This is a genomic window from Leisingera thetidis (assembly GCF_025857195.1).
Taxonomy (GTDB): domain Bacteria; phylum Pseudomonadota; class Alphaproteobacteria; order Rhodobacterales; family Rhodobacteraceae; genus Leisingera; species Leisingera thetidis.
Genome location: NZ_CP109790.1, coordinates 57672 through 115342, shown reverse-complemented (window position 1 = coordinate 115342; position 57671 = coordinate 57672). Strand labels below are relative to the sequence as shown.

At 64.5% G+C, this 57671-nt stretch carries 48 protein-coding genes (2 of these 48 cut by a window edge); 21 read left to right on the top strand and 27 right to left on the bottom strand.

The features are described 5' to 3' along the window. Positions 1-1962 carry the 5' portion of an AMP-binding protein gene (locus tag OKQ63_RS24315; RefSeq protein WP_264214460.1) on the bottom strand. It extends 579 nt beyond the left edge of the window, so 1962 of the gene's 2541 nt are visible here — the first part of the coding sequence; its start codon is at positions 1960-1962; its stop codon lies beyond the left edge, outside the window. 417 nt (positions 1963-2379) lie between these two features. Here OKQ63_RS24315 and OKQ63_RS24310 point away from each other — a divergent pair, with 417 nt between their 5' ends. Then, the gene (locus tag OKQ63_RS24310; protein WP_264214459.1) at positions 2380-3525 is read left to right on the top strand and encodes an aromatic ring-hydroxylating oxygenase subunit alpha; all 1146 of its coding nucleotides are present in this window, start codon (positions 2380-2382) and stop codon (positions 3523-3525) included. Between the two features lie 259 nt (positions 3526-3784). On the opposite strand, the gene OKQ63_RS24305 is transcribed toward OKQ63_RS24310, so the two are convergent. From OKQ63_RS24305 to OKQ63_RS24275, 7 genes are all read right to left on the bottom strand, one after another. Further along, positions 3785-5308 (bottom strand): trimethylamine methyltransferase family protein, encoded by a 1524-nt coding sequence (locus OKQ63_RS24305; RefSeq protein WP_264214458.1) that lies wholly within the window; start codon positions 5306-5308, stop codon positions 3785-3787. Between the two features lie 108 nt (positions 5309-5416). After that, positions 5417-6166, bottom strand: coding sequence for an aspartate/glutamate racemase family protein (locus OKQ63_RS24300; RefSeq protein ID WP_264214457.1), 750 nt, complete (start codon positions 6164-6166; stop codon positions 5417-5419). Positions 6167-6182: 16 nt separating this feature from the next. After that, entirely contained in the window at positions 6183-8579 is a 2397-nt protein-coding gene (locus tag OKQ63_RS24295; protein WP_264214456.1) for an FAD-dependent oxidoreductase, read from the bottom strand. A gap of 249 nt (positions 8580-8828) precedes the next feature. Continuing rightward, a complete protein-coding gene (locus tag OKQ63_RS24290) occupies positions 8829-10523 on the bottom strand; it encodes an ABC transporter ATP-binding protein (RefSeq protein WP_264214455.1) in 1695 nt (564 codons plus the stop codon). A gap of 1 nt (position 10524) precedes the next feature. Then, entirely contained in the window at positions 10525-11388 is an 864-nt protein-coding gene (locus OKQ63_RS24285; protein WP_264214454.1) for an ABC transporter permease, read from the bottom strand. After that, entirely contained in the window at positions 11385-12338 is a 954-nt protein-coding gene (locus OKQ63_RS24280) for an ABC transporter permease (protein WP_264214453.1), read from the bottom strand. Before OKQ63_RS24280 ends, OKQ63_RS24285 begins: the two co-directional genes overlap by 4 nt. Before the next feature lie 123 nt (positions 12339-12461). Next, positions 12462-13124 (bottom strand): GntR family transcriptional regulator, encoded by a 663-nt coding sequence (locus OKQ63_RS24275; protein WP_264214452.1) that lies wholly within the window; start codon positions 13122-13124, stop codon positions 12462-12464. Positions 13125-13358: 234 nt separating this feature from the next. Between OKQ63_RS24275 and OKQ63_RS24270 the strand changes: the two genes are divergently transcribed. Both OKQ63_RS24270 and OKQ63_RS24265 read left to right on the top strand, forming a co-directional pair. Then, a complete protein-coding gene (locus tag OKQ63_RS24270) occupies positions 13359-14957 on the top strand; it encodes an ABC transporter substrate-binding protein (protein WP_264214451.1) in 1599 nt (532 codons plus the stop codon). Positions 14958-15031: 74 nt separating this feature from the next. Continuing rightward, a complete protein-coding gene (locus OKQ63_RS24265) occupies positions 15032-15691 on the top strand; it encodes a glutathione S-transferase family protein (protein ID WP_264214450.1) in 660 nt (219 codons plus the stop codon). On the opposite strand, the gene OKQ63_RS24260 is transcribed toward OKQ63_RS24265, so the two are convergent. Together OKQ63_RS24260 and OKQ63_RS24255 are read right to left on the bottom strand one after the other, a co-directional pair. After that, positions 15684-16286 carry a peroxidase-related enzyme gene (locus OKQ63_RS24260; protein ID WP_264214449.1) on the bottom strand — a complete coding sequence of 201 codons (603 nt, stop codon included), beginning with the start codon at positions 16284-16286 and terminating at the stop codon, positions 15684-15686. The two genes, OKQ63_RS24265 and OKQ63_RS24260, sit on opposite strands and share 8 nt — an antisense overlap. Continuing rightward, a complete protein-coding gene (locus OKQ63_RS24255) occupies positions 16283-17368 on the bottom strand; it encodes a hypothetical protein (protein ID WP_264214448.1) in 1086 nt (361 codons plus the stop codon). The genes OKQ63_RS24260 and OKQ63_RS24255 overlap by 4 nt, the downstream gene beginning before the upstream one ends. Positions 17369-17502: 134 nt before the next feature. Here OKQ63_RS24255 and OKQ63_RS24250 point away from each other — a divergent pair, with 134 nt between their 5' ends. From OKQ63_RS24250 to OKQ63_RS24205, 10 genes are all read left to right on the top strand, one after another. Beyond that, on the top strand, positions 17503-18756 hold the full coding sequence (locus tag OKQ63_RS24250; protein WP_264214447.1) for an FAD-dependent oxidoreductase: 1254 nt from the start codon (positions 17503-17505) through the stop codon (positions 18754-18756). Between the two features lie 10 nt (positions 18757-18766). Then, complete coding sequence (locus OKQ63_RS24245; RefSeq protein ID WP_264214446.1) at positions 18767-19018, top strand: sarcosine oxidase subunit delta; 252 nt, start codon at positions 18767-18769, stop codon at positions 19016-19018. Next, positions 19015-21891 (top strand): 2Fe-2S iron-sulfur cluster-binding protein, encoded by a 2877-nt coding sequence (locus tag OKQ63_RS24240; RefSeq protein WP_264214445.1) that lies wholly within the window; start codon positions 19015-19017, stop codon positions 21889-21891. Before OKQ63_RS24245 ends, OKQ63_RS24240 begins: the two co-directional genes overlap by 4 nt. Then, entirely contained in the window at positions 21884-22435 is a 552-nt protein-coding gene (locus OKQ63_RS24235; RefSeq protein ID WP_264214444.1) for a hypothetical protein, read from the top strand. Before OKQ63_RS24240 ends, OKQ63_RS24235 begins: the two co-directional genes overlap by 8 nt. 2 nt (positions 22436-22437) lie before the next feature. Next, positions 22438-23475, top strand: a complete 1038-nt coding sequence (locus OKQ63_RS24230) for an aromatic ring-hydroxylating dioxygenase subunit alpha (protein ID WP_264214443.1) — start codon at positions 22438-22440, stop codon at positions 23473-23475. 420 nt (positions 23476-23895) lie between these two features. Next, positions 23896-25083 carry a 2-aminoethylphosphonate--pyruvate transaminase gene (locus tag OKQ63_RS24225; protein WP_264211411.1) on the top strand — a complete coding sequence of 396 codons (1188 nt, stop codon included), beginning with the start codon at positions 23896-23898 and terminating at the stop codon, positions 25081-25083. A 33-nt stretch (positions 25084-25116) separates the two neighbouring features. After that, entirely contained in the window at positions 25117-26367 is a 1251-nt protein-coding gene (phnA, locus tag OKQ63_RS24220) for a phosphonoacetate hydrolase (protein ID WP_264211410.1), read from the top strand. Positions 26368-26378: 11 nt separating this feature from the next. Next, on the top strand, positions 26379-27827 hold the full coding sequence (gene phnY, locus OKQ63_RS24215; protein WP_264211409.1) for a phosphonoacetaldehyde dehydrogenase: 1449 nt from the start codon (positions 26379-26381) through the stop codon (positions 27825-27827). 75 nt (positions 27828-27902) lie between these two features. Further along, a complete protein-coding gene (pbfA, locus tag OKQ63_RS24210; RefSeq protein WP_264211408.1) occupies positions 27903-29249 on the top strand; it encodes a (R)-1-hydroxy-2-aminoethylphosphonate ammonia-lyase in 1347 nt (448 codons plus the stop codon). A gap of 102 nt (positions 29250-29351) precedes the next feature. Continuing rightward, the gene (locus OKQ63_RS24205; protein ID WP_264214442.1) at positions 29352-29624 is read left to right on the top strand and encodes a (4Fe-4S)-binding protein; all 273 of its coding nucleotides are present in this window, start codon (positions 29352-29354) and stop codon (positions 29622-29624) included. A 59-nt stretch (positions 29625-29683) separates the two neighbouring features. Here OKQ63_RS24205 and OKQ63_RS24200 read toward each other — a convergent pair whose 3' ends face one another. Beyond that, entirely contained in the window at positions 29684-30796 is a 1113-nt protein-coding gene (locus OKQ63_RS24200) for a trypsin-like peptidase domain-containing protein (RefSeq protein ID WP_264214441.1), read from the bottom strand. Between the two features lie 143 nt (positions 30797-30939). Here OKQ63_RS24200 and OKQ63_RS24195 point away from each other — a divergent pair, with 143 nt between their 5' ends. Together OKQ63_RS24195 and OKQ63_RS24190 are read left to right on the top strand one after the other, a co-directional pair. Then, positions 30940-31611 carry a winged helix-turn-helix domain-containing protein gene (locus tag OKQ63_RS24195; RefSeq protein WP_264214440.1) on the top strand — a complete coding sequence of 224 codons (672 nt, stop codon included), beginning with the start codon at positions 30940-30942 and terminating at the stop codon, positions 31609-31611. A gap of 22 nt (positions 31612-31633) precedes the next feature. Beyond that, entirely contained in the window at positions 31634-32965 is a 1332-nt protein-coding gene (locus OKQ63_RS24190) for a HAMP domain-containing sensor histidine kinase (RefSeq protein WP_264214439.1), read from the top strand. A 203-nt stretch (positions 32966-33168) separates the two neighbouring features. On the opposite strand, the gene guaD is transcribed toward OKQ63_RS24190, so the two are convergent. The 5 genes from guaD to xdhA all read right to left on the bottom strand — a co-directional run bounded on the left by guaD (position 33169) and on the right by xdhA (position 40856). Beyond that, positions 33169-34473 carry a guanine deaminase gene (gene guaD / locus OKQ63_RS24185; protein ID WP_264214438.1) on the bottom strand — a complete coding sequence of 435 codons (1305 nt, stop codon included), beginning with the start codon at positions 34471-34473 and terminating at the stop codon, positions 33169-33171. Between the two features lie 64 nt (positions 34474-34537). After that, on the bottom strand, positions 34538-36133 hold the full coding sequence (locus OKQ63_RS24180) for a xanthine/uracil/vitamin C permease (protein ID WP_264214437.1): 1596 nt from the start codon (positions 36131-36133) through the stop codon (positions 34538-34540). 31 nt (positions 36134-36164) lie between these two features. Continuing rightward, positions 36165-37058: a xanthine dehydrogenase accessory protein XdhC gene (xdhC, locus tag OKQ63_RS24175; protein ID WP_264214436.1), complete on the bottom strand. Its 894-nt coding sequence runs from the start codon at positions 37056-37058 to the stop codon at positions 36165-36167. A gap of 3 nt (positions 37059-37061) precedes the next feature. After that, positions 37062-39380, bottom strand: a complete 2319-nt coding sequence (gene xdhB, locus OKQ63_RS24170; protein ID WP_264214435.1) for a xanthine dehydrogenase molybdopterin binding subunit — start codon at positions 39378-39380, stop codon at positions 37062-37064. Positions 39381-39392: 12 nt separating this feature from the next. Next, positions 39393-40856 carry a xanthine dehydrogenase small subunit gene (xdhA, locus tag OKQ63_RS24165; protein ID WP_264214434.1) on the bottom strand — a complete coding sequence of 488 codons (1464 nt, stop codon included), beginning with the start codon at positions 40854-40856 and terminating at the stop codon, positions 39393-39395. A 205-nt stretch (positions 40857-41061) separates the two neighbouring features. Here xdhA and OKQ63_RS24160 point away from each other — a divergent pair, with 205 nt between their 5' ends. Further along, positions 41062-42000 (top strand): LysR family transcriptional regulator, encoded by a 939-nt coding sequence (locus OKQ63_RS24160; RefSeq protein ID WP_264214433.1) that lies wholly within the window; start codon positions 41062-41064, stop codon positions 41998-42000. 57 nt (positions 42001-42057) lie between these two features. On the opposite strand, the gene OKQ63_RS24155 is transcribed toward OKQ63_RS24160, so the two are convergent. Further along, complete coding sequence (locus tag OKQ63_RS24155; RefSeq protein WP_264214432.1) at positions 42058-42261, bottom strand: hypothetical protein; 204 nt, start codon at positions 42259-42261, stop codon at positions 42058-42060. A gap of 332 nt (positions 42262-42593) precedes the next feature. Next, positions 42594-43853, bottom strand: coding sequence for a urate hydroxylase PuuD (locus OKQ63_RS24150; protein ID WP_264214431.1), 1260 nt, complete (start codon positions 43851-43853; stop codon positions 42594-42596). A gap of 105 nt (positions 43854-43958) precedes the next feature. Here OKQ63_RS24150 and OKQ63_RS24145 point away from each other — a divergent pair, with 105 nt between their 5' ends. Further along, entirely contained in the window at positions 43959-44867 is a 909-nt protein-coding gene (locus tag OKQ63_RS24145; protein ID WP_264214430.1) for a LysR family transcriptional regulator, read from the top strand. Positions 44868-44946: 79 nt separating this feature from the next. On the opposite strand, the gene uraH is transcribed toward OKQ63_RS24145, so the two are convergent. After that, on the bottom strand, positions 44947-45303 hold the full coding sequence (uraH, locus tag OKQ63_RS24140) for a hydroxyisourate hydrolase (RefSeq protein WP_264214429.1): 357 nt from the start codon (positions 45301-45303) through the stop codon (positions 44947-44949). 149 nt (positions 45304-45452) lie between these two features. Here uraH and puuE point away from each other — a divergent pair, with 149 nt between their 5' ends. The 3 genes from puuE (at position 45453) to OKQ63_RS24125 (ending at position 48862) form a co-directional block, all read left to right on the top strand. Beyond that, positions 45453-46868, top strand: a complete 1416-nt coding sequence (gene puuE / locus OKQ63_RS24135) for an allantoinase PuuE (protein WP_264214534.1) — start codon at positions 45453-45455, stop codon at positions 46866-46868. Next, positions 46865-47356, top strand: a complete 492-nt coding sequence (locus tag OKQ63_RS24130; RefSeq protein ID WP_264214533.1) for an ureidoglycolate lyase — start codon at positions 46865-46867, stop codon at positions 47354-47356. Before puuE ends, OKQ63_RS24130 begins: the two co-directional genes overlap by 4 nt. A 69-nt stretch (positions 47357-47425) precedes the next feature. Continuing rightward, positions 47426-48862, top strand: a complete 1437-nt coding sequence (locus OKQ63_RS24125; RefSeq protein ID WP_264214532.1) for a uracil-xanthine permease family protein — start codon at positions 47426-47428, stop codon at positions 48860-48862. 63 nt (positions 48863-48925) lie between these two features. Here the strand turns inward: OKQ63_RS24125 and OKQ63_RS24120 are convergent, their stop codons facing one another. The 5 genes from OKQ63_RS24120 to bhcA all read right to left on the bottom strand — a co-directional run bounded on the left by OKQ63_RS24120 (position 48926) and on the right by bhcA (position 53910). Next, a complete protein-coding gene (locus tag OKQ63_RS24120; protein ID WP_264214531.1) occupies positions 48926-49438 on the bottom strand; it encodes an AmiS/UreI family transporter in 513 nt (170 codons plus the stop codon). A 97-nt stretch (positions 49439-49535) separates the two neighbouring features. Then, positions 49536-50501, bottom strand: a complete 966-nt coding sequence (gene bhcD, locus OKQ63_RS24115) for an iminosuccinate reductase BhcD (RefSeq protein WP_264214530.1) — start codon at positions 50499-50501, stop codon at positions 49536-49538. Between the two features lie 70 nt (positions 50502-50571). Then, positions 50572-51735, bottom strand: coding sequence for a 3-hydroxy-D-aspartate aldolase BhcC (gene bhcC / locus OKQ63_RS24110; RefSeq protein WP_264214529.1), 1164 nt, complete (start codon positions 51733-51735; stop codon positions 50572-50574). A gap of 16 nt (positions 51736-51751) precedes the next feature. Beyond that, the gene (gene bhcB / locus OKQ63_RS24105; RefSeq protein WP_264214528.1) at positions 51752-52720 is read right to left on the bottom strand and encodes a beta-hydroxyaspartate dehydratase BhcB; all 969 of its coding nucleotides are present in this window, start codon (positions 52718-52720) and stop codon (positions 51752-51754) included. After that, positions 52720-53910 carry an L-aspartate--glyoxylate aminotransferase BhcA gene (bhcA, locus tag OKQ63_RS24100; RefSeq protein ID WP_264214527.1) on the bottom strand — a complete coding sequence of 397 codons (1191 nt, stop codon included), beginning with the start codon at positions 53908-53910 and terminating at the stop codon, positions 52720-52722. The genes bhcB and bhcA overlap by 1 nt, the downstream gene beginning before the upstream one ends. 198 nt (positions 53911-54108) lie before the next feature. On the opposite strand from bhcA, the gene bhcR reads away from it, so the two are divergent. Further along, a complete protein-coding gene (gene bhcR / locus OKQ63_RS24095) occupies positions 54109-54942 on the top strand; it encodes an HTH-type transcriptional regulator BhcR (RefSeq protein ID WP_264214526.1) in 834 nt (277 codons plus the stop codon). A 51-nt stretch (positions 54943-54993) separates the two neighbouring features. Here the strand turns inward: bhcR and OKQ63_RS24090 are convergent, their stop codons facing one another. From OKQ63_RS24090 to modB, 3 genes are all read right to left on the bottom strand, one after another. Further along, positions 54994-55824 carry a bifunctional allantoicase/(S)-ureidoglycine aminohydrolase gene (locus OKQ63_RS24090; protein WP_264214525.1) on the bottom strand — a complete coding sequence of 277 codons (831 nt, stop codon included), beginning with the start codon at positions 55822-55824 and terminating at the stop codon, positions 54994-54996. Positions 55825-55949: 125 nt separating this feature from the next. Beyond that, the gene (gene modC / locus OKQ63_RS24085) at positions 55950-57035 is read right to left on the bottom strand and encodes a molybdenum ABC transporter ATP-binding protein (protein WP_264214524.1); all 1086 of its coding nucleotides are present in this window, start codon (positions 57033-57035) and stop codon (positions 55950-55952) included. Continuing rightward, positions 57035-57671 carry the 3' portion of a molybdate ABC transporter permease subunit gene (modB, locus tag OKQ63_RS24080; protein WP_264214523.1) on the bottom strand. Its footprint extends 68 nt past the window's final position, so the window shows 637 of its 705 coding nt (coding positions 69-705); its start codon lies off the right edge, out of view — the gene reads right to left on this strand; it ends in the stop codon at positions 57035-57037. The genes modC and modB overlap by 1 nt, the downstream gene beginning before the upstream one ends.

Below are 57671 nucleotides of genomic sequence, written 5' to 3'. Positions count from 1 at the left end.
CGGCGGCAAGGCAAAGGGCAGCGCCACCAGCAGGGTCATCTGCAGGTAGGCCTCGATGAACCAGTAGAGATACGGCAGCATCAGATGGGTTTCGGGGATGGTCAGGGCGAAATTGCCGGCCAGGAAGACCGAGACCCAGGGCACCTGCTCCCAGGCCACGGCATAGCCTGCAAGGATCAGGTAATAGGGGATCAGCACTGCCGCCACCGGCTTGAGGAAGCTGCGCATGCCGCCGGATTTCAGCGCCTCCCAGCGGAAGCCTGCAATGCTCATCCCCATCAGGATCACCATCGCCGCGGCACCGCCGAACACCGGCCAGAGGGTCTGGTGCGCCACCACCACCGCCAGGATGGCAATCACCCGTGCCACCAGATCGGAGGGCAGGCTGGCGGCGGGCGCCGGGGCGGCTTGTTCGAGTTCGCCGACAGGCATCGCTTCCCAGCCCGCAGGGACGCCGCCCAGGGCTTCGTCCAGGGCCAGCGACAGCTCCACATGGCGCAGGGAATCGCCGCCCAGCGAGGCGAAGCTGTCATTGCGGCCGACGGTCTGCGGGGCAAAGGCGGCCTGGAAGGCGGCCAGCACGTTCTTGGCAGCTTTGGGCTTGGCCGATTGCGCCTTCAATGCCGGGTAGTCGATCTTGCCATTGGCGCGGCGCGGCAGGGATGTGCGCGGCAGCACGGTGAAATGCTGCTGGCCGACGCCGGTCAGCTTGGCGGCCAGCGCGGCGATGCCATGCTCAGGACCGCAGACCGCAATCGAAATGCGCCTGTCATCGCCCCAGACCGCGGCCTCGAGGCCCTGCGCGGCCAGCGCGCGTTCAATGGCGTCATGGCCGATGCGCAGGCCTGCGATCTTGGACATGCGGGAGAGCCGCCCGGTGATGTGGTAGAGCCCATTGGCATCGCGCCGGGCCAGGTCGCCGGTGGCCAGCTCGCTGAGCGCGGCGCCTTTGGCCAGATCGGCGCTGTTCTCGGCATAGCCCATCATCACGTTGGGGCCTTTGTAGATCAGCTCGCCTTCGCCCTCGGGGGTGGTGATTTCGGTGCCGCCTGCATCGCGCAGCAGCAGGCGGCCGCCGGGAATCGCGCGGCCGGCGGCGCCCGGGTTCTCCAGCGCCTGGTCCGGCGGCAGGTAGCTGATCCGGGCAGTGGCTTCGGTCTGGCCGTACATGACAAAGAACCGGCCGGCGCGGGCCTGCATCCGGGCTGACCAGGCGCGGACCTGGTCCGGTTCCATGGCGCCGCCCGCGACGGTGAGGGTGTTGATCTGTTCCGGCAGCGCGCGGGAGAGGCCTGCGCTTTCCAGCAGGCGGAAGTGATGCGGCACGCCGGCCAGGCTGGTGGCGCCGGAGGCCGCCAGCGCAGGGGCGAAACCGGGATCCAGAACCGAACCGGGAGCGAGCCAGAGGCTGGCGCCGGAGGCGAGGTGGGAATGCAGGACGGAGAGGCCGTAGGAATAATGCAGCGGCAGGATCAGGGCGGCGCGGTCCTGGGGCCGGATCTCCAGGTAGCCGGCGATGGCACCGGCATTGGCGTCCACGGCGGCGGCGGACAGCCGCACGCCGCGTCCGTGTCCGGTGCTGCCGGAGGTCTGCAGCAGCAGCGCGAGCTCCGGATGGATCACCGCAGGGTCATGCGTATGCGCCAGCAGCTGCCATGTGCCGCCCGCGCGGCGGAAACTGGCGGCCGGGCGGAAGCGCGCCTCCAGCTGCGCGGCGGTGGCGCTGCTGCCGGCCGGCAGCGGCATCACCGCGTGGCCCGCCGCCAGGGCGCCCAGATATGCGGTGATGGCCTCGGGATCGGAGGCGGCCTCAATTGCGATCAGCTGCCGGCCCTGCGGCAGCAGCCGGCCAAATTGCTCCGCGGCCTCCGCCAGGGCGGCGTATGTCAGTGTGGCGCCATCCGCCGCAGACAGGCAGGTCCGGGCGCCGAAAGCGCGCAACTTGGCCAGATCATAAAACATCTGCAACTCCTTCGAGCGCGGCGGGTAAGATAATTTACTAATTTTGTCAATTATTGATGGAGAGTCTGCGGCCGGCTGTCCTGCCGCAGACCGGGCGCACCGGTGAGTCCCGGCTGTTGCACTCAAGTCGAAATGTCACCGGTTTTGCTTTGCGCATGGGCGGCATTTCAGATTCTGCGGCTGCATCGGCAGCAGCGATAATAGTGATTATGTTGCTTTTCAGCGCCCGGCATAAAGCACCGTTGCCGCGCAGGGCCGGCCGGAGCCGTGCAGGGCCCCCTCGCTGATTCGCGATGTCCAGCCTGCCAGCGGGCTGAAGCGGTCTTTGATTTTCCGGCAGTGGCTTTTTTCCTTGGCGGATGCGGCTGAAATATGCAATCAATCTGTGATCACAGATTAGGAGGCTGAAGGAATCAGATGCCCGTCACCGATGCGATCACCGCCGAAGCGCTGCGCCAGGAATTGACCGATCTGAAGAAACTGGACCGGGAGCAGGCCCGCACGATGCCGTCCGGGTTTTACACTTCAGAGGATTTTCTGGAGCTTGAGAAGGAACACCTGTTCAGGCGGGAATGGGTGTGTGTCGGCCATGCAGGCGAGATTCCGGAGCCGGGCGACTTCTACACCACTGAAATCGTTGGCGAGCAGCTTCTGGTCTCGCGCGGGCACGATGGCGGGGTGCATGTGCTGTCGAATGTCTGCCGCCACCGCGGCAACATGGTCGAAACCCAAGCCAGCGGCAACCGGCGCAGTTTTGTCTGCCAGTACCATGCCTGGACCTATGACACCGATGGCCGGCTGAAGACCGCGCCGCTGATGAAGACGGCGAAGAACTTCGAGATCAAGGGCTGCCGCCTGCCGCAGTTCAGGTCCGAAATCTGGAGCAGTTTCATCTTTGTCAATCTGGACGGCACCGCCGATCCGCTGGCGCCGCAGCTGGACTCCCTGCAGGGCGTTCTGCGCAACTATCACAATGAGCAGCGCAACCTGCTGTTCACCGATGAAGCGGTCTGGAACACAAATTGGAAGAACCTGACCGAGAACTTCATGGAGGGGTACCACCTGTTTGCGACCCACCCCAAGACGCTGCAGCCGATGACGCCGACACAGCTGTGCCGCAAGGTGCCGGGGGAGGCTCGGTGGACTGCCTACCGGTCCTATTATGACCCGCAATATCCGCCGCGCGGCCCCTTCCATGAAGACATGACAGAGGATGAGCAGCGCAATACCGTGCTGTTCAACATCTTTCCCAGCTTTGTGGTGGCGGTGGCGGCGAACTACACGCTGTACCTTTGCCTGCGCCCGAAGGGGGCGGACAAGGTGGCGATCCGCTGGGGCATTGCCGGGTTCAAGGAGGATCCGGAAGATCCGGAGGTTGCGGCCTATGTCGATCTCTGCAAGTCCTTCAACGCGGAAGACAGGGAGAAGCTGGAGACCCTGCAAGTGGCGCAGAACACGCGGTATTACCAGAGCGGCCCGCTGGCGCCGGACGATCTGGAAGGCACGATCTGGGACTTCCTGGGCTATATGGGCCGGATGCTGGGCGCCGACCGGGAATTGTGAGCCGAAGCGGCAGGAGCGGCGCTCGCAGCTGGCAAGGACTGCCGGTATCGCGCCCGGTGGCACCGGGCATGCGGGGACGGCCGCTGAAGGGGCCGGCCGTGAGGGAGAGGGCCGGCGGCGGCAATATTCCCGGCATTGAGGCGGACTGCGGCGGATTGCGGCGGCGCGGCGTCCGCCGTTGCGCTCCCTGCGGTGTTGCGCCCGCCGCGCCAGGCGGGCGTTTGCGCTTGGGGCTGCCGGCACGGCGCGGCCGACGGCGTCAGGGTGCTGCGCCAATCTCCTCCTTGCGTTTGGCGGCATAGGCTTCGAGTTCCTCTTCCACAGCCGGATCAATGGGCGGCTTTTCATAATCATTCAGCAGCTGCTTCCAGATCCCGTTGGCGCGCTGGGTGGCGGTTTTGGCGCCGTCGTCGCGCCAGGTCTCATAATTGCGCCAGTCGGAGAGAATCGGGCTGTAGAAAGCTGTCTCGTAGCGGTCCAGCGTATGGGCGGTGCCGAAGAAATGGCCAGCCGGCCCGACCTCGGCGATGGCCTCAAGGCCCAGGGCGTCGTCGCTGAGGTCGATGGGCTCGAGCAGAGCTGCCTGCATCTGCAGCAGCTCGGCATCCAGGATCAGCTTCTCGAACGAGCAGGTCAGACCGCCCTCCAGCCAGCCGCCGGCGTGCATCATGACATTGATATGGCCTTGTATGCAGGCGTTGATCGACATGTCGCTTTCATAAGCGGCCTGCGCATCGACACAGGCCGACGCGGTGGTGTTGGAGGAGCGGATCGGCAGCCCGTAGCGCCGCGCCATCTGGCCGGAGACCAGCACCGATTGGGCGTATTCGGGCGTGCCGAAGGCGGGGGAGCCGGTCTTCATGTCCACGTTGGAGGTGAAATGGCCGTAAAACACCGGCGCGCCGCGGCAGGCGGCCTGGCCCAGGATGATGCCGGCCAGCGCCTCGGCGTTCTGCTGCACCAGCGAGCCGCCGATGGTGGCCGGGCTCATGGCGCCGGCCAGGGTGAAGGGGGTGACATGGATCGGCTGGCCCGCGCGGGCAAACTCGATCAGCCCCTCGGCCTGGCTGTCGTCCAGCAGGAGCGGCGAGTTGGTGTTGATGCCGCCGATGATGCCGGGGCGGGCGCGCAGGCCCTCGTCGTCGGTCTGCAGGGCGATCTTGGCCATCTCGATGCAGTCTCGGGCACGTTCTGCGGAGTTCAGCCAGCAGGGCTGCCAGCCTTTGTCGCAGAGCGTGGTCTGGGCCAGCATCATGTCGAGGTGGCGGGTTTCCGGCGGCAGCTCCAGCGGTTCGCAGCCGGCCCCGCCCTCGTGGTGGAAGATGTTGAGAGAGGCGGAGAGCTTCACGAAGTTGCGCATGTCCTCCAGCGTGCCGGCCCGGCGGCCCCGGTCGAGGTCGGAGACGAAGGAGGGGCCGCTGACGGTTGCAAAGGCCATGGAGCTGCCGCCCACGGTCACGGTTTTCGCCGGGTTGCGGGCATGGATGGTGAATTCGGAGGGGATGCCGGTCAGCATTTCCTCGGCCATGGCCGGGTCGAAGCGGACGCGGTTGGTGGCGCCGTCGACATCGGCGCCGGCCTTGGCCAGCAGGCCGCGCGCGACGGCGCTGTCGACCTTGAGGCCGATGTCGCGCAGCACCCTGAGGCTGGCGTGGTGGATGGTTTCGACCTGATCGGCCGAGATCAGTTCGGTGGGCGCAAGCGGATTGCGGACCTCGCCAAAGGGGCGCTGGGTAAAGCCAGTGTTACGGGACTGGCGGATGGAACGGCGGCGGCGGGACATGGGTGTTCTCCTGTTTCGGGGTGTGGTTCGGGGTGGCACCCCTTTCCGCCCCGGCCCAGGTTTCCCGGCGCACGACCGCGCGTGATATCTGCATCGCATCCATCCTCTTCAGATATATCCCGAATAGCGTTTCGGCGCCACGGCCCGGTGCAGCCACTCGACACAGGCAATGAAATCAAAAACCGGCAGCCCCGCAGCCTCGCCTGCATCGCAGGCGAAGGGCGGCAGGCTGGTACATTCCAGAAGAACCGCACCGATATTCGGATCCCGTTTCCTGCCCTCGTCAACTGCCGCCAATACATCGGCGCGCAGCACGTCGGCATCGCAGGTGATTTCTGATCCGCCCATGCACATGGCGTTGAAGACCTCCGAGCCGTCCAGACCCGCCAGCGTGATCCGGTCATTCAGATCCGCGCCCACCGCCGTGAAGAATTCACTCGCCAGCAACTGCGCCGCCGCCGTTACGACCAGAACGGACTGATCCGGTCGGATCATCTGCCGGATGACCGGCAACATCATCAACGGCGAGGTCATGACGGGGATCGCGACGTGTTTGGCCAGCACAGGCTGGATCAGCGAAAAGAAGCCGCAGCACATTGCGATGGCCCGCACCCCGTCGCGTTCCATCTGAACCGCCGCGTCGATACACATCTGCACTTCGGGCGTATAGCTGCCATCCGGACGCGTCAACGGCGGAAAGGGGTTGTCCTCCAGCCCCTTGATCTGGCGAAGAAGCACCGGAAACGGATAGCTCGTCGCGTTGCCGACATCGCCGGGCGGCATGGGAAAGCGCTTGTTGTCGAACATCAGAATGCCGACGCTGTAGCCCTGATAGGAATGTCCACCTGTCACAATCATCCTGTCGCTCCTTTGGTCAGCGGCGCATTTTGCCGCCGGAGGGATCGTAGAGTGCCTCGGGCGCCAATCGGGCCTTGCGCAACCGCCCGAGAATCTCCACCGCATAGTCGCCACCCTCGCGATACGCCCCGGGCGGCACATATCCTAGCGCGATATGCCGTTCTGTGACCGGCCCCCAGCCTCCCGAAGAAACATAACCGACGGGCTGGCCGTCCAGGAAGATCGCCTCGTCGCCCCAGATCGCCAGATCGCCGGCCTCGACTGTCAGGGTGATCGGGAGTTCGCGCGGCGGGCCATAGTTCTGGGCGGCTTCCCGGCCGATGAACTCGCCCTTGCCGAGCTTCACGTGGTGCATCATCCCGCATTCATGGGCATAGTAGTCGGAAGTGATCTCCAGCCCCCACGCCGGGTAGCTTTTCTCCAGCCGCAGCATCATCAGCGCGCGCAGGCCGCACAGGTCCGCACCGCATTCGCGCAGGGCATCGAAGATCTGCGGCTGGCGGTCCGGGGCCATGTAAAGCTCATAGCCGGTTTCCCCGGTGTAGGAGACGCGCAGGGCAATCACACCCGGCACCCCGGCCAGCGTAATCTCCCTGGCATCCATAAAGCGGAAGGAACTGCTGTCCATCGGCTGATCGGTGAGCGTTGCCATGATGGCCTGTGCCTTCGGGCCGGCCAGGGCGAGACCGGACAGTTCGTCCGACAGGTTCCTGAGCGTGACGCCGCCGGCGGGCAGGTATTTGCGGAAGTGGCGCAGGTAGGCCAGCTGCATTGCGTAGGTGCCGACGATCAGATAGCGGTCCCCGAGGTTGGAGACAGTGAAATCGCCGATCACCTTGCCCTTGTCCGACAGCATTGGCGTGAGGCACAGCCGTCCGGTTTTGGGCAGGCGGTTGGCCATGATGCGGTCGAGCCAGGCTTCGGCATTCGGGCCGGAGACCTCGAATTTGGCCATGTCGGAGAATTCGAAAAGCCCTGCCCCTTCGCGCAGGCGCCTGCCCTCCTCGGCGACGGGTTTCCACCAATTGGGTTGGCGGTAGGTTAGGCTGTCCTCCGCCTCCATACCTTCGGATGCGAACCAGGTGGCGTGCTCGCGTCCGAAACCGGTGCCAAACACCGCGCCCGCCTGCGCGAGGCGGTCATGGATGGGGGATTTTGCCTGCGGCCGGGCGGCGGGAAAGCTTTGGTAGGGGAAGGTTTTCTCGGACCGGTTTTCATAGAAATACCGGGTCATGTCCTCGGTGTATTTCCTGGTCGCGAAATCTCCGAAGCGGGTCACATCCCAGTTGAAGATGTCGATCTCCGGCTCGCCGCCGATGATCCACTCCGCGATCACCCGGCCGATGCCGCCGCCCTGGTTGAAGCCGGCCATCACCCCGTTGGCGCAGAAATAGTTGCGCAGGGCGGGGTGCGGGCCGATCAGCGGCGACAGGTCGGGAGAGAAGATCATCGGGCCGTTGATCACCCGCTTGACGCCGGCCTCGCCCAGACAGGGCATGATCTCGACCGATTTTTCGAAGTTCCACTCCATGCAGTCCAGATTGTCGGGCAAGAGTTCGTGGCCGAAGTCCAGCGGGGTGCCGTCCTTGGCCCAATGGGTCATCTTGTCCTCATAGGCGCCAAGCAGCATCCCCATGCCCTCCTGCCGCGCATAAGAGCCGGTTTCATTGTCGTTGATCTGCGGCAGTTCGAAGCCGAGGCTTTCAATGAGGGGGATGTTTTCGGTCACCAGGTAGTGGTGCTCGACCGGCATCAAGGGCAGTTCGATCCCGGCCATCCGGGCGACTTCGCGGCCCCAGAGGCCGGCGGCGTTGACGACATATTCGGCATGGATGGTGCCCTTGTCCGTCACTACGTCCCAAGTGCCGTCAGCGCGCTGGTTGGTGGCGGTGACCGGGGTGTGACGGTGGGTGGTGGCGCTCAACTGCCGCGCGGCGGCGGCAAAGGCGTTGGTGGCGGAGGCCGGGTCGACATGGCCGCCCTCCTCCTCCCAGAAGGCGCCGATCATGTGCGAGGTGTCCAGCACCGGTGCCTTTGCCTTGGCTTCCTGCAGCGAGATGAAATGGCCCTCGATCCCCAGCCGGCGGCAGGCGCTTTGCATCATGGCGTTGCTGTCGATCTCGTCCTGGGTGCGGCAGATGTTGAGGCCGCCGGTGAAATGGAAGCCGCAGGGCTGGCCTCGTTCCTGTTCCAGCTCGCGGTAGATCTGGAAGGTGTAGCGGTGCATCTCCGCCGCCGCGTTGGGCCGCACCACGGTGAACAGCCCGCCCGCCGCGTGCCAGCTGGAGCCGGAGGTGAGTTCCTGCCGCTCCAGCAGCATCACGTCGCGCCAGCCGTTTTTGGCCAGATGGTAGAGGATGGAGCAGCCGACCACGCCGCCGCCGATGACAACAACCCGCGCTGCCGTGTTCATGGCAGCACCTCGTGTTTGCCTGGGCGGCATGTGGCTGAATGTTGAGGGTTAGGTGTCTTGTCCGAAGAGCCGGTCTGATGGCCAAAGAGGCGGCTTGCCATTGCTGATCTCCTGAAGGTTGGTGCCTGGTTGCGGGGAAAGGCCCCGGCAGGCTCCGGCCCAGGTTTCTTCCATCATGACTTTGAACGGCTTGTTCATCCTTGGAGCCCTTCAGCTTCAGATCCAATTTCTTGCCTCAACGAGGCACACTCATATATTGTCCAGTGCTGCCACCAGATTGCGCCGCTCAACGACCGCGTCATCCAGCCAGTCAGTGCGCATCTCCGGCACCGAATTGAGCAAAAGCTGGGTGTATTCGTGGCACGGAGGCTTCAGCACCTGATCCACCGGGCCCTGCGCCACGATCCGCCCGTGCCGCATCACCGCGATCCGCTCGGAGATCTTTGAAACCGTGGCGATGTCATGGGTGATGAACATGTAGCTGAGGCCGAGTTCGTCCTGCAGGTCCTCCAGCAGGTCGAGGATCTGCTGCGCCACGATGGTATCGAGCGCCGAGGTGATCTCGTCGCAGATGATCAGCCGTGGCTGGGCGGCGAGGGCGCGTGCGAGGTTGACCCGCTGGCGCTGGCCGCCCGACAGCTCAGGCGGGAAGCGCCAGGCGAAATCGGTGGGCAGGCCGACACGTTCCAGCAGGCGGGCCACCTCCCTGGTGGCCTCGCGTTGGGACAGGCCGCGGTAGAACACCATCGGACGGCTGAGGATCTTGTTCAGCCGTTGCCGCGGGTTCAGCGCCACGTCGGCCATCTGGAAGGCGAACTGGATCTGGCGCAGCTCCTCGCGGGAGCGCTGGCTGACGGAATGCTGCAGCTGCTGCCCGTCCAGATAAACGCCGCCCTGTTTGGCGCCCATCAGACCGGAGATCAGGCGGCCCAGAGTGGTTTTGCCGGAGCCGCTCTCGCCGATCACGCCCAGGGTTTCGCCGGCATTGACAGTCAGATCGATGCCGCGCAGGGCAATGATGCTTTGCCCCGGTCCGTAGCCGGCTGTGACGCCGCGCACCTCCAGCAGCGGCGGCGCCTGCGCTGCCGCCACGGGCGGGGCGTGGATGTCCTCCGGCATCAGGTGAGCGGCGGCCATCAGCGCCTTGGTGTAACCGTGCTGCGGGTTGGAGATGATCTGCTCGGTGGGTCCGTATTCCACCATCCGGCCGTCTTTCAGCACCAGGATGTGGTCGGCCACCTGCGCCACCAGCGACAGGTCGTGAGTCACGTAGATGGCTGCGGTGTTGTTCTCGCGGATCAGTTTCTTGAAGGAATGCAGCACCTCGATCTGGGTGGTCACGTCCAGCGCCGTGGTCGGCTCGTCCAGGATCAGCAGCCGCGGATCGCTGATCATCGCCATCGCCGCCATCAGCCGCTGCAGCTGGCCGCCGGAGACCTGATGCGGGTAGCGTTTGCCGATGTTTTCCGGGTCCGGCAGCTCCAGGTCGTTGTAGAGCCGTGCCGCCTTGGCCAGTGCCGCCTCGCGGCTCATGGCGCCGGTGATGACCGGGATTTCGATGACCTGCGCGTCAATTGTCATGGCGCCGTTGAAGGAGGCCGCTGCCGATTGCGCGACATAGGTGATCTCCTTGCCGCGCAGCTCTTGCAGTTTGGACAGGGATTGCTCCAGCACGTTTGTTCCGCCCAGATGCACCGAGCCGCCGGTGATGTGGCAGCCGGGGCGGGTATAGCCCATGCAGCCCAGCGAAATTGTGGTCTTGCCTGAGCCGCTCTCGCCGATCAGCGCAATCACCTCGCCCGGCTGCACGTCAAAGGAAATGCCGTCGACGATTTTGAACTCATGACCCTTCTTGTCGCGGACGGAGACATCCAGGCCGCGGACTTGCAGCAGCGGCTCGCCTTCAGGGCCGCTATCGGAGCCGTTGTGGGAGGTGTCGCGCATATCAGATCTCATCAGGCAGCTTGGCGCTGGACCGCTGCAGCAGCCAGTCGACAAAGACGTTCATGGAAATGGCGATCAGCGCGATGCCGAAGGCCGGATAAAGCGTGGTGTATTCGCCCCAGAGGATCGCCTGCATGTTCTCCTTGACCATGACACCGAGGTCCGATTGCGGCGGCTGCACGCCGAGGCCGAGGAAAGAGAGCGCCGAGATGAACAGGATGGCATAGGTGAAGCGGATGCCGAATTCGGCGGCAAGCGGGGTGAGGGCGTTGGGCAGAACCTCATGCCAGACGATCCAGCCCTTGCCCTCGCCGCGCACCACGGCGGCCTCGACATAGTCCATCACCATGATGTTGACCGCCAGCGCCCGGGCGACCCGGAACACCCTTGTCATGTCGATGAAGGCAATTGTGAAAACCAGCACCACAAAGGAAGAGCCCAGCGAGTTGATCACGATGAGCGCCAGCATCAGCGCCGGGAAGCTGAGCAGCGCGTCGTTGATCCGGCTCATCCAGCTGTCAATCCGCCCGCCGAAGGCAGCAGCCAGGAAGCCGAGGAAAACGCCTGCAAAGAACGACAGGAACGTGATAGTCAAAGCAAGGAACAGGGTGATCCGCACGCCGTAAACAAGCCGCGACAGCACATCCCGCCCGAGGTAGTCGCTGCCCAGCCACATTTCGCTGCTGGGCGGCAGGAAACTGTCGTTGGTGAGGATCGCGCCTTCGCCGTAGGGGGCGATCCAAGGGGCGAAAGCGCCGATTACGAAGACGGCAATCAGGAACAGAAGACAAAGCGTGACGCCGGGCGTCAGGTCGGAAACCGCCTCGCGCAGCTCGCCTGCCCAGGTCCGGGGTCCGGGGGTCATTTCTTGTACCTCACGCGCGGGTTGGCGATGATCGACAGGATGTCGGCAGTCATGTTCAGCAGGACATAGAAGGAGCAGAAGATCATCGCGCAGGTCTGCACGATGGGCACGTCGCGGTTGGTGACCGCCTCGACCATGTAGCGGCCGAGGCCGGGGAAATTGAACAGCGTCTCGATCACCACCACGCCGCTGGCCAGATAGGCCAGGTTCAGCGCCACCACATTGATGATCGGCCCCAGCGCATTGGGCAGCGCGTGGCGCAGCAGCAGGCGGCGGCGCGGCACGCCCTTGAGGATTGCCATCTCGATCGCCGGGCTGGTGAGCACGTTCAGCACGGCGGAGCGGGTCATCCGCACCATATGCGCCAGGATGGTGAAGGTGAGGCCCATCACCGGCAGGATCAGGATGCGGATCCAGTCCACCAGGTCATAGCTGGGCCGGATCGAGGCGATGGCCGGCAGCCAGCGCAGCTTGATGGCGAAGATGGTGACCAGCACCACCGCGACCAGGAAATCCGGGAAAGAGATCAGCGCCAGCGAGGTCGAGGTGATCAAGCGGTCGGCCAGCCCGCCCGGCTTGACCGCCGCGGCCAGCCCCAGGGCAATTGCCAGCGGCACCGCGATGACGGCCGTGCAGAGTGCCAGAATGATGGTGTTGCTGCCGCGGCGGGTGATCTCGGAGCTGATATCCGCACCATTGGCCAGCGAGGTGCCGAAGTCGCCAGTGATGAAATTCGTCAGCCACACCCAGTAACGCACGTGCAGCGGCTCGTTCAGCCCGAGGCGCTCGCGGACCTGCTCCAGCAATTCCGGCGTTGCCCCCTGCCCCAGAATTGCATGCGCCACATCGCCGGGCAGGATCTCGGTCCCGAGGAACACCAGCACCGATACAAACAGCAGCGTTCCGATGCCGAGGACCAGCCTCTTCCAGAGAATCTCCGTTAAACTCATGCGGTCCCTCCCTTGCGCTGGCGGTCACTGGCCAGGGAACAGGTAAACTGTGATCACAGATGAGCTGAAAATCAAGAGATAAGTTTTGCGTGCATCAATTATTCGCGGCCGGTGCCGGGCGTTTCAGCTGCGGGCGCGGTAGAGATCGACGCCCCAGCGCGCGTCCTGTTCCACCAGTTTCCGGGCCAGCGCCGCGTCGCGGTCGCGCAGCGCCTGGATGATTCCGGGGTGGTCGCCCATCCAGCTGTCGATGGTCACCAGCTCAGTGATGCCATGCGCCAGCCAGGGACCGGTGCGCGCATAGAGCGACTCGATCATCGACTGCAGGGCACTGTTTCGGGTCAGGCTGTAGATGCGGCTGTGGAACCTGAAATTGACCAGCAGGAATTGCACCGCGTCCTGCTTCTGCCAGGCAGCTTCCATGTCCTGCACCAGTTTCTCCAGTGCCTTGATATCCTTGTCCCGCACGTTTTCGGCGGCGATTTCCGCTGCCGCGCCTTCCAGGATGGCGCGGATAAAGAATAGATTCGCCGCTTCTCCCGAGTTGAGATCCGGCACCCGGTAGGCCTTCTTGGCGGCACCGATCAGCGCGTCCTCGGAGGCGAGCTGGCGCAGCGCTTCGCGCACCGGCATGGCTGAGACGTCGTATTCTTCGGCGAGGGTCCGGATCGACAGGGTTTCCGCCGGGCGGAGCCGGCCGACAATCAGCTTCATTTTCAGGTCGGCATAGACCTTGGCGCTGAGATTTTCCGCAGGCGCTGTTTCCCGATTTGCTGCTGTGTCCATCTGCCCCTCCGAGGTCCATTCTGGTCTTTGGCTGCGGACCGGCTACCATTGGCGCCCAAGGTCCTGTGCTGCTGTGCCCAGCCTTACCACGGCTGGCATCTGTGATCAAAGATGCTTGATTTTTGCATGATTCTGTGATCACAGTTTAGCACAATAAGCAAAAACCGGACCATAAAAGGCCGGCAAATGATCCAGGCCCGCCGGTGCCGGACGACCCAACAGCGGAGACCATGAATGTCTGACAGCAAGTTCAAAGACCACCAGTTCCAGCTATTCGCGGCCGGGAAACTGTCGCGGCGCCAATTTATGGGAACCCTGGCCGCTGCCGGCGTGTCGGCGGGGGCCATCGCCAGCCTGACAGCCGGCCGGGCCCATGCGGCAACGCCCAAGACCGGCGGCCGCCTTGTGGTCGGCATTGAAGCGTCGCAAGCGCAGGACAGCCTGGATCCGACCAGATTCTACGGCACCGCAAATATCATGATGGGCTATTCCGTCTATGACACGCTGGTGAACCGGGACGCCAATCTGCAGCCGATGCCCTGGCTGGCCACCTCCTGGGAGGCCAATGACGATGCCACGCAATGGGTCTTCAACCTGCGCGAGGGTGTGACCTTCCACGACGGCGCCCCCTTTGGCGCCGAGGATGTGATGCACACCATTGACCGCATCAACCGCGAGGGCAGCGAGGCGCCGGCCAAATCCTACATCAGCCAGATCACCGCGGTCGAAAAGCTGAGCGACCATCAGGTCCGGTTCCATCTGGAAGGGCCGAATGCGGAATTCCCGATGATCATGTCCGACACCCGGCTGCATATCAGCAAGCGGGGGCTTGAGGACTTTGCCGGAACACCGCCGGGCACCGGCCCGTTCAAGGTGGTCGAGTTCACCCCCGGCAACCGCTATGTCTTTGCCCGCAATGAAAACTATTGGGGCGCGGAAGGCCCCTATGTCGACGAATTGGAGTTTGTCGGCATTCCGGACAATACCGCCCGGATCAACGCGCTGATCGCCGGCGACATCAACATGCTGCTGCAGCTGGACCAGAAGGCCACCCGGCTGATCGGCAACAGCGGTGCGGGCTATGTGGTCAACGCGCCTTCCGGCGCCTTCCTCAATCTTGCGATGATGCTGGACCGGGCGCCGACGGACAGCCATGATTTCCGGATGGCCATGAAATATGCCATCGACCGCGAAGGGGTCCGCGACAACATCCTCAAGGGGCTGGGCACCATCGGAAACGATCACCCGATCGCACCGATCGACCCCTATTACAACGCGGAAATCGCCCAGCGGGCCTATGATCCCGACAAGGCCCGCTTCCACATCAAGAAGGCCGGGCTGGAGAACACGCCGATTGACCTCTATGGCTCGGATGTTGCGGGAACCGGCGCGCTGGCCGCCGCGCAGCATGTGCAGCAAAGCGCCAAGGCCGCGGGCATCAACCTCAATGTCATCAACCCGCCTGCGGACAGTTTCTGGTCCTCCGTCTGGATCCAGAAGCCGATGATCACCTCGGGCTGGGATCCGCGGCCGGTGCCGGACCTGATCTTCTCCATCGCCTTTTCCAAAACCTCCACCTGGAACGAGACGCTGTGGCGCAATGACAGTTTCGAAGGCCTGCTGAGCCAGGCGCGGTCGACGCTCGACTTTGCCAAGCGCAAGGAGATCTACGGCGAAATGCAGCAGATGGTGCATGATGATGGCGGCCATATCACGCTGGGCTTCCGCAACTTCGTCGATGCCGCGCGCCACGAAGTGCAGGGCGTGGCACCGCATAGCGCCGGGCCCCTCGGCTTCTACCAGGCGGCGCGCACAGCCTGGATCGACGCCTGACCAGGCAAATGCCCCGCCCTGCCGTCCGGCGCTCTGCCGCTGGCCGGCAGCGGTGCGGCTGGAAAGAGTTGGAAATGCCCGGATACACCCTGTTCTGCGCGCCTGACACCTACGCGATGAGCGCCCATGCGGTGCTGGAGGAAACCGGCGCGGAATACGCGGTGCGCTGGATCCGGATCTTTGACGAGGATCCCGATCCGGACTTCCTCGCCGCCAGCCCGCATTGCCGCACTCCGGCGCTGTCCGGCCCGGACGGCGCGGTGTTCGAGACCGGTGCGGTATGCCTTTACCTTGCGGAGCGCCACCCGGAGGCGGGTCTGGTGATCCCGCCCGGCGACCCGCGCCGCGGTGCCTTTCTGCAATGGTTCCATTATCTGGCAACCACGCTGCAGCCGGAGGTGATCATCCAGTACCACCCGGAGTTCTATCACCGCGAGCCCGACCGGCAGGCCGCGTTGAAGGTGGCGTCGATGGCGCGGCTCAGAGGAGTTTTTGAAACCCTCGACAAGGCCCTGTGCGCGGGTCCGTATTTCTTTGGCGCTTCGCCCACGGTGCCGGATTTCATCCTGGGCATGCAGACGCTGTGGGACGTGATCTTCCCCGAAGGCGGCATCGCCGCCTATCCGAATATCGCGCGGCAGCGGGAGGTGATCTGCCAGCGGCCCGCCGTGCAGCGGATGCGGGCGGCGCATGCCGGGGAATACGCCCGGCGCCGGGCGCAGACGGCTACTTAGGGGCGGCTGGCACGGGGGTCTCCGCCAACCCGGCAGTGTCACCCAGCCGGGTGCCCAGCCCATTGATCATCCGCGCCCAATAGGCAAAGGCGGCAGTGATCTGGATCAGGTAGGAAATCCCTTTGTCGCAGAACCTTGCCGCGCGCAGAGGCTGCAGATCCTGCGCAGTCATCTGCTCGGGCGTCTGCGACAGCTTGCGGGCATAACGGAGCGCGGCCAGCGTTTTGCTGTCTGCCTCAGCGGGCTCTTTGCCCGCTTCCAGCGCCTGCAGGATTGCGTCTGCCCGCGCGTCATCTTCCAGATACATCCGGAAATTCGCGCCGTGATTGACCGCCGCATAGCGGCAGCCGCAAAGCATCGCCACATAGGTTGCGGCCAGCTCGGCCAGCCAGGGCGCCAGCGGGTTGTCCGGGTTGTGCAGCAAGGCCAGGTAATGGGCGTCCGCGGGCTGGATCGCCGCCGGTGTCTGCGACATCGCCAGGTAGAGGTTCTCGACCCTGCCGTCCTTGCCTTTGACCGCGTCATAGGCTTCGGCCAGGGTGTCCTTGGCTTCTGATTGCGCGATCACGTCTACCCAGGCGATGGCCGGTTTCATGGCGCTTGGATCCCGATATCCCGCAGCACTGACGCGTTGAGGAACCTGCGCTGGTCTGCGGGCAGCATGGCCTGAATCTCCGGCCTGTCGAGGAAGATCATGCGGCCCCTCTCCCAGACCACTTGATCATCGAAGGCGATCGTCAGGTCCATCAGATGAAAGGCCGCATCGCCAGGATCGATTCCGGCCGCATGCATATGGGTATAGCGCGGCGAGCCATAGGCGACGGTGCCCCATTTCTCGAGATCCTCATAGGGATCGCCGTTGTAGAAGGTGCCGGGGTTGATGCCGGTGTGCCAGGAGTTGACCCGGCAGGGATCGCCGCCAGTGAGCGCCGCCGCGCGCTCCAGCTGTTTCTTCAGTCGGGAGACCAGCTCGGCCGGGCCATCAAACGCCACCAGCCGCGAGTCCTCCACCTGCGCCAGAATGGGCTGATCCAGCACCAGGGTGCTGTCCTCATAAGCCCGCGTCGAGGAGGAGGTCACGAAATGCCGGATTGCCAGAGTGCCGCGCATCTTGCGGCAATGCACCGGCGGGAAGATCATCACCGGGAACAGCTCCAGCGCAAAATCGGCAATGGCGCTGCCGCGGTCCGGTTTGATCTCGCCGGTCAGATCGGTGCCGCAATCGCCTGTCATGTGCCAGGACCGGGCGTTCAGGATCAGCTCCAGCAGCGCGTCGTGCACTCGCTTCATGGCGTCGAAATCGGCGCTGGCAAATGGGGCTGCCATGTGCTCCCGGGTGAGGGTGTAGGCCATTACCGCCTTGCTCCCCTCCAGATTGAAGCGCACCTGATCGCCGAGCCGCGAGAAAAAGACCGTGCGGTCCGCCCGTGCCATCGCCGCGCGCACGGCGGCGGGGAATTCACCGGCATCGGCCACAGGTCCGGTCACGATGATTTCGGGTTTCATTCCCAGCCCTTTGGCGATCTGCGCCACGGCGGTGCAGAGTTCGGGCTCAAAGTAGAGGTCCTTGCCTGCCTCACCCACCAGCAGGATGCGGTCGCCTGCCTGCGCGCGGGCGCAGTTCAGCAGCAGGTTGCGCGCACCGGGCTCCAGGTCTGCAAGCGGAAACTCAGCCATTTGTTCTGCCTCCGGGTGTCATGTTGCCCTTCCGGTATGGCGTTTCTGTGATCACAGATCAACAAAAATCTGCTGCTTGCCAAATGGCCCTGCCTTCGCTAACTGTGATCACAGATGTAATTTGGATTTCCGGCATGGGCTATTCCGCTTTTTCCATCCTGGGTCATGCGTTGACCGCAAACAAGCACTGGCAGGCGGCCGTCGGCACCCCGGATATGCGCGCGTCTTATGACGTTGTGATCATCGGCGGCGGCGGCCACGGGCTGGCAACGGCCTATTACCTGGCCAAGGAGCACGGCATCACCAATGCGGCGGTGCTTGAGGCGGGCTGGATCGGCGGCGGCAATACCGCGCGCAACACCACGATTGTGCGGTCCGACTACCTGCTGAATTCCAGTTTCCGGCTCAAGGATTTTGCCCTGGGATTGTGGGCTGATCTCAGCCGCGATTTGAATTTCAACCTGATGTATGAGCCGCGGGGCTATGCCGATCTGGCCCATTCCGACGGCGAGCTGGAGCATTTCACCCTGCGCGCCAATGCCATGCGGCTGGGCGGAGCGGATGCGCAGATCCTGACCGGCGATGCTCTGCAGGCAAGGCTGCAGGAGCTGGACCTGGCCTCGCCCAAGCGCTTCCCCATCGCCGGCGCGCTGGTGCAGGAGGCAGGCGGCGTGGTGCGCCATGATGCGGTGGCCTGGGGTTTTGCCCGCAAGGCGTCGCAGGCGGGCATCCATGTGTTTCAGAATTGCCCGGTCACCGGGATTGAGGTCCGGGACGGCACGCTGCAGGCCATCGAGACTGCCAAGGGCCGTATCACCTGCGGCAAGGCCCTGATCAGTGTGGCCGGCGCCAGCACGCAGGTCGCCGCGCTGGCGGGGCTGGAGTTGCCGCTGAACTCGATCAACGTGCAGGCCTTTGTCACCGAGCCGGTGAAGCCCGCGCTGGACACCGTGGTGAACTACAACGCAGGCTTGTCTTATGTCAGCCAGACCAGCAAGGGCGAGTTTGTGCTGGGCGGCGCGACGGACGGCTACAGCTCGTTTGCCCGGCGCGGCAGTTTCGAGCGGATCGAGGATGTGCTGGCCCGGGCCTTGCAGATGTTCCCGTTCCTGTCGCGGCTGCGGCTGATGCGGCATTGGTCGGGGACTGCGGATATCCCGATGGACGGCAACGCCATTCTTGGCCCCACCCCGGTGGCGGGGCTGATGATCAATGCCGGCTGGGGCTATGCCGGGTTCAAGGCGACCCCTGCCGTGGGCCACCAGATGGCCGGACTGCTGGCCACAGGAAAGCTGCCGGAGCTGCTGCGGCCCTTTGCCTTGGAGCGGTTTGCGTCTGGCGCCGAGCAGGACGATGCCGGCGCCGGCCCCTACCCTTGGCTGCATTAGGAGCGATGAGATGCTGTTGATCCCCTGCCCCCTCTGCGGCCTGCGCGAGGAAAGCGAGTTCACCTATGGCGGCCCCCGCCGCGATCTGCCTGCGCTGGCCGGACAGGCGGATGCTGCGGTCTGGAGCAAAGCCCTTCATATGGGACACAACCCGCGCGGCGCCTTGCGGGAGCTTTGGTATCACGGCAGCGGCTGCGAGGCATGGATCGAAGTCACGCGGGACACGGTCTCTCATGAATTCCATCCGGGAGGCGCGGAATGAGGCGCTTGCCCGCAGGAGGGCTGATCGACCGCAGCCGGACGCTCTGCTTCACCTTCGATGGTGTGGCGATGACCGGCCATCCCGGCGATACGCTGGCCTCGGCCCTTTTGGCCAACGGGCGGCACCTGGTGGCGCGCTCGCTGAAGTACCACCGCCCGCGGGGAATTCTGTCGGCAGGGCTGGAAGAGCCCTCGGCCATGGTCACCGTCCGGGATGAGAGCGGCAGCACGCCGAACCTGAAGGTGACCGAAGTGCGCTTGCGCGACGGGCTGCAGGTGGCCAGCCAGAACACCACCCCTTCGCTGGACAAGGACCGGGCCGCGGTGCTGGGCCTGCTCGGCAGGACGATCGGCGCCGGGTTTTATTACAAGACGTTCCTGTGGCCGCGGGGCGCCTGGCACCGGCGCTTTGCGCCGCTGATCCGCCAGGCGGCCGGGCATGGGGAGGTGGACCCGGCGTCCGATCCTGCGCTTTATGACAAGCGGCGGAAAAGCTGCGATGTGCTGGTGATCGGCAGCGGTCCGGCGGGGCTGTCGGCGGCGGTGACAGCGGCGCAGTCGGGTGCAACGGTGATCCTGCTGGAACAGGACCACGCCATTGGCGGCTCGCTGCTGTCGTCCGGGGAAACTCTGCAAGGCTTGCCCGCGCTGGACTGGGCCGAGGATGCGGCGGACGCGCTGCAGGCGTTGTCCAATGTCACCGTGATGCCCGGCACGCTGGCCTTTGGGCAGTATGACCACGGGCTGGTGCAGGCGGTGGAGACGCTCCCCGCCGGCAGCGCCTGCCGGGCGGTACTCTGGAAGATACGGGCCAAGCGCGTCCTGCTGGCGGCCGGCGCCATCGAACGCCCGCTGGTGTTCCCCGGGAATGACCGCCCCGGCATCATGCTGGCGGGCGCGGTGCGCAGCTACATCCGCCGCTTTGGCCTGGCACCCGGGAACCGCGCCGTGGTGGCCGTGAGTGATCCGCAGGAGCGCGCCGCGACCGTGGCCGCCCTGCAGGAGGCCGGGATTGCCGTTGCCGCGGAGCTGCCCGCCGGGGCCCGCCTTCTCTGCACCCAAGGCAAAAAGCATCTGGCCGGCCTCGCCTGGCGCGATGCGCACGGCCGCAAGCACCGCACGGCTTGCGATTTGCTGGCCATGTCGGCGGGTTGGATGCCGACAGCGCATCTGTTTGCGCAGATGGGCGGCCGGCTCAGCTTTTCGGAAACCAGCCAGAGCCTGCTGCCGCCGGAAACGGAGGGACCCTTGCGCCCCATCGGCGGCGCCCGCGGGGTTCTGGACACGGGCGATTGCATTGCCGACGGCAAGGCTGCCGCGCATCAGGCGATGGCGGAGCTGGAGATGCACAAGCACCTTTGCCTGCCGCGCCCGTCCCCTGCGCCTGCTTTGAAAGAGGTCTTCACCGCAGGCAACGGCAAGGCCTTTGCCGATTTTCAGAATGACGTCACCCGCGAGGACATCGCCCTGGCACAGCGGGAGGGCTACCGGGATATCGAGCTGACCAAGCGTTACACTACCCTTGGCATGGGGACCGATCAGGGCAAGATCAGCTGGACCAACGGTGTGCTGGAAATCGCCGCGCTGTCCGGGCAGGACCCTGCCGCCATTGGCCACACCACCTATCGCCCGCCTTATTCGCCGGTCTCCCTGGGCGCTTTGGCCGGGGCGGAGACAGGCAGGCAGATGACCCCCGCCCTGCGCACGCCTTTTCACAATGGGTTCGGGAAACTGGGCTGCGTGTTCCAGACCTCCGGCGCGTGGCTCTATCCCCGTTACTTTCCGAAGCCGGGCGAAACCATGCCGCAGGCGATTGAGCGGGAAACCCGTGCGGTGCGCAATTCGCTGGGCTGCGTGGACATGTCCACCCTTGGCAAGATCGACGTGCAGGGGCCGGATGCGCTGGAGTTCCTCGGCCGTCTTTACTGCAACAACTTTGCCGCCATCCAGCCCGGCCGGCTGCGCTATGCGCTGTTGCTGCGGGAGGACGGCTATGTGTTTGACGACGGCACCATCGCCTGCCTGGCCCCGGACCATTTCATGGTAACCGCAACCACCGCCAATGCGGGTTCCGTCTGGCGGCACATGCGGAAATGCGCGCAGGCTGACTGGCCGGGACTGGATGTGTCGCTCACGGATGTCAGCGATCATTGGGCCTCGCTGGCGATAGCCGGCCCGAATGCGCGCAGTCTCCTGACCGCGCTGGAGCCGGATTTCGGGACGTCCCGCGACGCCTTCCCCTTTGCGGCAGTGCGCGAGGGACATCTCGGCGGGCTGCCTGCGCGGGTGTTCGCGGTCAGCTTCTCGGGCGAGCTGAGCTATGAGATCAATGTTCCGGCGGGCTATGCCGGGGCTCTGCTGGCCCGTGTTATGGCGCGCGGCGCCGAATGGGATATCACGCCCTACGGGCTGGAAACGCTGGACGTGCTGCGGATCGAAAAGGGGCATCTGTCGGCAGGCACCGAAATCGACGGCCGCCGCACGCCGGGGGATCTGGGCATGGGCGGCATGGTCTCGACGAAGAAGGATTTTCTGGGCCGTGCCCTGCTGCAGCGCTCAGGTCTGCAGGCAGAAGGACGCGAACAGCTGGTGGGGCTGGTTCCGGAGGACGGCACAACGCCCATCCCCTATGCCGCGCATCTGAGCGATCAGGACATTGACGCCAGGGGATGCGCCGCAACCATCGGCCATCTGACCGCGGCAATCGGCAGCCCCGCTCTTGGCCGCCCGGTTGCGCTTGGCTTTCTGCAAGACGGCCGCAACCGGCTGGGAGATGTGCTTTGGGCGCATTCTCCGGTTGCCGGGAGTTCGGTGCGGGTCCGGGTCGCGGAACCCTGTTTCTATGACCCGAATGGGGAGCGGCTGCATGGATGAAGCGCCGGAGATCACCCGCGCAAGCGATGCGGCCGGCTTCCTGCCCGGCCCGCTCGGGCTGCGGTTGGATGAAACGTTCCTGCCGCTGACCGCCTTGAACGCGGGGCCCGGGGCCTTGGACATGCTGCTGCCCTTTGGACAGATGCGCCAGCACGGCGGAAGCTTGCTTCTGCGGCTCTGGCCCGGAACGGCTTGGTGCAGCGGCCCGGTGCCTGAGGGCCGGTACCGCACGGCGGACATCGGCCATGGCTGGACCCAGTTCCGCCTGCGCGGCGTCGAGGCGCTGCAATTTCTGGATCTTTACACCAGTGCGGACCTGTTTGCGCCGCAAATACGCCAGGCCCGCTGCATCCGCACCCGGCTGGGCGGCTATGACTGCACGGTCTGGTGGCACAGCACCCGCGACGTGAATCTGGTGGTGTCCCGGTCTGCTGCGCAGTCCTTTGCGGACCATTTGCGTGCACTGGCCTTGCGCCACGACATTGCCGATCCATCCACCGATCCGCGCCCGGTCCCCCCCGGCGCCCCAGACAGAAGAGGCTGAACATGTATCTCCGCAACACCTGGTATGTCGCTGCATGGGACAGCGAAATTACCCGCGAGCCGCGCCAGATCAAGGTGCTGGGCGAAAAGATCGTGGTCTTCCGCACCGAAGCCGGCGCCCCTGTGGCGCTGATCGATGCCTGCCCGCACCGCAAGCTGCCGCTGTCCAAAGGGCGCATCAAAGGCGACCATATCGAATGCGGCTATCACGGGCTGACCTTCGATTGCACCGGCAGCTGCGTGCGCGTGCCCGGCCAGGACAAGATCCCGCCGGCCACCAACATCCACGCCTACCCGGTCGAAAGCCGCTATGGTCTGGTCTGGATCTGGATGGGCGATCCGGCGCTGGCGGATCCGGACAAGATCTTCAAGGTCGCGCATTTCGAAGAGCCGGGCTGGGGCATCAACAAGGGCGACGCGATGCCGTTTCCCTGCAATTACCTTTACATCACCGACAATCTGCTCGATCCCAGCCATGTCGCCTGGGTGCATCAAAGCTCCTTTGGCAATGCCGCCTGCGAGGAGGAGCCGCTGACCGTCACCGGCACGGAAACCGGCGTGATCGTGTCGCGCTGGATGTATGATGTGGAGGTTGCGCCCTTCTATCGGAAACTGGTGCCGTTCGAGGGCAATTGCGACCGCGAGCAGCATTACGAGGTCCGTTACCCGTCGCTTGCATATATCAAGGCGGTGTTCGTGCCTGCAGGCACCGGTGGCGACGCAAGCAACCTGCCGGAGGGGCAGTATTTCCAAATGGACAGCTACAACTTCATGACCCCGGAAGATGAAGAAACCACACGCTATTACTGGTTTCAGATCCGCAATGTGCATGCGCAGAACGCGGAAATATCCCAGTACATGAGCGACTCGGTCGAGGTGGCATTCAATGAAGACCGGGAGATTCTGATCGAGGTGCAAAAGGGGATGACCGGAAAGACCACCCGGAACGTCGATCTGGCAATTGACGCCGGTCCCTTGCTGTTCCGCCGCCGCTTGCAAAAGCTTATCGATGCGGAATCAAAGGCTGCGGAAACGGTCTGATGGTCCAATGCCCTGCCGGCAGCCAGGTAGCCGGCAGGGCGCGCAGACGGCGGCGGCCTTGACGGAATACCGCTGAGGCGCAATTCCGGGACATGACCCCTATACGGGTTATGGAGGCGAGCGGCGAGGCCGCCGCCTTCGCGCAGATGGCAAATGCTGCGGTGCTGTGAATAAGACAGGTTTACCCGGCTGGGGCACCTGCGGGACCGCTGTCAGCAGCGGTCACGGCTTGCCGGATACCGGCCTGCAGGGCTCAGCTGGCTGCAGTCCCGGGCTGCCGTCGGGTTTCCTGCCCGAAACCGGGGCTGCATCTCTCTTGATGTTTATAGGTTTGGCCTATGATTGGATTGTTTTTTGCAATTTTACATATGGGTTTATCTGGCGCAATCATGCATCTGGAACATGTTTTGGAGACAGGCAATGACCGCTTCGGCACCGCAGATTGATCCGCCCTTTCTGGGTGAGCCCTATCTTCTCACGCCCGGGCCGCTGACCACTTCCTATGAGGTGAAACAGGCGATGCTGCGGGACTGGGGCAGCTGGGACGACGACTTCCGGGCGATGACCCGCGAGATGCGCCGCCGCCTGCTGGCGCTGCTGGGCGACGGTGCCGCGGAGTTTGACTGCGTGCCGATGCAGGGCTCCGGCAGCTTTGCGGTGGAGGCGATGCTGGCGTCCTTCGTGCCGCGCGGCGGCAAGGCGCTGGTGCTGGCCAACGGCGCCTACGGGCTGCGCTCGGCGCAGACGCTGCACTACCTGGGCCGCGCCTATCAGCTGCTGGACAAGGGCGACTACCTGCCGCCGCGCGGGCCGGAGGTGGCGCAGATCCTGGCGGAGGATCCCTCGATCACCCATGTGGTGGCGATCCACTGCGAGACCTCTTCGGGCATCCTGAACCCGGTGGAGGAGATTTCCGAGGCGGTTTATGCCGCGGGCCGCAAGCTTCTGATCGACTCGATGTCGGCCTTTGGCGCGATTGAATTGAAGCCCGCGCAGATCCGCTACGAGGCGATGGTGTCCTCGGCCAACAAATGCATCGAAGGGGTGCCGGGCTTCGGCTTTGTCATCGCCCGCAAGGCGGAGCTGGAGGCGGCCAAGGGCAACAGCCATTCGCTGTCTTTGGATGTGCATGCGCAATGGGCGCATATGGAAAAGACCGGCCAGTGGCGGTTCACGCCGCCGACCCATGCGGTGGCGGCCTTCCTGGAAGCGCTGAAGGCGCATGAGGCCGAAGGCGGTGTCGGGGGGCGCGGCGCGCGCTACCGGCGCAACCGCGATGCGATGGTGGCGGGCATGCGCGGGCTGGGGTTCGAGACCCTGCTGCAGGACCGCTGGCTGTCGCCGATCATCGTCACCTTCTTCTGCCCCGCGGATGAAAACTTCGTGTTCAGCCGCTTTTACGAGCTGATGAAGGCGAAGGGCTTCATCATCTACCCGGGCAAGCTGACGGTGGCGGACAGTTTCCGCATCGGCTGCATCGGGCAGATGGATGAACACGTGATGCGGCAGGTTGTTGCTGCCGCCAAGGAAACTCTTGCCGAAATGGGCGTCGCCAGCGCGGCCCCGCCCGCCGCGGCGCTGGCAGAACGCGCCAAACTGGCCGCCTGAGAAGCAAGCCTGAGAGATAAGGACGTCAAAGACATGACCATTCACTCCCCCGTCGTGGCCAACGGCCGCGCCTACGCCGTGCCCGGGACCTGCGCGATTGCCATCTGCCTGGACGGCTGCGAGCCGGAATACCTGGACAAGGCGATTGCCGCCGGGCTGATGCCCACGCTCAAGCGGATGCGGGAGACCGGCACCGACCGGCTGGCGCATTCGGTGATCCCGTCGTTCACCAACCCCAACAACCTCAGCATTGCCACCGGCCGCCCGCCGGTGGTGCACGGGATCTGCGGCAATTACCTGATCGACCCGGACAGCGGCGAAGAGGTGATGATGAACGACGTGCGCTTCCTGCGCGCCCCCACCGTGTTCAAGGCCTTCCATGATGCCGGCGCGCGGGTGGCCGTGGTCACCGCCAAGGACAAGCTGCGGGCGCTGCTGGGCGCAGGCCTGTCGTTTGATGACGACCGCGCCAAGTGCTTCTCGGCGGAGAAATCCGACACCTCGACCGCGGCGGAGCACGGCCAGGAGAAGGCCAGCGAGTGGCTGGGCATGGCGCAGCCCGAGGTCTATTCGGCAGAGCTGAGCGAGTTTGTCTTTGCGGCCGGGGTGAAGCTGCTGCAGGAATGGGCGCCGGACGTGATGTATCTGACCACCACGGATTATGTGCAGCACAAGTACAGCCCCGATCAGGCCGAGGCCAAGGCCTTCTACGCGATGTTCGACAAATACCTGACGGAGCTGGACGCGCTGGGGGCCGCCATCGTGGTCACCGCCGACCACGGCATGAAGCCCAAGCACCATGCCGACGGCTCGCCCAGCGTGATCTACGTGCAGGACCTGATGGATGACTGGCTGGGCGCGGGCCAGGCGCGGGTGATCCTGCCGATCACCGACCCTTACGTGGTGCACCACGGCGCGCTCGGCTCCTTTGCCACCTGTTATCTGCCCGAGGGCGCGGACCGGGCCGGGATCATGGCGCGGCTGGCGGGCTATGACGCGATCACCGATGTGCTGACCCGCGAGGAAGCGGTGGCACGGTTCGAGCTGCCGGGCGACCGGATCGGCGACATCATCCTGGTCTCCGGCGGGAACATCTGCATCGGCACCTCGGAGCACCGCCACGACCTGGCGGCGCTGAACGAGCCGCTCAGGAGCCATGGCGGGCTGACCGAACAGGAAGTGCCGTTCATCTGCAACCGCGTCCTGCCGCTGCCGGAGCGCCCGGTGCTGCGCAACTTCGATGCGTTTTTCTATGCGGCGCAGGCGGCGGCGCTGCAACCATGAAGGAGCAGATCATGAGCAGCATCGAAATCCGCAATGAGGGCATGCGCATCGGCGGCGAGGTTGTCTTTGCCAAGGACACCGTGCCGGTGCATTACCCCTATACGGGCGAGGTGGTGGGCCATGTGCCCGCAGGCCAGGCGGAACACGCCCGCATGGCCTTTGAGATCGCCGCGAGTTACACGCCGAAGCTCACCCGTTACGAGCGCAGCCGGATCCTGCAGCGGGCCGGGGAGCTGATCGGCGAGAAGCGCGAATGGCTGGCCGAATGGCTGGTGCTGGAGCTGGGCATCTGCCACCAGCACGCCATTTACGAGACCAGGCGGGCCCAGGATGTCTATCAGTTCGCCGCGGCCGAGGCGCTGAAGGATGACGGCGAGATCTTCTCCTGCGACCTCACCCACAACGGCAAGCCGCGCAAGATCTTCACCAAGCGCGAACCGGTGAAGGCGATCTCGGCGATCACCCCGTTCAACCACCCTTTGAACATGGTCAGCCACAAGATCGCGCCCGCGATTGCCACCAACAACTGCATGGTCTGCAAGCCGACGGAGCTGACGCCGCTCACCTGCATCGCGCTGGCCGACATTCTGTACGAGGCCGGGCTGCCGCCGGAGATGTTCCAGGTGGTGACCGGCTGGCCGCAGGACATCGGCGAGGAGATGATCACCAACGAGAACATCGACATCATCACCTTCACCGGCGGCGTGCCGGTGGGCAAGCTGATTGCCGAGAAGGGCGCCTACAAGCGCCAGGCGCTGGAACTGGGCGGAAATGATCCGCTGATCGTGCTGAACGACCTCAGCGACGCCGACCTGGACAAGGCCGCCGCCATCGCCGTGGCAGGTGCCACCGGCAACTCCGGCCAGCGCTGCACCGCAATCAAGCGCATCCTGGTGCAGGAGAGCGTTGCGGACAGGTTCGTTCCGCTGGTTCTGGAAAAGGCGAAGAAGATCAGGTTCGGCGACCCGCAGGACCCGGAAACGGAACTGGGCTGCGTGATCCACGACAAGGCGGCAGAGCTGTTTGAAAACCGGGTTCTCCAAGCCGAAAAGGAAGGTGCCGAGATCCTGTATCACCCGCCCCGCCAGGGCGCGCTCCTGCCGCCGATTGTCGTCGACAGGGTGCCGCACGGCAGCGAACTGGTGATGGAGGAGACCTTTGGCCCGATCATTCCCATCGTCCGGGTGCCGGATGACGACGCCGAGGTGATGAAGATCTCCAACTCCACCGAGTTCGGCCTGTCCTCGGGCGTCTGCACCAACGATCTGAACCGGGCGATTGCCTATATCAACGGCCTGGACGTGGGCACCTGCAACATCTGGGAACAGCCCGGCTACCGCATCGAGATGTCTCCTTTCGGCGGCATCAAGGATTCGGGCAACGGCGTCAAGGAAGGCGTCATCGAGGCGATGAAGTTCTTCACCAACGTCAAGACCTACTCCCTCCCCTGGCCGGAATAACCCCGGCCCGCCGGGGCCGGCGCCGTGCCGCCCCGTTTTTTTTCCTTTTCTTTGCCCCTTGAACGGAGGCGGCGCATGCTCGTCCACACCGAAGGTGAATCCAACACGTCCCAAGCCCGCCAGGCCTGGCTCACGACATCCACCGGTGCAAACTCGGCACCGCTGCTGGCGCGCGACGCCAAGGCCTTTCTGCACCAGAGCCTCTCCAGCCCCTGCGTCAGCACCATCGCCAAGGCCGAGGGCATCTGGATCGAGGATCTGGACGGCCGCCGCTACATGGATTTCCACGGCAACTCGGTGCATCACCTCGGCTATGGCCACCCCAGGCTGGTGGCGGCAATCAAGCAGCAGCTGGACGAGCTGCCCTTTGCGCCGCGCCGCTTCACCAATGAACCGGCGGTGCAGCTGGCCGAAAAACTGGCGCAGATCACCCCCGGCGATCTCGGCAAGGTGCTGTTCACCACCGGCGGGTCCGATGCCAATGAGGTGGCGCTGAAGATCGCCCGCGCCGCCACCGGCCGCTTCAAGACGCTGAGCTTCTGGGATGCCTTCCACGGCGCGGGCTTCGGCGCCGCTTCGGTCGGCGGCGAGGCCACCTTCCGCAGCCATATCGCCGGGCCGCTGCTGCCGGGCACGGAACATGTGGCGCCCTACAGCCCGTCGGACTGCCCGTACGGCCACGGGACACTGGAGGCCAGCGCCGAAGCCTGTGCGAAGATGATCGACTACGTGCTGGGCCGCGACGGCGATTACTGCGCCTTCATCGCCGAGCCGATGCGGGCGGTGCCCGTCGTGCCGCCGCCGGGGTTCTGGAAAGCGGTGCGCCAGATCTGCGACAAGCACGGCGTGCTGCTGATCCTGGACGAGATCCCCACCGGCCTCGGCAAGACCGGGCGGATGTTCTGCTTCCAGCATGACGGCATCGTGCCGGACATTGTGACACTCGGCAAATCGCTGGGCGGCGGCATCCTGCCCATTGCGGCTTGTGTCGCCCGCCGCGATCTGGACGTCTGTGGTGATTTTGCCATCGGCCATTACACCCACGAAAAGAACCCGGTGACCGCCCGTGCCGCCCTGACGACCCTGCAGATCATCGAGGAGGAAGGTCTGGTGGAGCGCGCCGGGGAATTGGGCCGCCACGCGATGGCGCGCTTGCGTGATGCGCTGGGGCATGTGCCCCTTGCCGCAGACATCCGCGGCCGCGGCCTGATGTTCGGAGTGGAGATCGCCGGCGATGGCGGCGGTATGGTCCAGGCCCGCGCCCGGGCCGAGCAGATCTACTACGCCTGCCTCGACGCAGGGCTCAGCTTCAAGATCAGCCAGGGCAATGTCCTCACGCTCTCCCCGCCGCTGACCATCGCCCGCGAAGATCTGGACAGGGCGCTGGATATCGTCAGCGCGGCCATCAAGACCGTCCGGTAGGCCGCCGCGCGGCGGGTCGTGGGACACCGCCGGGTGAATTTAAACGACCGCTCGGAACGGAAGACCAGCAATACCGTAACCCGATCCGGGGAGGTCCAGACCATGCCGGTGATCGAAACCCGCCAGCTGCGCCTTCGCTTCAACGCGGCGAAATGCCATGGTTTCGGCCAATGCCGTCTGACCCTCTCCCAAGTGATCCGCGCCCTTTCCGGCCGGGAGGATGCAACCGGGGACCCGGAAGCGGAAGACCGTCTGAGGCAGGCCGTTGCAGCCTGCCCCTCCGGCGCTCTGACGTGCCGTGAACGGTACAGCGGCGCCAAGACGGGCGTGCGGGGCACAGACAGGGTCCGGGAGCGGCGGTTCTACCTGCCTTGATCACCCGCATCCCTGCCCGGCTTCCGGCAGGGATGCAAAAGATCTCCCCGCAGCCGCTGTCAGGCGTCCTGGCCGGACCGGTCGCCCAGGGTCACCTCCAAAGTGAGCTCCTTGCCCTGGCGCAGCACCTCGATCTGCGCAGCTTCGCCCGGGGTGTTCATCGCCACCGCCGCCGTCAGGTCGCGCAGTTCATCGACCTCGGTGCCGCCAAAGCGCAGGACCACATCGCCGGGCCTGAGACCGGCCTCAGCCGCGGGGCTTTCCGCCACCACGCTTTCGATCACCACGCCCTGGCCGGCCTCGCGGCCCAGCACATTGGCGGCCTCCCCGGACAGCGGCTTGATCTGCACGCCGAGCCAGCCGCGGGTGATCTTGCCGTCGTCTTCCAGGTCGGCGACAATCTTCTGCACCATGTCCGAGGGTACCGCAAAGCCGATTCCGACCGAACCGCCGCCGGGCGAATAGATCGCGGTGTTCACCCCGACGACCTCGCCTTCGGCATTGAACAGCGGCCCGCCGGAGTTGCCCCGGTTGATCGCCGCGTCGGTCTGGATGAAATCGTCAAACGGGCCGGAATTGATATTGCGCGAGGTGGCCGAGACGATGCCGGAGGTCACCGTGCCCGACAGGCCGAACGGGCTGCCCATGGCGATCACCTCGTCGCCGACCCGCAGCTCTTCGGAGGAGCCGAATTCCACCACCGGCAGCGGCTTGTCTGCCGCCACCTTCAGCAGGGCGATGTCGGTCAGCGGGTCGGCACCGACCACGGTGGCGTCATGGACGCTGCCGTCCGCCAGGGTAACAGTCACCGTCTGGGCGTTGTCGATCACGTGGTTGTTGGTGACGATCAGCCCTTCCTCCGCGACGACAAAACCGGAGCCGGCGCCTTTCATCGGACGGCTGTCTTCGGGCCGGGGCAGGCGCCCGCCGAACCGGCGCATGAATTCTTCCATGAACTGATCATTCGGAATGGCCTGCCGGTCAGACACGGGCTGCGCCTTGCCGGTGACCTCGACATAGACAACGGCGGGGGAGATGGTTTCGACAAGATCGGCATACCCGCCGGCAGGCACCGCCAGCGCGGGCACGGGCGCCAGCGCGAACATGGCGGCGGCAGAGGCGGCGGTCAGGCCAAAGGCAACTCTCTTGGGGGCGGTGGCAGGATTGGACATTTTCGTCTCCTTGCGTTGAAGTGATGCAAGCCAGATGGAGGGTACGGATTTCAACCGCCTGACGCCTTCTATACAGATCTGTAATGTGTGCGGCACAGCGCTCCGGTGTATCACCGGGGGGGGTTGAAAAGCGGGAGAAGGCCTTGAAAATCCTGGTGATCGAAGACGACGCCACCACCGGCCCTTATGTGCAGGCGGGCCTGCGCGAGGAAGGGCACACCGCCGATCTCGTCACCGGCGGGCGCGAGGGGCTGCTGCAGGCCACGGCGTCCGATTACGATGTGCTGATCATCGACCGGATGCTGCCCGGCCTGGACGGGCTGAGCCTGATCAAGACCCTGCGCGGCGCCGGCGTGCGCACCCCGGCGATCATGCTGACGGCGCTGAGCGGGGTGAACGACCGGATCGAGGGGCTGGAGGCCGGGGCGGATGACTATCTGGTCAAACCCTTCGCCTTCGGCGAGCTGGCCGCCCGCGTTGCGGCACTGGCGCGCCGCCCGGGCCTGCAGGAGCAGGAGACGGTGCTGCGGGCGGGCGGTCTGGAGATGGACCTGCTGCGCCGCAAGGTCACCCGCGAAGGCCAGGAGATCGACCTCCTGCCCCGCGAATTCCGCCTGCTGGAGCATCTGCTGCGCCGCAAGGGCCGGGTGCAGACCCGCACCATGCTGCTGGAGGCGGTCTGGGACATCAGTTTCGACCCGCAGACCAATGTGGTGGAAACCCATATCTCGCGTCTGCGGGCGAAGATCGACAAACCTTTCGGTACCGATCTGATCGAAACCGTGCGCGGCGCGGGGTACCGCATTGCCGGGTGATCTGACGGCCCGTGCGCGGGCTTTGCTCCGTTCCTCGCCGATGCGGCAGTCGCTGTGGCTGTCGCTGCTGTTTGTGGCCGCCAGCTCTGTCAGCCTCGGCATCACCTATTACGTCGCCCACGGCGCCCAGCGGCAGGCGATCGAGGACAGCCTGACCCAGGACATGGCGGGCTTCCGGGCCGCGCCGTCAGCTGCCGCACTGGCGGCGCTGGTCAATGCGGAGACGCGGGAAACCGACCCGCAGCGCCGCCTGCTCAGCTACCGCCGGCCCGGCGGCCGGGTGGTGGCAGGCAATGCCGCGATCATGCAGCAGCAGGCAGGCTTCCGGGTGGTGGCGCTGGGGCCGGAACCGGTGGAGATCTCCGGCCGGTTCATATCGCTCAGCGAATATATCCACGGCGGGCTGCTGACCGTCGCCCAAAGCGCCAAGCCGCTGGACGACCTGCGCCAGACCTTCCTGCGGGTGTTCCTGTTCAGCTTGCTGCCGGCCATCGCCCTTGCGGTGCTGGGCGGGGTGCTGCTGGCGCGCCGCTCGGCCCGTTCCCTAGCCGGGATCGAGCGCACCCTGTCGGCGCTGACCTCCGGCGACCTTGGCGCACGGGTGCCGGAAGGCGGGCAGGGGCACGGCGATATCGCCCGCATCGGCCGCAGCGTGAACCGGATGGCGCAGGCGCAGCAGCACGCAACCGAGGCGCTGCGGCAGGTCTCGGCAGACATCGCCCATGACCTGAAAACCCCGATCCAGCGGGTAGCGGTGCAGCTGTCGCGGCTGCAGGAGGTGCCTGACCTGCCGGAAGCGGCGCAGGCGCTGGCAGATCAGGCACTGGCGGAGACCCGCGGCATCACCAGCACCTTCGAAGCTCTGCTGCAGATCGCCCAGCTGGAAGACGGCGCACCGCGGTCGCGGTTTGAAGCCGTGGACTTGTGCAAAATCGCCGCCACCTTTGCCGAAATCTATGAGCCGGCGGCAGAGGAGCAGAACCGCAAGCTCGCGCTCAGCCTGCCGGATACGCCTGTCATGGTGACAGGGGACCGCGCCCTGCTCGGCCAGCTGCTGGCAAATCTGATCGAGAACGCCTTGCGCCACACGCCGGACGGCACGGACATCAGCCTGTCGCTGCGGCGGGACAAGGGCGCGGCCATTCTGATGGTGCGCGACCACGGCCCCGGTATTCCGGAGGCGGAACGCAAGAACGTGCTGCGCCGCCTGTACCGGCTGGAGCAGAGCCGGACCACCCCGGGCAGCGGCCTGGGCCTCAGCCTGGTGGCGGCGATTGCCGGTCTGCACGGGGCCGCGCTGCGGCTGTGTGATGCAAAGCCCGGTCTGCGCGTCGAGGTCAGATTCGCAGCCTAACCCGCTTCGCCCAGCCCCTGTCAGCCCTGGCCAAGCCTTATCTGTTTCGGCGATGCCTTTGGCGCAGAATCGGAATTCTGCGAGAATTCCGGCCAGGAAAAATCGATTTTTCCTGGCCGTTTTCCGCTGCCGGAAAACGGCAACGGGATCCACCGCGGCTCAGAGATATCCGCGCCGGGCGGCAAACCTTCGCCGCGGCGTTTCTATGCCGCGTTTTTCATCGGCCTGCCGGCCACATAGGTCTGCGCGATGGAGCGGTCGTCGCCCAGCGTCTGCAGGATGAACAGCTCCTCGGACAGGGTCCCGGCCCGCTGCATCCGCAGGTCCATTGCCGGGGTGGCGCGGGAATCCAGCACCACGATATCGGCTTCGGTGCCGGCTTCCAGCGTGCCGATCTTGTCCGCGAGCCCCAGCGCCGCCGCGTTGCCGCGGGTGATCCAATGGAATGCGCGCAAGGGGTGCAGCTTCTGGTTCTGCAATTGCAGAACCTTGTAGCCCTCATTCAAGGTCTGCAGCATCGAATAGCTGGTGCCCGCGCCGATGTCGGTGGCAATCGCATTGGTGATGCCGCGGCTGCGCAGGCCGGCGTCGTCAAACAGCCCGCTGCCCAGAAACAGGTTGGAGGTCGGGCAGAACACCGGCTTGGCGCCGGTCTCCGCCAGTGCATCGATCTCGCGCGGCTTGAGGTGGATCGAGTGGCCCAGCAGCATCTTTTCCGTCAGCAGCCCGTAGGACTGGTAAACGTCCAGATAATCCCGCGCCTGAGGATACAGCTCGGTGGTAAAAGCAATCTCGTCGTGGTTCTCCGACAGATGCGTCTGCACGTAGCAATCGGGATGCTCCTTCACCAGCGCGCCGGCCATCTCCATCTGGTCCGGGGTGGAGGTGATGGCAAAGCGCGGCGTGACCGCATAAAGCCCGCGGCCTTTGCCGTGGTACTTCGCAATCAGCGCCTTGGTGTCGTCATAGCCGCTGACCGGCGTGTCCAGCAGACCCTCGGGCGCGTTGCGGTCCATCAGAACCTTGCCGCCGATCATCCGCATGTTGCGCCGCGCGGCCTCGTCGAAATAGGCCTCGGCGGAGGTTTTGTGGACCGAGCAATAGGCCACCGCGGTGGTGGTGCCATGCGCGGTCAGCAGGTCAAAGAAATGCCCGGCCATCTGCGCGCTGTGGCCCGCATCGGTAAAGCGGGTTTCCTCGGGGAAGGTATAGTTGTTCAGCCACTCCAAAAGCTGCGAGCCCCAGGAGGCGATCACCTGCACCTGCGGGAAATGCAGATGGGTGTCGATGAAGCCGGCCATCAGGATTTTCGGGCGGTGGTCGATCACCTCGGCGCCGGCGGCCTGCTGGGCGAGGTCGCCATAGCTGCCCTTGGCCAGGATCATGCCGTCCGCCACCAGCAGCGCGCCGTCCTCGATGAACTCATAGGCGCTGGTGTCCTCGGGGCCTTGCGGCTCGGCGGTGAAGGAAAGCACCCGCCCGCGCAGCAGCGTCTGTTTCGATGTCATGTCTCTTGTTGTCCTTGGTTCGCAGGCAGGGGACACGCGGCCCCCTGCCCCATTTCATTTGGGATTATTCGCCCGCTGGCAGATGCGGCACATGGGGTTTCACACCGTCTTCTTCGAGTTCCTCGTGTTCATCCGCCTTGTGGAAGATCGGGTAGATGAACAGGAAGGCCGCAGCGATCAGATAGCCCATCGCGACACCACTGAATTCCGGCCAATGCAGGCTGGCAGAGTGGATCACGCCGACCAGCGACATTGCCGCCGCCGCCAGGGCAAAGCCGCCCGCGTTGCGGAAGTCGCCGTCAATCACGCTGGCCACGATGGCACCCCAGATCAGGCCGGTCAGGATTGCACCCTGGCTGAGCGCCAGATGGCCCTCGTAATGCGCCCCCTGCTGCAGCAGCGCTGCGGTCAGCTCAGGATCGCCCAGCTGCGCCATGCCGGTGGCACCCAGTGCGCCCAGGGCTCCGGCCAGTGCGCCCCATTTGATCACCAGGAAGGCCGAAACATGCGGCATCATCGCGATGGTCACCGCGGCGATATGGTCGGTCTTCACCGAATGCGCGGTATTGGTGACCAGGCTGAGCGCCACGAACACCAGCACCGGCGCTGCCGCGGCCACCGGGATCAGGTTGTTGAGGAAGGCCAAGAGGCCAAAGAAGGCGGCAAAGGGGATCACCAGGCCAACGCCGATGATATAGCCCGAGCGCGCGCCCATCCGCTTATACGCCGGGTGGCCGATATAGGCGGTGGTGGGGAACGGCGAGCCGAAGACCGCGCCGATCATGGTGCCGACGCCATCGGTCACCTGACACAGGCCCACCGGGTAATGGTCGCCCGCCGCTTCGGCGCTTTCGACGTTGTTCATGGTCTCGATGAAGTTGTAGATCTGCACCGGCACCAGCACCAGGAACAGCTCCGGGTTGGCAAACAGATGCTGGATACCGGCAATCAGGTCACCGAAGTACGGAATCGGCAGGTAGACGCCCACGCCCTCGAAGGAGACCGAGGCCTCGCCCATGCCAAGCGCCACAACGGTGCCGACGATCAGCGCCAAGAGGCCCGCCGGAATGTTGAACGGCAGCCGGTGGCGGCCAACCAGGCCCCACAGGATGATGATCATCGAGGCAAAGCCGATGAAGGGGCTTTCGAAAATCGTCGCCAGCGGCACGGTGCCGATGAACACCAGCGCGATGCCGCAGAGCGTCCCGAGCATGCCGGCGCGCGGGGTCACCCGCTTGAGCCACGGCCCGACGATGGCGCCCATCGCCGCAACGATGCCGCCCATAAAGCCCGCACCGATGCCCACCTGCCAGGCCAGCATGGCGTCATTGGTGGACCAGTAGATCGGACCGATCACCCCGAACAGATAGACGAACATCACCGGGGTCGAGATGCCATAAGGCAGCGCGGTCACATCGCGGCCTTCTTTCTCGGCGATATGCTTGGCCAGCCAGGTGTAGACCGCGATACCGGCCAGGATCGCCACTGCGGCGCCGGGCACGATGCGGCCGAACACGATGTCGGCAGGCATGTTGAAGACAAACTGACAGATGCCCGAAAGCACAATCAGGTTGATCAGGTTGTCGGTGAACAGCGCCCAGAATGCACTGAAGTCATTCCGCGCGAACAGTTTGTACGTATAGCTCCGCCCTGTGGTCATGGCGGCCTCCTCCTATCAGAGGACGCAGTCCTTACCGGCTGATTGCTCCAGCCGTGTCTCCCTCTGCGTCCGGTTGCTTGCCCGTTTGGGGCAGGTCTGTGCTCCTTGCGGAAGCGGACGCGGCAGTTTCAGAGGTCAAATCAGCAATCACTTCCGCTGCCACGAAGGCCGCGATGACGCTGGGCCGCTTGTCGCGGCTGCCGCCTGCCCCGATGGGGCAGATGAGACGGTCGGTTCCCAGACCGTCGCAATGGTCCCGGCACCAGCGGCGGAACTTCTCCCGCTTGGTGGCCGATCCGATCAGCCCGACATAGCCCGCATCGCCGCGCTGCAGGGCAGCGGAGGCAAGCAGGAAGTCAAGCGCGTGATCGTGGGTGAGAACGACAAAGGCGCTGCCCGCAGGTGCGGTGGCGATGTCGATCTCAGGGATAGCGCTTTGGCGGCGTTCCACATCCGCCTGGCACAAGTTCAATTCTTCGGCGCGCTGGTCGATCAGGATGCAGCGCACCGGCATATGCTGGAACAGGTCCGCCAGCGCCCGGCCCACGTGACCTGCGCCCATCACATAGACATGTGGCAGCGCCTGTTCCTCGGCCTGATGGCGGGCAATGGCGGTGTTGCGGTTGCCCTGGCGCATCTGCGCCAGCGACATTTCCACCCGGCCGCCGCAGCACTGGCCGATCTCCGGCCCCAGCGGCACGTCCAGCGTGTCGCTGATCACGTCCTGCTTCAGCATCCGCCGGGCGTGGTCGATGGCGATAAATTCCAGCTGGCCGCCGCCAATGGTCCCCCACAGACCTTCCGCCGCCACAAACATGCAGGTGCCGGCCTCCCGCGGGGACGACCCGCGGACGCGGGTCAGCGCGACCTGCACCACACGGCTGTGGCTGGCCAGAAAACCCTGGAGGGAGAGGCGGCGGGTCATGGCTCAGCCCCGCCCTTTGAGGGTTTCGATCGCCATCAGCACGCGTTCCGGCGTGGCGGGCGCATCCAGGCGCGGGCAGACCTTGTAATCCGCGGTGCTGGCGACAGCCATCGACAGCGCCTCGAACACCGAGATGCCCAGCATGAAGGGCGGCTCGCCCACGGCCTTGGACCGCTTGATGGTGCGCTTCTTGTTCACCGACCATTCAGCCAGCTGCGTGTTGAAGATGCGCGGCCGGTCAGACGCCAGCGGGATCTTGTAGGTCGAGGGCGCATGGGTGCGCAGGCGGCCTTCGCCATCCCACCACAGTTCCTCGGTGGTCAGCCAGCCCATCCCTTGGATGAAGGCACCCTCCACCTGGCCCTTGTCCAGGATCGGGTTCAGCGAGCGGCCCACATCATGCAGGATGTCGGTGCGCTCCACCCGGTATTCGCCTGTCAGCGTATCGACCGACACCTCGGAGCAGGACGCGCCATAGGCGTAGTAGAAGAACGGCTGCCCCTTGCCCGCCGCGCGGTCCCAATGGATTTCCGGCGTCTTGTAGAACCCCGCCGCCGACAGCTGGACACGGGCCATATAGGCCGCTTTCACCAGCGTATCAAAAGCGACGATCTCGCTGCCGGCGCGCACGCGGTTGGGCAGGAACTCCACCTCCGCCTCGGACACACCGTATTTCTCAGCCGCGAACTTGGTCAGCCGGGCAATGATCTGTTCCGCCGCGTTCAATGCCGCCATGCCGTTGAGGTCCGACCCGGACGACGCCGCGGTCGCGGAGGTGTTCGGCACCTTCTCGGTGGTGGTCTTGGTGATCTTGATGCGCTCGAAATCCACCTGGAAGGCATCCGCCACAACTTGCGCCACCTTGGTGTTGAGGCCCTGCCCCATTTCGGTGCCGCCGTGGTTCAAGTGGATTGAGCCGTCGTTGTAGACATGGATCAGCGAACCCGCCTGATTGTAATGCGTCGCGGTGAAGGAGATGCCGAATTTCACCGGCGTCAGGGCAATGCCCTTCTTGATGATCTTCGACTCCTTGTTGAAGGCGATGATTTCCTCGCGGCGCTTGCGGTACTCGGCGTTTTCCTCCAGCTCCGTGATCAGCCGGTCGAGGATATTGTCCTCCACCTTCTGATGGTACGGGGTCAGGTCGCGGCCTTCTTTGCCATAAAAGTTGGCCTTGCGCACATCCAGCGGGTCCTTGCCGAGGGCATAGGCGATCTCTTCAATCATCCGCTCCGCCGCGACCACACCCTGCGGGCCGCCAAAACCGCGGAAGGCCGTGTTGGAGACGGTGTTGGTCTTCATCGGGCGGCTTTTCAGCAGCACGTTCGGGTAGAAATAGGCGTTATCCGCATGGAACAGCGCCCGGTCGGTGACCGGCCCGGACAGGTCCGAGGAATAGCCGCAGCGCGCGGCAAAGCCGCCCTCGACCGCCTGAATGCGGCCCGCGTCGTCAAAGGCCACGTCATAGTCGATGATAAAATCATGGCGCTTGCCGGTGGCGGTCATGTCCTGATCGCGGTCCGGGCGGATCTTGACCGGGCGATTATGCTTCTTCGCAGCGATTGCGGCCACCGCGCAGAACAGGTTCATCTGGCTTTCCTTGCCGCCAAAACCCCCGCCCATCCGGCGCACGTTGACGGTCACCGCGTTGTTCGCCACGCCCAGAACATGCGCCACCATATGCTGCGCTTCGCTGGGGTGCTGGGTGGAACAATGTACGGTCACGTCCTCGTCCTCGCCGGGAATGGCAAAGGCGATGTGGCCTTCCAGATACATGTGGTCCTGGCCGCCGACGGTCATCTGCGCCTGGATGCGGTGGGGGGCCCCCTTGCGGCCGGCCTCCACATCGCCGCGCTCCAGCTTCAGCGGGTCGGTGACCATCGGATATCCGGCCTCTTGCGCCTGGACCGGGTCCAGCGCGTGCGGCAGCACTTCGTAATCCACCTGCGCCAGTTCGGCGGCACGGCGGGCGGCATCGCGGGTCTCGGCAATTACCGCAAACATCGGCTGGCCGTGGAACTCCACCTTCTCCGTTGGAAACACCGGCTCGTCATGCTTGCCGGTGGGGCTGATGTCGTTGACGCCGGGAATGTCATCGGCGGTCAGCACATCCACCACGCCGGGTGCTGCACGCACGGCAGAGAGGTCAATGCCCTTGATATTGGCGTGGGCGACGGTGGAGACACCCAGGTAAGCATGCAGCGTGCCCCAGGGCTCGGCAATATCGTCAGTGTATTCAGCGCGCCCGGTGACATGCTTGATCGCGCTGTCATGCTGGCGGTCATGGTGCACGGCGCCGCTGATGGTCTGATGGTCCTTCATCTCAAAATCTCCTCAGGCGACGGCCAGCCGGACGGGACCGGCGGTTGCAGCATCATGTTCCAGATAGAAGCGGCGCAGCAGGTTGCTGGCCGTGAGCGCCCGGTAGTCCGCCGACGCCCGCCAGTCGCTGAGCGGGGTGAAGTCCTGCTTCACCGCTTCCGCCGCCGCGTCAAACGCCGCCTCGCCCCAGGGCTGGCCGACCAGCGCTGCCTCGGCGCCTGCGGCGCGCTTGGGCGTTGCTGCCATGCCGCCGAATGCGATGCGGGCCGCGGTGATCACACCATTTGACACTTCCACGCTGACCCCGGCGGCGACCGAGGAGATATCCTCGTCCCGGCGCTTGGAAATCTTGTAGGCGGCGTCGATCTGCCCGTCCCGGCGCAGCGGGATGCGGATCGAAGCAACGAAATCGCCCGGCTCGCGGTCCTGCTTGCCGTAATCGATAAAGAAATCCTCCAGCGGCAGGGTGCGCGAACCGCCCTTTTTCTGCAGCGTCACCTCGGCCCCCAGCGAGATCAGCACCGGCGGGGTGTCCCCGATGGGCGAGCCATTGGCGATATTGCCGCCGATGGTGCCCATGTTGCGCACCTGCCAGCCGGCGATGCGGTCCCAGTAGGCGCTCAGATGCGGGAAAGCATCGCGGATCGCCGCTTCGCTCTCGGTATAGGTGACGCCAGCGCCGATGATCAGCGCCTCGTCGGTCAGCTTAATGGCTTTCAGCTCCTCAAGGTGAGAGACAAATACGACCGGAGAGATCGGTTTCATGAATTTGGTGACCCAGAGGCCGACATCGGTGGAGCCCGCCACAATTGTCGCCTTGGGGTTTTCCGCCAGCACCTGCGCCAGATCGGCCACGTCCAGCGGCAGAATGGCACGGTCGTCTTCGGGGCCGGTCACGACGCGGGCCTGCGGCTGGATCGCGTTCAGCTTGGCGGTCAGGCTGTCACGCTCGGTGGTCAGGTAATCATTGGCCGGGGTGCCGTACTGGTTCACCGCCAGGGCGGCGCGCACAATCGGCTCATAACCGGTGCAGCGGCAGAGGTTGCCCTGCACGGCGGTTTCCACCTCAGCCTTGGTCGGCTGCGGGTTCTCCATCCACAGCGCGTACAGCGACATCACGAAACCCGGGGTGCAGAAACCGCACTGGCTGCCGTGGTATTCGACCATCGCCTGCTGCACCGGATGCAGCCGCCCATTGGGGCCGGAGAGATGCTCGACCGTCACCACGTGGCAGCCATTGAGCGAGGCCAGGAAGCGGATGCAGGCGTTCACCGCCTCATAGCGCAGGGCGCCATTCTGCAGACGGCCCACCAGCACGGTGCAAGCGCCGCAGTCACCCTCTGCGCAGCCTTCCTTGGTGCCGGTCAGGCGCTGCTCCAGGCGCAGGAAATCCAAAAGCGTGGTGGTGGCCTTCACGTCCTCCAGCACAATGTCCCTGCCGTTCAGAAGAAAGCGGATGTCGGTTTGATGTGCCATCTGGCCTCCCGAATGTCTGTGAGCCGCTTGGGCCCGCTTATGTCTTTTGTACCGTGTCCGACTGCCACGGTTAACGGGCGCAATCGCGAAATGCTTTCAACACGCTGTTGAAAATGTTTAGGTTAAAGCATGCCGGAACCGGCTGGACTGCCGTCTTTCACCCATGGAGGCAGCCAGCAAGCGTGCCCGTAAAGGACTGTGAAACATGTCTTATCTGGAATCCCTGCGCGTCTTCATCCGAGTCGTCGAGCTGGGCAGCATCACCTCTGGCGGGCGCGACCTGAGGTTGACTCCGGCGGTTGCCAGCAAGCGGATCAAGGAGCTTGAAAAGCACCTGGGCGTGCGGCTGTTCAACCGCACCACGAGATCGCTGACCCCCACCGAGGCCGGGCAGTTGTTTTATACCGAGGCCAAGAAGGTTCTCGAATCGATTGAGGACGCCGAGGCGGTGGTCTCGCAGTTCTCCGCTGCGCCGCGCGGGGTGATCCGGGTGACCGCTCCGCTGGGCGTGGGCCGCCGCATCATCGCGCCGCTGGTGCCGGGGTTTGTCGAGGATTACCCGGCAACCGAAATCCGCATGCGGATGTCGGACCGCAAGGTCGATATCCTGGCCGACGGGCTGGACGTGGCCTTCTTCATCGGCACCCCGCACGACTCGACCCTGAAGATGCGCAAGATCGCCGATTGCGCGCGGGTGCTATGCGCCGCACCGGCCTATCTGGAGCGGCATGGCGCGCCGCAGGTGCCGGAGGATCTGCTGACCGGCCACAACTGCCTGTTGCTGCGCTACCCGAGGTCACCGGAATATTTCTGGACGCTGGACACATCCGAAGGCCCGCGCAAGCTGGAGGTTTCGGGCAAATACGACGCTGACGACAGCGACGTGCTGACGGGCTGGGCGCTGGACGGGCGCGGCATCGTCAACAAGCCGCGCTTCGACGTGGCTGCCCATCTGCGCAGCGGCGCTCTGGTCGAGGTTCTGGCAGAGACGCCGCCGGAGCCGACCGTTTTCGGCTGCCTCTACCCGCACCGGAAATTGCAGGATCCCAAGATCCGCCTGTTCGTGGATTACGCGGTAAAGCACGGGCTGGCCGCGTTCCGGCGGATTGAAGCTGGCGGCCCCCAAGAGAACGGGGTGCAGTAAGCGGAAATGAAAAGGCGGGCACCGCTGGCCCGCCTTCCGGAATCGAGGGTTCGCGCCTTAGCAGCGGTGCGGATTTTCCTCGCAATAGATCAAGTTCGCCGCGGCCCCGACAGCGGCGCCTGTCACCAGATTGCCGTTCAGAACGGCGGACCCGGCAGCACCGGCGCCAGCGCCGTAAACCAGCCGCTCGCCGGTGGTGTCGCCGCAGGCGGCAAGAGTGGTACAGATGGCAAATCCAATAGCGATGGTCTTTCTAAACATTTTCTTTCCTCCTTCAACGTCCAAACCCCGCAGTTTTGCCGCGGTCCCAAACGGCCAGCCCCCGGTTTGTGCGGCCGGGGGAAGGGTGCCCGAAAGGGATTGGCGCTGTGGCTGAACAGTCCGGAAGACCCTTGGGTCTCCGGCGCAGCTGGGCAAACCCTGTACAGGAACAACGCGCGGCCGGGCTCTTTGGTTCCACGGCGCCGCTGTGCCGGGGCGGCGCACAGGGGTGCACCGGGGTGCATGGGGGTGTCCGGGGGTGCACGCCCGGTGCATGCAAAATGGCCCCGCCACTGGGGCGGAGCCATTCAGATTGAACGCGGGGAACCGGCTCAGTTCGCGGCAAGCGCGAAGGGCAGATCCTTGGAGGCACTGCCGTACCAGCGGCGGATCAGGGCGCGCTCTTCGTCCTCCATGTGGGTCACATTGGCAGGCGGCATGGCAACGGTGGCCCCGGCCTGGAGATAGATCTCCTTGGCGTATTTCGCCACATCCGCGGGGGTCTCCAGCAGCACGTTCTTGGGCGCGCGGCGGATGCCGTCGTAATAGGGCTCGCGCGCGTGGCACATCGCGCAGCGGCCCGGCACAACGTTCATCACGTCCTCGAAATGTGCATTGCTGGCAAAGACTTGCTCGCCCTTGGTCAGTTCCCGCGCTTCGGACTCTTCATAGGTGTCCTGCTGCAGCGGCGCCTGGCTCAGGATCATGATGCCGATGAACAGGATGGCGGTCACAGGCCAGGTCCAGGTCGGGTTGCTGGTGCCCGCATGGTTGCTGTTGAAGTAGTGGCGGATGGTCACGCCCATCAGGAACACAAGTGCTGCGATCAGCCAGTTGTACTCGGTGGCAAAGGCCAGCGGGTAGTGGTTGGACAGCATCAGGAACACCACCGGCAGCGTCAGATAGTTGTTATGGGTCGAGCGCAGCTTGGCGATCTTGCCATACTTGGCATCCGGTGTGCGGCCTTCCTGCAGGTCCTTCACCACGATGCGCTGGTTCGGCATGATGATGAAAAAGACGTTTGCCGTCATGATGGTGGCCGTAAAGGCGCCCAGGTGCAGCATCACCGCGCGGCCGGTGAAGATCTGGTTGTAGCCCCATCCCATGATGACCAGCAGCACAAACAGCAGCACCATCAGGAAGGTCGGCTTTTCCCCCAGCGGCGATTTGCACAAGGCATCATAGACCAGCCAGCCGATGCTCAGCGAGGCGCCGGAAATCAGGATGCCCTGCCACAGCGCCAGGTCGGCCTTGGCGGAGTCGATCAGGTAGAGCTCGCCGCCCGCCCAGTAGACGATCATCAACAGGCCCGCGCCGGACAACCAGGTGGCGTAACTTTCCCATTTGAACCAGATCAGATGCTCCGGCATGTTTTCCGGCGCCACCAGGTATTTCTGGATGTGGTAGAAACCGCCGCCATGGACCTGCCATTCCTCGCCATGCGCGCCGACCGGCAGATGCGGAACTTTCCGCAGGCCAAGGTCCAGCGCGACGAAGTAGAAGGACGATCCGATCCAGGCAATGGCGGTGATGACGTGAAGCCAGCGGACCGCAAAGCCCAGCCAGTCCCACATGATCACAAGCTCTTCCATTGTTCTCTCCTCATAAGCTTTGGCAAGGACACTAGAGCATGCCGCTATTTTCATGTATTAGGTAAAAAATCCAAGCTGTTTCAAAATAACACAAAGAATACTTGAATGGCCTATCTCGACAATATCCGCACCTTTGTCCGTGTCTATGAACTTGGCAATATGTCCGCCGCGGCGCGCGACATGCGGATTTCGGCTGCGGTGGCGTCGTCACGGATTTCGCAACTGGAGGATCATCTGAACGTGCGGCTGTTCCAGCGCACCACGCGGCTGCTCAATCCGACCGAGCAGGGTAACCTGTTCTACCGCGGTGCGGTCAAGATCCTGGAGGCGGTGGACGAGGCCGAGGCCGACATCAGCAGCGTGACGCAAACCCCGCGCGGCACGCTTTATGTGGCGGCCCCCCTGGGGCTGGGGCAGCGGCTGATTGCGCCGGCGGTGCCGAAGTTCAAGGAAGCCTATCCGCTGATCTCAATCCGGCTGCGGCTGTCGGACCGCAAGCTGGATTTGGCGGCAGAAGGGCTGGACGCGGCATTTTTCCTGGGTGTGCCGGAGGATTCAAACCTGCGCATCCGAAAAATTGCCGATTGCCCTCGGGTGCTGTGCGCGTCTCCGGACTACATCGGGCAGCGCGGCCAGCCCAGGAACAGTGAGGAGCTGAAGACGGAGGCGCACGATTGCCTGAACCTGCGCTATCCCGGCGCGCCGGAGTTCCAATGGCCTCTGCGCAGCCATGACGGGGTCAAGCGGGTCACGGTCACCGGGCCGTTTGAATCGGATCACGGCGACGTGCTGACCAGCTGGGCGCTGGACGGGCATGGGATTATCCTGAAACCGGTATTCGAGATTTCGGAACATCTCGCCTCGGGCCGGCTGGTGCCGGTGCTGGCGGAGGAGCCGCCAATCCCCATCCAGATGGCTTGCCTTTATGTGCACCGCCGCCATCAGGATCCCAAGGTGCGGCTGTTCATCGACTTCATGGTGGATCACATTCTGGCTTCCCTCCCCTCGGAATGAAAAAGCCCGCCCCAGTTTCCTGGGACGGGAACCGCCGGCAGATGCCAAGCGGGAGGAGAGGTCTGTCGGGGAGTGCGGCTCAGCTGCCGCGGTAGGTGGAATAGCCGTAGGGCGACAGCAAGAGCGGCACGTGATAGTGGCTGCCTGCCTCGCTCATGCCGAAACGCAGCGGCACCTCGTCCAGAAACAGCGGATCTGCGCCCGCCTGCCCGGTTGCGCGCAGATAGCCGCCGGCATGGAACACCAGCTCATAGGTGCCGGTGGCAAATTCGCCTGCTGGCAGGATCTGTTCGTCAGTGCGCCCGTCGTCATTGGTCACAAGGCTGCGCAGATGGATGCGCTCATCGCCTTCGATCCGGTAAAGATCGATCTTCAGCCCTTCCGCCGGGCAGCCGCGGGCAGTGTCCAGCACATGGGTGGTCAGAAATCCGGCCATGCCAGCCTCCTTTCAATTCTGTTGACCTAGGTATGCGCGGTTCAGCCCAGTGCATACAGAAGGAAGAGTCAAAAAGTTCTTTCAAAAATATACTGAAAGCCGACGGAATTATTTTGTTCTATAAATAGTGAAAAGACAGGAGACCTGACGTGACGCGCTATCCTCGTGACTTGCGCGGGTACGGTGCTGGCGCACCTGACCCGCAGTGGCCCAATGGGGCCAAAGCCGCCGTGCAATTTGTGCTCAACTATGAAGAAGGCGGCGAGAACTGCATCCTGCACGGGGATGCAGCCTCGGAGGCTTTTCTTTCCGACATCCCCGGTGCTGCCCAATGGCCCGGTCAGCGCCATTGGAATATGGAGTCGGTCTATGAATACGGCGCCCGGGCCGGTTTCTGGCGGCTGCACCGGCTGTTCACCGGCGCCGGCATTCCGCTGACCATCTACGGCGTTGCCACCGCGCTTGCCCGCTCGCCCGAACAGGTGCAGGCGATGAAGGACGCGGACTGGGAGATCGCCAGCCACGGCCTGAAATGGGTCGAGCACAAGGACATGGCCGAAGACGAAGAGCGCGCGGCCATTGCCGAGGCGGTGCGGCTTCATACCGAGGTCACCGGAGACCGCCCGCGCGGCTGGTACACTGGCCGTTGCAGCGCCAACACCGTGCGCCTGGTGGCTGAGGAAGGCGGTTTCGATTATATCTCTGACACTTACGACGACGACCTGCCCTATTGGCTGGACACCGGCGGGCGGGATCAGCTGATCATCCCCTACACGCTGGAAGCCAACGACATGCGCTTTGCCAATTCGCCGGGCTGGATCACGGGCGAGCATTTCTTCCAGTATTTGAAGGATACCTTTGACGTGATCTATGCCGAGGGCGAAGCCGGTGCCCCCAAGATGATGACCATCGGCCTGCACTGCCGCTTGATCGGGCGCCCGGGCAAGATTGCCGGTCTCAAGCGCTTCATCGAGTATATCCAGGGCTTCGAAGGCGTCTGGTGCCCGCGCCGGATCGACATTGCCGAACACTGGGCTGCAACCCATCCGCCGGTCAAGCGCGAGCGCCCCAGCCGGATGGAGCGGGATGAGTTTGTCGCCAAGTTCGGCTCGATCTTTGAGCATTCGCCCTGGATCGCCGACCGGGCATTCGACTTGGAGCTGGGTCCGGCGCATGACTGCGCGGCGGGCGTGCATAACGCGCTGTGCCGGATCTTCCGCACCGCCAGCGAAGAAGAGCGCCTGGGCGTGCTGACCGCGCACCCGGACCTGGCGGGCAAGCTGGCCGCTGCGGGCCGTCTGACTGCCGAGAGCACCTCGGAACAGTCCAGCGCAGGCTTGGATATGCTGACGGATGAGGAGCGCGAGACCTTCCAACGGCTCAACACCGAGTATGTGGAGAAACACGGCTTCCCGTTCATCATCGCGGTGCGGGACCACAACAAGGCGTCGATCATGGAGGCCTTCCACCGCCGGATCATCAACGACCGGGCAACCGAGTTCGACGAGGCCTGCCGCCAGGTGGAGCGTATTGCCCAGTTCCGGCTGCAGGATCTGCTGCCATGAGCCGGCTGCTGACCGCCGTGCCGCTGACCGCGGAGGTCTTTGCGCCTTATGGCGATGTGATCGAGGCCGCGGGCGCGCCGGACAAGCTGATAAATCAGGGCATGTGCGGCCGTCACCACGACCGCGCCCGCCTCGATTTCGGCGAGGGCGGCCGGGCAGGCATCAGCCTGTTCGACGCCCGGGCCCGCCATCTGCCGCACAAGGTGGACATGGTCGAGCGCCATCCTGACGGCAGCCAGGCCTTTGTGCCCGTCAGCGGCGTGCCGATGCTGGTGGTGGTGGCTGAAGACGCCGGCGGCATCCCGGTAGACCTGAAAGCCTTCATCAGCAAGCCGGGCCAGTCCATCAACCTGCACCGGGGCACCTGGCACGGGGTGCTCGCCCCGCTGGGCGCACCGGGCCAATACATCGTGGTCGACCGCATCGGGCAGACCCCGAACCTGGAAGAACACTGGTTCCAGGACCCCTGCACGGTGGTTTCTGACTAACCGGAAAACCCCAAAGCCGCCAATAAACAAAAAGAAGCGGCAAGATCCCCATGACCGACAGGAGAAGACATGGCTGATACTTCCATTGGGACGCCGGCACAGCTGCGCGACCCGAATTACACCCCGCCCTTGCACAAGGCGATCCCGCTGGGCATCCAGCATGTGCTGGCGATGTTTGTGTCGAACGTGACGCCCGCGATCATTGTTGCCGGCGCCGCCGGTTTCGGCTTCGGCTCAAACTCGCCGGATTTCCCGGAGCTGCTGTACCTGATCCAGATGTCGATGCTGTTTGCAGGCATTGCCACGCTGCTGCAGACCATCACTTTGGGCCCGGTCGGCTCGGGGCTGCCGATTGTGCAGGGCACCTCCTTTGCCTTCCTGCCGATCATGATCCCGCTGGTTGCGGGCAAGGGCGTGGACGGGCTGGCCGCGCTGTTCACCGGCGTCATCGTCGGCGGCATCTTCCATAGCCTGCTCGGCACGGTGATCGGCAAGATCCGCTTTGCCCTGCCGCCGCTGGTCACTGGCCTGGTGGTGACGATGATCGGACTGGCGCTGGTCAAGGTCGGCATCCAGTATGCTGCAGGCGGTGTTCCCGCCATCGGCACGCCGGAATACGGCTCGCTCCTGAACTGGTCGGCGGCGCTGGTGGTGATCCTCGTCACCTTGGGCCTCAAGTTCTTCACCAAGGGGATGCTGTCGGTCTCGGCCGTGCTGCTGGGGCTGATCGTGGGGTATGTATATGCTCTGATGACCGGGATGCTGACATTCGGTGCGATCTCCGGCTCCTGGTCGCAGGCCGCAGCCTTTGCCCTGCCGCAGCCGTTCAAATACGGCTTCGAGTTCTCCGCCGCGGCCGTCATCGGGTTCTGCCTGATGAGCTTTGTCTCCGCGGTCGAAACCGTGGGTGACGTTTCCGGCGTGACCAAAGGCGGCGCGGGCCGCGAGGCCACCGAGCAAGAGATCGCAGGTGCGACCTTTGCCGATGGTGTGGGCACCGCTTTTGCGGGCTTTTTCGGCGCCTTCCCCAACACCTCGTTCAGCCAGAACGTCGGCCTGATCGCCATGACCGGCGTGATGAGCCGCCACGTGGTCACCTGCGGCGCCATCTTCCTGATCATCTGCGGGCTGGTGCCCAAGGTGGGCGCGGTGATCCGCACCGTGCCGATCGAGGTGCTGGGCGGCGGCGTGATCGTGATGTTCGGCATGGTGGTTGCCGCCGGCGTGTCGATGCTGTCGGACGTGGACTGGAACCGCCGCAACATGGTGATCTTTGCGATCTCGCTGTCCATCGGCCTTGGCCTGCAGCTGGAGCCCGGTGCGCTGCAGCACATGCCCGACACCGCGCGCATCCTGCTGACCAGCGGCCTGCTGCCCGCGGCGCTGATTGCCATTGTGCTGAACCTGGTGCTGCCGCAGGAGCTGGCAGGCGAAGCGACCGAGGAAGTCTCCGGCGGGATGAGCGGCCACGGCCGCGGATCGCTGCCGCATGAGGACCATGCCTGACGCAAACGGCATGAATTGAAAGCGAAAGCCGGTCCTTGATGGGCCGGCTTTTTTGTTACGGGTTCAGCTGGTCAGCCCGTGCAGAACAACGAGCCCGGGCAGCCAGCCGGTGAAGATCCCGCACAAAAGCGTGGCACGGGCCGTCAGCCAAGGGCTGCCGCGTCTGAGCGCGAGGTTCAGGAAATACAGGAACCAGAGCCCGGACCAGGCGGCCCAGCATACGGCCAGCCAGACATCGAACAGACCGTTTGCCTGCGACAGCACCTGCAGCACCATGGGTGCCGCGGTCAGCGCGACAAAGCCGCTGAACCAGCCCAGCCCCTCGCCGCTGGAGGCAATGGCGCGGTTGTAGGCAACCCACAGGTATGTCGTGCCAAACAGCAGTGTCATCCCTGCATCCAGCAGGTCGGCCGGCTGCCGGGCCGCCAGGGCGATCAGCAGGACGATGGCAAAGAACACCAGCGCCGCAACCGTGTTGATCAGGATGATTTCCCGGTCCTGGATCCGGCCCATCTGCCAGATGCCGTTCAGGCACAGCACCACCCCGACGACCAGCAGGCTCAATCCCATAAACATGTTTGGCTTCCTTCAAAAAAAATAACAGGAGAGAGGTACACCTCTCTCCTGCCGCTCCGCTATGCGGAAATTTGCAGAATGTGTTTCTGGCTGGGGCTTAGAAATCGACCTCGATGGCGATGCCCTTTTCAACCGCCACTTCAACCACCGAGGCCGCGACGGCGAGGTCCTGCAGGCCGACGCCGGTGCCGTCGAACAGGGTGATTTGATCGTCAGAAGTACGGCCCGGGTTGGTGCCGTTGATGACGGCGCCGATCTGGGCCACCTCAGATTCCTGGATCAGCCCCTGCGCCACCGCGTGCTGCGCCTCGCCGATGGAGATCGACTGGGCGACCTCGTCAGTAAACACATCCGCCGCCACCAGCAGCTGGGGATCGACTTCCTTCTTGCCCTTGGTGTCGGTGCCCATGCAGGCAATGTGGGTGCCGAGGCTGACCTGACCGGCCTTCAGGATCGCGTCGAAGGACGAGGTGATCGAAATGATCACATCCGCCTCCCGCATGCCGTCCAGTTCGACTGCTTCAAACGGCAGCCCGGCCTCGTCCGCCACCTCTTGCAGGTTCGGCAGCATCTCCGGGTGCAGGTTCCAGCCGATGACCTTCTCGAAATTGCGCTGCTCCAAAGCGGCGCGCAGCTGGAACTTGGCCTGATGGCCTGCGCCGATCATGCCGATCACCTTGGCATCCTTGCGGGCCAGATGCTTGATCGATACCGAAGACGCCGCGGCGGTGCGCAGCGCGGTCAAGAGGTTGCCGCCAACCATCGCCGTGACCTTGCCGGTGTCCGGGTCGAACAGGAAGACGGTGGACTGGTGGTTGATCAGCCCGCGCTTTTCCAGGTTGTTCGGCCAGTAGCCCCCGGCCTTGAGGCCCAGCGTCAGGCCCGCGCGGTCAAAGCCGCCCTTGAAGCCGTAAAGCGCATCCTCATGACCGATCGCTTCGCGCACGACGGGAAAGTTGTAGGCGTCGCCTGCGGCCATCGCGGCAAAAACCTTCTCGACCGCATCGAACGAGGCCTCACGGGTCACCAAGTCCGCAATCGCCTTTTCCGGAACGATATACATGTCTGTTTCTCCTCAACAAAAAAGCCGGCGGAGGGCGGCATGCGCACCTCCGCCAGTTCGGGGATCGTTCTTAGTATGCTTTGCCGCGGGCCGATACCGGCCAGACGGTTTCCACCTTGCCGCCCCGCACGCCGACGTACCAGTCATGCACGTTGGCGGTCGGATCGCAGTGGCCCGGCACCAGTTTCAGCTTTTCGCCCACCTTCAGCACGCCGTTCGGGTCCGCAACCACACCGTGCTCATCCGAGCATTTGATGTACTCGACATCGTCGCGGCCGAAGATGAAGGGCAGGCCGCTGTCGACCGATTGCGCCTTGAGGCCCGCATCCACGATGGCCTTGTCGGCCTTGGCGTGGCTCATCACCTGGGTCAGCAGGAAGAAAGCGTTTTCCCACTCGCCCTGGTCGATGCGGTTGCCGTCCTTGTCGAGGATACGGCCGTAGTCCGCGTCCATGAAGGCGTAGGAGCCGCACTGCAGTTCGTTGTACACGCCCGAGTTCGACTCGAAGTAGTAGGAGCCAGTGCCGCCGCCGGAAACCAGCTCGCACTCGATGCCTTCGGCTTTCAGGCCCTCAACGGCATCGGCAACCTGCGCGATGGCGGTGTCCAGCTTGGCCTTGCGGTCCTCATAGCTGTCCATGTGCTGCATTGCGCCCTGATAGGCCTGGATGCCGGAAAACTTGAGGTTCTCGGCCGCGTTCACCGCCTTGGCGATTTCCACAACCGCCTCGGTGGTGGTCACGCCGCAGCGGCCGGCGCCGCAGTCGATCTCGACAAAGACTTCCAGCTCGGTGCCGTGCTTCTGCGCCGCCGCCGACAGGTCGGCCACGTTGTCGATATCATCAATGCAGACGATTGTGCGCGCGCCCAGCTTGGGCAGGCGGGCTAGGCGGTCGATTTTCTGCGGATCACGCACCTGGTTGGAGACCAGAATGTCCTTGATGCCGCCGCGGGCGAAAACTTCGGCCTCGGAAACCTTCTGGCAGCAGACGCCAACCGCGCCGCCGAGCTTTTCCTGCAGCTTGGCCACATCCACCGACTTGTGCATCTTGCCATGCACCCGGTGGCGCATGCCGTGCGCCTTGGCATAGTCGCCCATTTTCTTGATGTTGCGCTCCAGCGCGTCCAGGTCCAGCACCAGACAGGGGGTCTGGATGTCGGCTTCGTCCATGCCCGGGATTGCCGGGACATCATAGCCGACTTCGAGCTGATCAAAATTTGTCTGTGCGTTCATGTTTCTATTCCCCAGTTTAGCTGTTCATCCAGGGCAGCTTGTCGAGGTCGACATTGCCGCCGGTGACGATCAGGCCCACGCGTTTGCCCGCGAAGGCGTCTTTGTTTTTCAGAATGGTGGCGAGCGGCACCGCGGAGGATGGCTCCATCACGATGCGCAGGTGTTTCCAGATCAGCTTCATCGCCTCGATGATCTCGGCATCCGACGCGGTGTAGATTTCGCTCACGTGGCTGCTGACGAAATGCCAGGTCAGCTCCTTGAGCGGCACCAGCAGCCCGTCGGCAATGGTCTTGGGCGCATCATCGGCGATGATGTAGCCCGCCTTGAAGCTGCGGTAGGCGTCATCGGCCTGCTCCGGCTCGGCCGCGATGACCTTGGTTTCCGGCGCCAGATTGGACAGCGTCAGGCAGGTGCCTGAGATCATGCCGCCGCCGCCGATCGGGGCCACGACCATATCAAGGCCATCGGTCTGCTCCACGAACTCCTTGGCGCAGGTGCCCTGCCCCGCAATGACCCGGTGGTCATTGTAGGGGTGCACGAAGTCGCCGCCGGTCGCCGCTTGCACCTTGGCAAAGGTTTCCTCGCGCGAGGAGGTCGAGGGCTCGCATTCGGTGATCTTGCCGCCATAACGGCGCACGGTATCCTTCTTGGCCTGCGGCGCGGTGCGCGGCATCACAACGTTGCAGGGAATACCCCGCAGCATCGCCGCATAAGACAGGCAGGAAGCGTGGTTGCCCGAAGAATGCGTGGCCACGCCCTTGGCTGCCTGAGCGTCATCCAGCCCGAACACCGCGTTGGTGGCACCGCGCACCTTGAAGGCGCCCGGCTCCTGGAAGTTTTCGCACTTGAAGAACAGCTCAGCCCCGGTCAGCTCATTCAGATAGGCGGAGGTGCGCACCGGCGTGCGCCGGATGTGCGGCTGGATGCGCTCATGCGCGGCCAGCATGTCCTCGTAAGTCGGGATATACATAGCGGTATCCTTCATCAGGCGGCGGCCTTGGCGCTGTTGGCGGCGTTGCCGCGGTAGTAGTCCTGTGCCGCCGCCACGCCGGAACCCAGCTGGATGTTCAGGCCAAGATCAGCCATGACCATTTCGGCGGTCGCAATGCCCGACAGCGTCATCACGTCGGTCAGGCTGCCCAGGTGGCCGATGCGGAACACCTTGCCTGCGACTTCACCCAGGCCGGTGCCAAAGGCGACGCCGTATTTCTCCGCCGCCAGGCTCACGAATTTGTTGGCATCAAACCCCTCCGGCGTGCGGATGGCGCTGACGCTGTCGGAATAGACGTCCGGCGACACGGCGCACAGCTCCAGCCCCCAGGCCCGGACCGCGGCGCGAACACCCTCAGCAATCCGGTGGTGGCGGGCAAAGACGTTCTCCAGCCCTTCGTCCAGCAGCATACCACAGGCCATGTTCAGACCGTTCAGCAAACCGACGGCGGGCGTATAGGGATAGGCGCTGTTGGCGTAGCCTGCGGCCATGTCCTTGATGTCAAAGAACGTGCGCGGCAGGGTCGCGGTCTTGGCGGCCGCCATTGCCTTGGGCGAGAAGCCGACGATGGCCAGGCCCGGCGGCAGCATAAAGCCCTTCTGCGAGCCGGTGACGGCAATATCGACTCCCCATTCATCCATCCGGAAGTCCATCGAGGCAATCGAACTGACGCCGTCAACAAACAGCAGCGCCGGGTGGCCGGCCGCATCCAGCGTGCGGCGCACGGCGGCGATATCGGATTTCACACCGGTTGCGGTCTCGTTGTGGGTCGCCAGAACCACCTTGATCTCGTGGGATTTGTCGGCGGTCAGGATTTCCTCATAGCGGTCCGCCGGCAGGCCTTCGCCCCAGGGTGTCTCGACAACCTGAACGTCCAGCCCGTGGCGCTGGCACATGTCGATCCAGCGGTGGCTGAACATGCCGTTGCGCGCGGCCAGGATCTTGTCGCCCGCGTTCAGCGTGTTGGTGATCGCAGTTTCCCAGCCGCCGGTGCCGGTCGACGGAAAGACAAAGATCTCGGCGGTTGCGCTTTTCAGAACCTTCTTCACGCCGGCCAGCGCAGGGTGCAGGATCTGGCCGAACAGCGGCGAGCGGTGGTCCAGCGTCGGCATGTCCACCGCCTTGCGCAGCGCTTCGGGCATATTGGTCGGACCGGGAATGAAAACCGGGTTTTGAAAGCTCATGTCGTGCCCTCCTGTGGCGATTTCCTTCACTTTAGAGGGATGCCGCGCGCAGGGAAACTTTTTTGAAAAAAGCTTTCATATACCGGATTGTTCGCGAATAGTTTTTTAAAAACAGTCATATGGCTTTTTTCACTGTACAGAGGCGATTTTCAGTTTTATCCATAAGCAGCTGTTTGAATTACCTCGGAAGGCTTGAAAATGCCCCAGCCGCCGCGCCGCAAGGGCCGCCCCAAAAGCTTTGATTCCGCCAGCCAGCCGGCCACCATCCAGTCGCTCGACCGGGCGCTGGACGTGCTCGACGCGCTGGCGGGTGCCAGCGGCATGACACTGACGGAATTGTCCACGGCACTGGGTCAGTCGGCGGCGACCATGTACCGGGTGCTGGCCACTCTGGAGGCGCGCCGGATTGTCGAGATGGAGCCGCAGTCCCAGACCTGGCACATCGGCGCGATGGCCTTCCGCTTGGGCTCCGCCTTCCTGCGCCGCTCCAGCGTGATCGAGCGGGCGCGGCCGGTGATGCGGGAACTGATGGAGGCCACCGGCGAAACCTCGAACCTCGGAATCGAACGCGGCGGCGACGTGATGTTCGTGAGCCAGGTGGAAACCCATGAGTCGATCCGCGCCTTCTTCCCGCCCGGCACCACCTCCCCGATGCACGCGTCCGGCATCGGCAAGGCGCTTCTCAGCTGTTTTGGAGAGGATCAGCTGGCCCGCTTCCTGCGGGGACGGACTCTGCAGCAGTTCACTGGAAAAACACTGACTTCTGCGGAAACCCTGCGTGAAGATCTGGCGCAGATCCGCCGCCGCGGCTGGTCTTTCGATGACGAGGAAAAGGCGCCAGGCATGCGCTGCGTGGCGGCGCCGGTTTTTGGCATGCAGGGCGAAGCTCTGGCCGGGATCTCCGTCTCCGGCCCCTCCGCCCGGATGCCCGACGCGCGCATCAACGAAATCGGCGCCCTGGTCAGAGGCGCCGCGGAAAAACTGTCATACGGGCTGGGCGCACCGGCAGCGGATCAGCGCCCGCCCGGCTGACCAGCCGGGCAGCGCCCGGGCACATATTCGGGCCGGGCGCTCCCCCCGCCGTCAGCGCAGCGGCGCCAGGGGCATGTGCCGGTTCACGTCCTTGTACAGCAGATAGCGGAACTTGCCCGGACCGCCGGCATAACAAGCCTGCGGGCAGAAGGCGCGCAGCCACATGTAATCACCGGCCTCGACCTCGACCCAGTCCTGGTTCAGCCGGTAGACCGCCTTGCCTTCCAGCACATAGAGGCCATGCTCCATCACATGGGTCTCGGCAAAGGGGATCACCGCGCCGGGTTCGAAGGTGACAATGGTCACATGCATATCGTGGCGCAGGTCGTTGGGGTCGACAAAACGGGTGGTCGCCCATTTGCCTTCGGTTTCCGGCATTGGCGTGGGATCGACATGGTTTTCGTTGGTGACAAAGGCTTCCGGCGCGTCCAGCCCCGCAACCGCCTGATAGGCCTTGCGGATCCAATGAAAGCGCACCGGTGCATCGCCAGTGTTGCGCAAGCTCCAGTCTGCCTCGGGCGGCAGATAGGCGTAGCCGCCTTCTTCCATCTCATGCGCCGCACCGCCGATGGTCAGCGTCATGCAGCCTTGGACCACAAACAGCACCGCCTCGGTGCCCGGTTCGGTCTCCGGCCGGTCGCTGCCGCCGCCGGGCTGCACCTCGGCGATATACTGCGAAAACGTCTCGGCAAACCCCGACAGGGGCCGCGACAGGACCCAGAACCGCGCCTTGTCCCAGAACGGCAGCAGGCTCGCCACAATATCGCTCATCGTGCCCTTGGGGATCACCGCATAGGCTTCGGTGAACATCGCCCGGTCGGTCAGCAGCTGCGTCTGCGGCGGCAGCCCGCCTTCCGGTGCGTAATAGGATCGTTTGGTCATGGGCTGCCTTTCCTGCTGAAGTGCTGCCCCATTGATACCCGCCTGATCTGCGCAACCGAACTTATTTCCGTATCAAGAATGCATGAAGGATTGTTTTGCAATTTTTGAAGACGGGAGCAACGGCCTTATCCGCCTCCGCCGACATCCTCCGGCGCGATGGAGACGGTTTTGACAATGGCAAAGCAGTCCGCGCCCTCCGCCAGCCCCAGGGCCTGCGCCGACCGCCGCGTCACCCGGGCCAGCAGCCGCCCGACCGGGGTCTGCAGCGAGACCATCGCTCCGGGCCCATTGCCGCTGCGGACATGCTCAATCGTGCCCGGCAGGATGTTGAGCGCCGACAGGCCTTCAGGGCGCCGGCGCGACAGGATCACCTCATGCGCCGAGATCCGCACCCGCACCGGGCTGCCCGGCGCCTGTGCGATCTGCGGCAGAAACAACGGCACCCCGCCCGCATCCAGTTCCGTCAGCCCGTCGGCATGGTGCCGGGCCACCCGCGCCTCCAGCAGCGCCCCGGCAGCGCGCACCCCGGCAGGCATGACCGCGGAATCCCCCAGCACCTCTGCCGCGCTGCCCTGGCGCAGCACCTTGCCGTCCTGCAGCACCACAACCGTTGTGGCCAGCCGGGCCACTTCGGCGGCGGAGTGGCTGACATAGAGCATCGGAATGCCGATTTCGTCCCGCAGCCGCTCGAAATAGGGCAGGATCTCTGCCTTGCGCGCCTCATCCAGCGCCGACAGCGGCTCATCCGCCAGGATCATGCTTGGCGCAGACAGCAGAGCCCGGCCGATCGCCACCCGCTGTTTCTCACCGCCCGACAGCCGCCCGGGCCGCCGGTGCAGCAAGGCGGTGATCCCCAGCAGCTCCGCCACCCGGTCCAGGCTTTCCCTTTTGGCGCCCCGAGGCGCAAACCATTGCCCGAACAACAGGTTCTGCCGCACCGTCATATGCGGAAACAGCCGCCCTTCCTGAAACACATATCCCATCCGGCGCTTGTGCGGCGGCAGCCAATGCTGCTGACCGGTGTCAAACAGCACCCCGCCATTCAGCACAACCCGCCCGTGGTCGGGCCGCAGCAGGCCGGCAACCGCCTGGATCACCGTGGTCTTGCCGGTGCCGGACCGCCCGAACAGAACGGTGACACCCGGCGGTGCCTCGAATTGAATGTCCAGCCCGAACCCCGGCAGCGCATGTTGCATCGAGACCGTCAGCATCACTGCCCCCCGGTCCGGTCTGCCGCCCGCCGGGCCAGAACCTCGGACAGCAGCAGCGCGCTGAGCGCAATGGCGATCGACACCAGTGTCAGCCGCAGCGCAGCGGTCTCTCCGCCCGGCACCTGCAGGAAGGTGTAAATCGCCGAGGGCAGCGTCTGCGTCTGCCCCGGAATGCTGGAGACAAAGGTGATGGTGGCGCCGAACTCGCCCATTGCCTTGGCAAATCCCAGCACGGTGCCGGCAATCAGGCCGGGCAGGATCATCGGCAGGGTTATGGTGGCAAAACTCAAAACCCGTGGCGCACCCAATGTGGCCGCCGCCTGCTCCAGCTTGGGATCGACCGCTTCCACCGACAGCCGGATCGCCCGCACCATCAGGGGAAAGGCCATGATCCCCGCCGCCAGCGCCGCTCCGGTCCAGCGGAAGGCAAAGACGATGCCGATCTGCTGCAGCGCTCCGCCGACCGGCCCTTTGGTGCCAAAGACCATCAGCAGCAGATAGCCCGTTACCACCGGCGGCAGGATCAGCGGCAGATGCACCAGGCTGTTCAGAACCTGCTTGCCGGGAAACTGCCAGCGGGCCAGCGCATAAGCCACAAAGACCGCCAGCGGCAGCGCTGCAAACGTGGCCCAGAGC

Excerpts from the sequence above, each read along its gene's own strand:
- OKQ63_RS24310 (WP_264214459.1), top strand. The coding sequence starts at position 2,380 with ATGCCCGTCACCGATGCGATCACCGCCGAAGCGCTGCGCCAGGAATTG.
- OKQ63_RS24305 (WP_264214458.1), bottom strand. The coding sequence starts at position 5,308 with ATGTCCCGCCGCCGCCGTTCCATCCGCCAGTCCCGTAACACTGGCTTT.
- OKQ63_RS24300 (WP_264214457.1), bottom strand. The coding sequence starts at position 6,166 with ATGATTGTGACAGGTGGACATTCCTATCAGGGCTACAGCGTCGGCATT.
- OKQ63_RS24295 (WP_264214456.1), bottom strand. The coding sequence starts at position 8,579 with ATGAACACGGCAGCGCGGGTTGTTGTCATCGGCGGCGGCGTGGTCGGC.
- OKQ63_RS24290 (WP_264214455.1), bottom strand. The coding sequence starts at position 10,523 with ATGCGCGACACCTCCCACAACGGCTCCGATAGCGGCCCTGAAGGCGAG.
- OKQ63_RS24285 (WP_264214454.1), bottom strand. The coding sequence starts at position 11,388 with ATGACCCCCGGACCCCGGACCTGGGCAGGCGAGCTGCGCGAGGCGGTT.
- OKQ63_RS24280 (WP_264214453.1), bottom strand. The coding sequence starts at position 12,338 with ATGAGTTTAACGGAGATTCTCTGGAAGAGGCTGGTCCTCGGCATCGGA.
- OKQ63_RS24275 (WP_264214452.1), bottom strand. The coding sequence starts at position 13,124 with ATGGACACAGCAGCAAATCGGGAAACAGCGCCTGCGGAAAATCTCAGC.
- OKQ63_RS24270 (WP_264214451.1), top strand. The coding sequence starts at position 13,359 with ATGTCTGACAGCAAGTTCAAAGACCACCAGTTCCAGCTATTCGCGGCC.
- OKQ63_RS24265 (WP_264214450.1), top strand. The coding sequence starts at position 15,032 with ATGCCCGGATACACCCTGTTCTGCGCGCCTGACACCTACGCGATGAGC.
- OKQ63_RS24260 (WP_264214449.1), bottom strand. The coding sequence starts at position 16,286 with ATGAAACCGGCCATCGCCTGGGTAGACGTGATCGCGCAATCAGAAGCC.
- OKQ63_RS24255 (WP_264214448.1), bottom strand. The coding sequence starts at position 17,368 with ATGGCTGAGTTTCCGCTTGCAGACCTGGAGCCCGGTGCGCGCAACCTG.
- OKQ63_RS24250 (WP_264214447.1), top strand. The coding sequence starts at position 17,503 with ATGGGCTATTCCGCTTTTTCCATCCTGGGTCATGCGTTGACCGCAAAC.
- OKQ63_RS24245 (WP_264214446.1), top strand. The coding sequence starts at position 18,767 with ATGCTGTTGATCCCCTGCCCCCTCTGCGGCCTGCGCGAGGAAAGCGAG.
- OKQ63_RS24240 (WP_264214445.1), top strand. The coding sequence starts at position 19,015 with ATGAGGCGCTTGCCCGCAGGAGGGCTGATCGACCGCAGCCGGACGCTC.
- OKQ63_RS24235 (WP_264214444.1), top strand. The coding sequence starts at position 21,884 with ATGGATGAAGCGCCGGAGATCACCCGCGCAAGCGATGCGGCCGGCTTC.
- OKQ63_RS24230 (WP_264214443.1), top strand. The coding sequence starts at position 22,438 with ATGTATCTCCGCAACACCTGGTATGTCGCTGCATGGGACAGCGAAATT.
- OKQ63_RS24225 (WP_264211411.1), top strand. The coding sequence starts at position 23,896 with ATGACCGCTTCGGCACCGCAGATTGATCCGCCCTTTCTGGGTGAGCCC.
- phnA (WP_264211410.1), top strand. The coding sequence starts at position 25,117 with ATGACCATTCACTCCCCCGTCGTGGCCAACGGCCGCGCCTACGCCGTG.
- phnY (WP_264211409.1), top strand. The coding sequence starts at position 26,379 with ATGAGCAGCATCGAAATCCGCAATGAGGGCATGCGCATCGGCGGCGAG.
- pbfA (WP_264211408.1), top strand. The coding sequence starts at position 27,903 with ATGCTCGTCCACACCGAAGGTGAATCCAACACGTCCCAAGCCCGCCAG.
- OKQ63_RS24205 (WP_264214442.1), top strand. The coding sequence starts at position 29,352 with ATGCCGGTGATCGAAACCCGCCAGCTGCGCCTTCGCTTCAACGCGGCG.
- OKQ63_RS24200 (WP_264214441.1), bottom strand. The coding sequence starts at position 30,796 with ATGTCCAATCCTGCCACCGCCCCCAAGAGAGTTGCCTTTGGCCTGACC.
- guaD (WP_264214438.1), bottom strand. The coding sequence starts at position 34,473 with ATGACATCGAAACAGACGCTGCTGCGCGGGCGGGTGCTTTCCTTCACC.
- OKQ63_RS24180 (WP_264214437.1), bottom strand. The coding sequence starts at position 36,133 with ATGACCACAGGGCGGAGCTATACGTACAAACTGTTCGCGCGGAATGAC.
- xdhC (WP_264214436.1), bottom strand. The coding sequence starts at position 37,058 with ATGACCCGCCGCCTCTCCCTCCAGGGTTTTCTGGCCAGCCACAGCCGT.
- xdhB (WP_264214435.1), bottom strand. The coding sequence starts at position 39,380 with ATGAAGGACCATCAGACCATCAGCGGCGCCGTGCACCATGACCGCCAG.
- xdhA (WP_264214434.1), bottom strand. The coding sequence starts at position 40,856 with ATGGCACATCAAACCGACATCCGCTTTCTTCTGAACGGCAGGGACATT.
- OKQ63_RS24160 (WP_264214433.1), top strand. The coding sequence starts at position 41,062 with ATGTCTTATCTGGAATCCCTGCGCGTCTTCATCCGAGTCGTCGAGCTG.
- OKQ63_RS24155 (WP_264214432.1), bottom strand. The coding sequence starts at position 42,261 with ATGTTTAGAAAGACCATCGCTATTGGATTTGCCATCTGTACCACTCTT.
- OKQ63_RS24150 (WP_264214431.1), bottom strand. The coding sequence starts at position 43,853 with ATGGAAGAGCTTGTGATCATGTGGGACTGGCTGGGCTTTGCGGTCCGC.
- OKQ63_RS24145 (WP_264214430.1), top strand. The coding sequence starts at position 43,959 with ATGGCCTATCTCGACAATATCCGCACCTTTGTCCGTGTCTATGAACTT.
- uraH (WP_264214429.1), bottom strand. The coding sequence starts at position 45,303 with ATGGCCGGATTTCTGACCACCCATGTGCTGGACACTGCCCGCGGCTGC.
- OKQ63_RS24130 (WP_264214533.1), top strand. The coding sequence starts at position 46,865 with ATGAGCCGGCTGCTGACCGCCGTGCCGCTGACCGCGGAGGTCTTTGCG.
- OKQ63_RS24125 (WP_264214532.1), top strand. The coding sequence starts at position 47,426 with ATGGCTGATACTTCCATTGGGACGCCGGCACAGCTGCGCGACCCGAAT.
- OKQ63_RS24120 (WP_264214531.1), bottom strand. The coding sequence starts at position 49,438 with ATGTTTATGGGATTGAGCCTGCTGGTCGTCGGGGTGGTGCTGTGCCTG.
- bhcD (WP_264214530.1), bottom strand. The coding sequence starts at position 50,501 with ATGTATATCGTTCCGGAAAAGGCGATTGCGGACTTGGTGACCCGTGAG.
- bhcC (WP_264214529.1), bottom strand. The coding sequence starts at position 51,735 with ATGAACGCACAGACAAATTTTGATCAGCTCGAAGTCGGCTATGATGTC.
- bhcB (WP_264214528.1), bottom strand. The coding sequence starts at position 52,720 with ATGAAGGATACCGCTATGTATATCCCGACTTACGAGGACATGCTGGCC.
- bhcA (WP_264214527.1), bottom strand. The coding sequence starts at position 53,910 with ATGAGCTTTCAAAACCCGGTTTTCATTCCCGGTCCGACCAATATGCCC.
- bhcR (WP_264214526.1), top strand. The coding sequence starts at position 54,109 with ATGCCCCAGCCGCCGCGCCGCAAGGGCCGCCCCAAAAGCTTTGATTCC.
- OKQ63_RS24090 (WP_264214525.1), bottom strand. The coding sequence starts at position 55,824 with ATGACCAAACGATCCTATTACGCACCGGAAGGCGGGCTGCCGCCGCAG.
- modC (WP_264214524.1), bottom strand. The coding sequence starts at position 57,035 with ATGCTGACGGTCTCGATGCAACATGCGCTGCCGGGGTTCGGGCTGGAC.